58 protein-coding genes (2 of these 58 cut by a window edge) are annotated in these 55,913 nt (G+C 58.7%); 20 read left to right on the forward strand and 38 right to left on the reverse strand.

The features are described from left to right. From SKA53_RS11285 to pip, 8 genes are all read right to left on the reverse strand, one after another. Nucleotides 1–433: the 5' portion of an RNA-binding protein gene (locus SKA53_RS11285; RefSeq protein WP_007206276.1), read on the reverse strand. It extends 200 nt beyond the left edge of the window; the window shows 433 of its 633 coding nt (coding positions 1–433); the start codon lies at nucleotides 431–433; its stop codon lies off the left edge, out of view. A gap of 21 nt (nucleotides 434–454) precedes the next feature. Then, nucleotides 455–2,056 (reverse strand): transcription termination factor NusA, encoded by a 1,602-nt coding sequence (gene nusA / locus SKA53_RS11290; protein WP_007206277.1) that lies wholly within the window; start codon nucleotides 2,054–2,056, stop codon nucleotides 455–457. Continuing rightward, entirely contained in the window at nucleotides 2,056–2,631 is a 576-nt protein-coding gene (gene rimP / locus SKA53_RS11295; RefSeq protein ID WP_007206278.1) for a ribosome maturation factor RimP, read from the reverse strand. The genes nusA and rimP overlap by 1 nt, the downstream gene beginning before the upstream one ends. 180 nt (nucleotides 2,632–2,811) lie before the next feature. Continuing rightward, nucleotides 2,812–4,353: an ABC transporter substrate-binding protein gene (locus SKA53_RS11300; protein WP_040482957.1), complete on the reverse strand. Its 1,542-nt coding sequence runs from the start codon at nucleotides 4,351–4,353 to the stop codon at nucleotides 2,812–2,814. 49 nt (nucleotides 4,354–4,402) lie between these two features. After that, a complete protein-coding gene (locus SKA53_RS11305) occupies nucleotides 4,403–6,064 on the reverse strand; it encodes an ABC transporter ATP-binding protein (protein WP_007206280.1) in 1,662 nt (553 codons plus the stop codon). Between the two features lies 1 nt (nucleotide 6,065). Next, nucleotides 6,066–7,262 (reverse strand): ABC transporter permease, encoded by a 1,197-nt coding sequence (locus SKA53_RS11310; RefSeq protein ID WP_007206281.1) that lies wholly within the window; start codon nucleotides 7,260–7,262, stop codon nucleotides 6,066–6,068. Continuing rightward, a complete protein-coding gene (locus SKA53_RS11315; protein WP_007206282.1) occupies nucleotides 7,259–8,251 on the reverse strand; it encodes an ABC transporter permease in 993 nt (330 codons plus the stop codon). Before SKA53_RS11315 ends, SKA53_RS11310 begins: the two co-directional genes overlap by 4 nt. A 58-nt stretch (nucleotides 8,252–8,309) precedes the next feature. Beyond that, the gene (pip, locus tag SKA53_RS11320) at nucleotides 8,310–9,305 is read right to left on the reverse strand and encodes a prolyl aminopeptidase (protein ID WP_007206283.1); all 996 of its coding nucleotides are present in this window, start codon (nucleotides 9,303–9,305) and stop codon (nucleotides 8,310–8,312) included. A gap of 64 nt (nucleotides 9,306–9,369) precedes the next feature. On the opposite strand from pip, the gene ubiG reads away from it, so the two are divergent. Continuing rightward, nucleotides 9,370–10,110 (forward strand): bifunctional 2-polyprenyl-6-hydroxyphenol methylase/3-demethylubiquinol 3-O-methyltransferase UbiG, encoded by a 741-nt coding sequence (gene ubiG, locus SKA53_RS11325; RefSeq protein WP_040483275.1) that lies wholly within the window; start codon nucleotides 9,370–9,372, stop codon nucleotides 10,108–10,110. A 62-nt stretch (nucleotides 10,111–10,172) separates the two neighbouring features. On the opposite strand, the gene SKA53_RS11330 is transcribed toward ubiG, so the two are convergent. From SKA53_RS11330 to SKA53_RS11345, 4 genes are read right to left on the reverse strand one after another with little or no spacing between them, the layout of a single operon-like run. Continuing rightward, nucleotides 10,173–10,616, reverse strand: a complete 444-nt coding sequence (locus SKA53_RS11330; protein ID WP_007206285.1) for a MarR family winged helix-turn-helix transcriptional regulator — start codon at nucleotides 10,614–10,616, stop codon at nucleotides 10,173–10,175. Then, nucleotides 10,616–11,446 carry a carbon-nitrogen hydrolase family protein gene (locus tag SKA53_RS11335; RefSeq protein WP_007206286.1) on the reverse strand — a complete coding sequence of 277 codons (831 nt, stop codon included), beginning with the start codon at nucleotides 11,444–11,446 and terminating at the stop codon, nucleotides 10,616–10,618. Before SKA53_RS11335 ends, SKA53_RS11330 begins: the two co-directional genes overlap by 1 nt. Beyond that, nucleotides 11,443–11,700, reverse strand: a complete 258-nt coding sequence (grxC, locus tag SKA53_RS11340) for a glutaredoxin 3 (RefSeq protein WP_007206287.1) — start codon at nucleotides 11,698–11,700, stop codon at nucleotides 11,443–11,445. The genes SKA53_RS11335 and grxC overlap by 4 nt, the downstream gene beginning before the upstream one ends. Before the next feature lie 32 nt (nucleotides 11,701–11,732). Beyond that, nucleotides 11,733–12,458: a ComF family protein gene (locus SKA53_RS11345; protein WP_007206288.1), complete on the reverse strand. Its 726-nt coding sequence runs from the start codon at nucleotides 12,456–12,458 to the stop codon at nucleotides 11,733–11,735. 10 nt (nucleotides 12,459–12,468) lie between these two features. On the opposite strand from SKA53_RS11345, the gene SKA53_RS11350 reads away from it, so the two are divergent. The 4 genes from SKA53_RS11350 (at nucleotide 12,469) to SKA53_RS11365 (ending at nucleotide 15,342) form a co-directional block, all read left to right on the forward strand. Next, a complete protein-coding gene (locus tag SKA53_RS11350) occupies nucleotides 12,469–13,305 on the forward strand; it encodes a hypothetical protein (protein WP_007206289.1) in 837 nt (278 codons plus the stop codon). 52 nt (nucleotides 13,306–13,357) lie between these two features. Then, a complete protein-coding gene (gene hemH, locus SKA53_RS11355; RefSeq protein ID WP_007206290.1) occupies nucleotides 13,358–14,446 on the forward strand; it encodes a ferrochelatase in 1,089 nt (362 codons plus the stop codon). A gap of 15 nt (nucleotides 14,447–14,461) precedes the next feature. Further along, complete coding sequence (locus tag SKA53_RS11360) at nucleotides 14,462–14,737, forward strand: DUF6522 family protein (RefSeq protein WP_007206291.1); 276 nt, start codon at nucleotides 14,462–14,464, stop codon at nucleotides 14,735–14,737. Between the two features lie 68 nt (nucleotides 14,738–14,805). Further along, nucleotides 14,806–15,342, forward strand: coding sequence for a CAP domain-containing protein (locus tag SKA53_RS11365; RefSeq protein ID WP_040482958.1), 537 nt, complete (start codon nucleotides 14,806–14,808; stop codon nucleotides 15,340–15,342). A gap of 19 nt (nucleotides 15,343–15,361) precedes the next feature. On the opposite strand, the gene SKA53_RS11370 is transcribed toward SKA53_RS11365, so the two are convergent. The 7 genes from SKA53_RS11370 to SKA53_RS11400 all read right to left on the reverse strand — a co-directional run bounded on the left by SKA53_RS11370 (nucleotide 15,362) and on the right by SKA53_RS11400 (nucleotide 23,587). Continuing rightward, nucleotides 15,362–15,844 (reverse strand): L,D-transpeptidase family protein, encoded by a 483-nt coding sequence (locus tag SKA53_RS11370; RefSeq protein ID WP_007206293.1) that lies wholly within the window; start codon nucleotides 15,842–15,844, stop codon nucleotides 15,362–15,364. Nucleotides 15,845–15,954: 110 nt separating this feature from the next. Further along, nucleotides 15,955–17,157: a class I SAM-dependent RNA methyltransferase gene (locus SKA53_RS11375; protein ID WP_007206294.1), complete on the reverse strand. Its 1,203-nt coding sequence runs from the start codon at nucleotides 17,155–17,157 to the stop codon at nucleotides 15,955–15,957. After that, complete coding sequence (locus SKA53_RS11380; protein WP_007206295.1) at nucleotides 17,158–18,990, reverse strand: ABC transporter ATP-binding protein; 1,833 nt, start codon at nucleotides 18,988–18,990, stop codon at nucleotides 17,158–17,160. Next, nucleotides 18,987–20,822 (reverse strand): ABC transporter ATP-binding protein, encoded by a 1,836-nt coding sequence (locus SKA53_RS11385; protein WP_007206296.1) that lies wholly within the window; start codon nucleotides 20,820–20,822, stop codon nucleotides 18,987–18,989. Before SKA53_RS11385 ends, SKA53_RS11380 begins: the two co-directional genes overlap by 4 nt. 56 nt (nucleotides 20,823–20,878) lie before the next feature. Next, a complete protein-coding gene (locus tag SKA53_RS11390) occupies nucleotides 20,879–22,021 on the reverse strand; it encodes a CCA tRNA nucleotidyltransferase (RefSeq protein ID WP_007206297.1) in 1,143 nt (380 codons plus the stop codon). Continuing rightward, nucleotides 22,018–22,602 carry a CoA pyrophosphatase gene (locus SKA53_RS11395; protein WP_007206298.1) on the reverse strand — a complete coding sequence of 195 codons (585 nt, stop codon included), beginning with the start codon at nucleotides 22,600–22,602 and terminating at the stop codon, nucleotides 22,018–22,020. Before SKA53_RS11395 ends, SKA53_RS11390 begins: the two co-directional genes overlap by 4 nt. Further along, a complete protein-coding gene (locus SKA53_RS11400; protein ID WP_007206299.1) occupies nucleotides 22,595–23,587 on the reverse strand; it encodes an Hsp33 family molecular chaperone HslO in 993 nt (330 codons plus the stop codon). The genes SKA53_RS11395 and SKA53_RS11400 overlap by 8 nt, the downstream gene beginning before the upstream one ends. 76 nt (nucleotides 23,588–23,663) lie before the next feature. Here SKA53_RS11400 and SKA53_RS11405 point away from each other — a divergent pair, with 76 nt between their 5' ends. The 3 genes from SKA53_RS11405 to SKA53_RS11415 all read left to right on the forward strand — a co-directional run bounded on the left by SKA53_RS11405 (nucleotide 23,664) and on the right by SKA53_RS11415 (nucleotide 25,859). Continuing rightward, on the forward strand, nucleotides 23,664–24,098 hold the full coding sequence (locus SKA53_RS11405; RefSeq protein ID WP_007206300.1) for an NUDIX hydrolase: 435 nt from the start codon (nucleotides 23,664–23,666) through the stop codon (nucleotides 24,096–24,098). A gap of 142 nt (nucleotides 24,099–24,240) precedes the next feature. Beyond that, nucleotides 24,241–25,575 carry an argininosuccinate synthase gene (locus SKA53_RS11410; protein ID WP_347360069.1) on the forward strand — a complete coding sequence of 445 codons (1,335 nt, stop codon included), beginning with the start codon at nucleotides 24,241–24,243 and terminating at the stop codon, nucleotides 25,573–25,575. Beyond that, nucleotides 25,572–25,859, forward strand: coding sequence for an SCP2 sterol-binding domain-containing protein (locus SKA53_RS11415; RefSeq protein ID WP_007206302.1), 288 nt, complete (start codon nucleotides 25,572–25,574; stop codon nucleotides 25,857–25,859). The genes SKA53_RS11410 and SKA53_RS11415 overlap by 4 nt, the downstream gene beginning before the upstream one ends. A 25-nt stretch (nucleotides 25,860–25,884) precedes the next feature. On the opposite strand, the gene SKA53_RS11420 is transcribed toward SKA53_RS11415, so the two are convergent. Genes SKA53_RS11420 through SKA53_RS11435 form a run of 4 tightly spaced genes read right to left on the reverse strand, consistent with a single transcriptional unit; the run spans nucleotide 25,885 to nucleotide 30,619 of the window. Then, nucleotides 25,885–26,592, reverse strand: a complete 708-nt coding sequence (locus SKA53_RS11420; protein ID WP_040482959.1) for a hypothetical protein — start codon at nucleotides 26,590–26,592, stop codon at nucleotides 25,885–25,887. Continuing rightward, nucleotides 26,589–27,488, reverse strand: coding sequence for a D-amino acid aminotransferase (locus SKA53_RS11425; protein WP_007206304.1), 900 nt, complete (start codon nucleotides 27,486–27,488; stop codon nucleotides 26,589–26,591). The genes SKA53_RS11420 and SKA53_RS11425 overlap by 4 nt, the downstream gene beginning before the upstream one ends. Before the next feature lie 3 nt (nucleotides 27,489–27,491). Further along, nucleotides 27,492–28,364, reverse strand: a complete 873-nt coding sequence (locus tag SKA53_RS11430; protein WP_007206305.1) for a ribokinase — start codon at nucleotides 28,362–28,364, stop codon at nucleotides 27,492–27,494. Further along, the gene (locus SKA53_RS11435) at nucleotides 28,364–30,619 is read right to left on the reverse strand and encodes an NADP-dependent malic enzyme (protein ID WP_007206306.1); all 2,256 of its coding nucleotides are present in this window, start codon (nucleotides 30,617–30,619) and stop codon (nucleotides 28,364–28,366) included. Before SKA53_RS11435 ends, SKA53_RS11430 begins: the two co-directional genes overlap by 1 nt. A 121-nt stretch (nucleotides 30,620–30,740) precedes the next feature. On the opposite strand from SKA53_RS11435, the gene mutS reads away from it, so the two are divergent. Beyond that, nucleotides 30,741–33,356: a DNA mismatch repair protein MutS gene (gene mutS / locus SKA53_RS11440; protein ID WP_040483277.1), complete on the forward strand. Its 2,616-nt coding sequence runs from the start codon at nucleotides 30,741–30,743 to the stop codon at nucleotides 33,354–33,356. A gap of 9 nt (nucleotides 33,357–33,365) precedes the next feature. On the opposite strand, the gene SKA53_RS11445 is transcribed toward mutS, so the two are convergent. Beyond that, the gene (locus SKA53_RS11445; RefSeq protein ID WP_007206308.1) at nucleotides 33,366–33,920 is read right to left on the reverse strand and encodes a nucleotide exchange factor GrpE; all 555 of its coding nucleotides are present in this window, start codon (nucleotides 33,918–33,920) and stop codon (nucleotides 33,366–33,368) included. A 12-nt stretch (nucleotides 33,921–33,932) separates the two neighbouring features. After that, nucleotides 33,933–34,997 carry a heat-inducible transcriptional repressor HrcA gene (gene hrcA, locus SKA53_RS11450; RefSeq protein ID WP_040483278.1) on the reverse strand — a complete coding sequence of 355 codons (1,065 nt, stop codon included), beginning with the start codon at nucleotides 34,995–34,997 and terminating at the stop codon, nucleotides 33,933–33,935. Nucleotides 34,998–35,112: 115 nt separating this feature from the next. Here hrcA and rph point away from each other — a divergent pair, with 115 nt between their 5' ends. Genes rph through hemW form a run of 3 tightly spaced genes read left to right on the forward strand, consistent with a single transcriptional unit; the run spans nucleotide 35,113 to nucleotide 37,569 of the window. Next, a complete protein-coding gene (gene rph, locus SKA53_RS11455; RefSeq protein WP_007206310.1) occupies nucleotides 35,113–35,820 on the forward strand; it encodes a ribonuclease PH in 708 nt (235 codons plus the stop codon). Next, entirely contained in the window at nucleotides 35,820–36,428 is a 609-nt protein-coding gene (gene rdgB, locus SKA53_RS11460; protein ID WP_007206311.1) for an RdgB/HAM1 family non-canonical purine NTP pyrophosphatase, read from the forward strand. Before rph ends, rdgB begins: the two co-directional genes overlap by 1 nt. After that, nucleotides 36,421–37,569, forward strand: a complete 1,149-nt coding sequence (gene hemW, locus SKA53_RS11465) for a radical SAM family heme chaperone HemW (RefSeq protein ID WP_007206312.1) — start codon at nucleotides 36,421–36,423, stop codon at nucleotides 37,567–37,569. The genes rdgB and hemW overlap by 8 nt, the downstream gene beginning before the upstream one ends. Here hemW and SKA53_RS11470 read toward each other — a convergent pair. From SKA53_RS11470 to hemJ, 7 genes are all read right to left on the reverse strand, one after another. After that, the gene (locus SKA53_RS11470; RefSeq protein WP_007206313.1) at nucleotides 37,566–38,453 is read right to left on the reverse strand and encodes a ParB/RepB/Spo0J family partition protein; all 888 of its coding nucleotides are present in this window, start codon (nucleotides 38,451–38,453) and stop codon (nucleotides 37,566–37,568) included. The genes hemW and SKA53_RS11470 overlap by 4 nt on opposite strands. A gap of 4 nt (nucleotides 38,454–38,457) precedes the next feature. Further along, nucleotides 38,458–39,255 carry a ParA family protein gene (locus SKA53_RS11475; RefSeq protein WP_007206314.1) on the reverse strand — a complete coding sequence of 266 codons (798 nt, stop codon included), beginning with the start codon at nucleotides 39,253–39,255 and terminating at the stop codon, nucleotides 38,458–38,460. Further along, entirely contained in the window at nucleotides 39,245–39,889 is a 645-nt protein-coding gene (rsmG, locus tag SKA53_RS11480; protein WP_007206315.1) for a 16S rRNA (guanine(527)-N(7))-methyltransferase RsmG, read from the reverse strand. Before rsmG ends, SKA53_RS11475 begins: the two co-directional genes overlap by 11 nt. Next, nucleotides 39,864–41,735, reverse strand: coding sequence for a tRNA uridine-5-carboxymethylaminomethyl(34) synthesis enzyme MnmG (gene mnmG, locus SKA53_RS11485; protein WP_007206316.1), 1,872 nt, complete (start codon nucleotides 41,733–41,735; stop codon nucleotides 39,864–39,866). The genes rsmG and mnmG overlap by 26 nt, the downstream gene beginning before the upstream one ends. A gap of 12 nt (nucleotides 41,736–41,747) precedes the next feature. Then, nucleotides 41,748–43,028: a tRNA uridine-5-carboxymethylaminomethyl(34) synthesis GTPase MnmE gene (gene mnmE, locus SKA53_RS11490; RefSeq protein ID WP_040482960.1), complete on the reverse strand. Its 1,281-nt coding sequence runs from the start codon at nucleotides 43,026–43,028 to the stop codon at nucleotides 41,748–41,750. Nucleotides 43,029–43,058: 30 nt separating this feature from the next. After that, nucleotides 43,059–44,330, reverse strand: coding sequence for a transcription termination factor Rho (gene rho, locus SKA53_RS11495; protein WP_040482961.1), 1,272 nt, complete (start codon nucleotides 44,328–44,330; stop codon nucleotides 43,059–43,061). 116 nt (nucleotides 44,331–44,446) lie between these two features. After that, nucleotides 44,447–44,896, reverse strand: coding sequence for a protoporphyrinogen oxidase HemJ (hemJ, locus tag SKA53_RS11500; RefSeq protein WP_007206319.1), 450 nt, complete (start codon nucleotides 44,894–44,896; stop codon nucleotides 44,447–44,449). A gap of 409 nt (nucleotides 44,897–45,305) precedes the next feature. Here hemJ and SKA53_RS11505 point away from each other — a divergent pair, with 409 nt between their 5' ends. From SKA53_RS11505 to dnaQ, 4 genes are read left to right on the forward strand one after another with little or no spacing between them, the layout of a single operon-like run. Further along, nucleotides 45,306–45,905: a Maf family protein gene (locus SKA53_RS11505; protein ID WP_007206320.1), complete on the forward strand. Its 600-nt coding sequence runs from the start codon at nucleotides 45,306–45,308 to the stop codon at nucleotides 45,903–45,905. Then, entirely contained in the window at nucleotides 45,902–46,729 is an 828-nt protein-coding gene (locus SKA53_RS11510; RefSeq protein ID WP_007206321.1) for a shikimate dehydrogenase, read from the forward strand. The genes SKA53_RS11505 and SKA53_RS11510 overlap by 4 nt, the downstream gene beginning before the upstream one ends. Next, a complete protein-coding gene (gene coaE / locus SKA53_RS11515) occupies nucleotides 46,726–47,304 on the forward strand; it encodes a dephospho-CoA kinase (RefSeq protein WP_007206322.1) in 579 nt (192 codons plus the stop codon). The genes SKA53_RS11510 and coaE overlap by 4 nt, the downstream gene beginning before the upstream one ends. Before the next feature lie 3 nt (nucleotides 47,305–47,307). After that, complete coding sequence (dnaQ, locus tag SKA53_RS11520; RefSeq protein WP_007206323.1) at nucleotides 47,308–47,994, forward strand: DNA polymerase III subunit epsilon; 687 nt, start codon at nucleotides 47,308–47,310, stop codon at nucleotides 47,992–47,994. Here dnaQ and secB read toward each other — a convergent pair. Both secB and SKA53_RS11530 read right to left on the reverse strand, forming a co-directional pair. Beyond that, nucleotides 47,991–48,497 (reverse strand): protein-export chaperone SecB, encoded by a 507-nt coding sequence (gene secB / locus SKA53_RS11525; RefSeq protein WP_007206324.1) that lies wholly within the window; start codon nucleotides 48,495–48,497, stop codon nucleotides 47,991–47,993. The two genes, dnaQ and secB, sit on opposite strands and share 4 nt — an antisense overlap. Nucleotides 48,498–48,555: 58 nt before the next feature. Next, a complete protein-coding gene (locus SKA53_RS11530; protein ID WP_007206325.1) occupies nucleotides 48,556–49,035 on the reverse strand; it encodes an FxsA family protein in 480 nt (159 codons plus the stop codon). A 111-nt stretch (nucleotides 49,036–49,146) separates the two neighbouring features. Here SKA53_RS11530 and SKA53_RS11535 point away from each other — a divergent pair, with 111 nt between their 5' ends. The 3 genes from SKA53_RS11535 to SKA53_RS11545 are packed head-to-tail and all read left to right on the forward strand — an operon-like array spanning nucleotide 49,147 to nucleotide 51,392. Further along, on the forward strand, nucleotides 49,147–49,806 hold the full coding sequence (locus SKA53_RS11535) for a Tim44/TimA family putative adaptor protein (protein ID WP_040482962.1): 660 nt from the start codon (nucleotides 49,147–49,149) through the stop codon (nucleotides 49,804–49,806). 42 nt (nucleotides 49,807–49,848) lie between these two features. After that, entirely contained in the window at nucleotides 49,849–50,808 is a 960-nt protein-coding gene (gene mltA, locus SKA53_RS11540; RefSeq protein WP_007206327.1) for a murein transglycosylase A, read from the forward strand. After that, nucleotides 50,808–51,392 carry a Smr/MutS family protein gene (locus tag SKA53_RS11545; protein WP_007206328.1) on the forward strand — a complete coding sequence of 195 codons (585 nt, stop codon included), beginning with the start codon at nucleotides 50,808–50,810 and terminating at the stop codon, nucleotides 51,390–51,392. Before mltA ends, SKA53_RS11545 begins: the two co-directional genes overlap by 1 nt. On the opposite strand, the gene SKA53_RS11550 is transcribed toward SKA53_RS11545, so the two are convergent. The 4 genes from SKA53_RS11550 to hslV form a co-directional block, all read right to left on the reverse strand. Then, nucleotides 51,375–52,610 (reverse strand): MFS transporter, encoded by a 1,236-nt coding sequence (locus SKA53_RS11550; RefSeq protein ID WP_007206329.1) that lies wholly within the window; start codon nucleotides 52,608–52,610, stop codon nucleotides 51,375–51,377. The genes SKA53_RS11545 and SKA53_RS11550 overlap by 18 nt on opposite strands. Nucleotides 52,611–52,672: 62 nt before the next feature. Further along, complete coding sequence (gene hslU, locus SKA53_RS11555; protein WP_007206330.1) at nucleotides 52,673–53,971, reverse strand: ATP-dependent protease ATPase subunit HslU; 1,299 nt, start codon at nucleotides 53,969–53,971, stop codon at nucleotides 52,673–52,675. Next, nucleotides 53,968–55,047: a hypothetical protein gene (locus SKA53_RS11560; protein WP_007206331.1), complete on the reverse strand. Its 1,080-nt coding sequence runs from the start codon at nucleotides 55,045–55,047 to the stop codon at nucleotides 53,968–53,970. The genes hslU and SKA53_RS11560 overlap by 4 nt, the downstream gene beginning before the upstream one ends. Then, a complete protein-coding gene (hslV, locus tag SKA53_RS11565; protein WP_040483280.1) occupies nucleotides 55,044–55,598 on the reverse strand; it encodes an ATP-dependent protease subunit HslV in 555 nt (184 codons plus the stop codon). Before hslV ends, SKA53_RS11560 begins: the two co-directional genes overlap by 4 nt. Before the next feature lie 101 nt (nucleotides 55,599–55,699). On the opposite strand from hslV, the gene SKA53_RS11570 reads away from it, so the two are divergent. Then, nucleotides 55,700–55,913, forward strand: partial view of a hypothetical protein gene (locus SKA53_RS11570; protein WP_007206333.1) — the beginning only. It continues 704 nt past the right edge of the window; 214 of the gene's 918 nt are visible here — the first part of the coding sequence; its start codon is at nucleotides 55,700–55,702; its stop codon lies beyond the right edge, outside the window.

A 55,913-nucleotide genomic window follows, 5' to 3' on the forward strand; every position in this document is an offset into this window, starting at 1 on the left:
TCCAGAGTTTGGTCTTTCCGCGCTCTGATCCGTCAGAGGCTTGCACCAGCACGCGGACACGTTCGCCCCCGGCCAGCCAGCCCTTGACCTTTTCAAAGCCGCAGACAGCACGGCCCGCCTTACGCGTCAAGGCGATCAGGTCAACAGTGCGGCGCGCGATCTGACGTTCCACCTCGTCCAGCAAACCGTCAGGCACTGTCACCGCCTGTTTTGCAGACCGCGAAAACTGGCCCTTGCGGGCCTGCTCAAGAATGGCGCGGTCGGCAGTGACATAGATGCCACGTCCGGGCAGTTTGCCCAGAATATCCGGCACGACCTGATTGTCAGGCCCGATGACGAACCGGATCAGCCCAGCCTTTGGCTGGACCTCTCCGGTGACGATGCATTTGCGTTCGACATCGTCGTTTTCATCTTTATGCCCGCCACGCGTCATAGTGTTACTCCGAAGGCCCGATCAGGCCTCCTCTTCCTCGGTTTCATCGGTGTCTTTGTTCAATTCATCGGGATCGACCCAGCCCAGCATGACGCGTGCGGTCATGACCATGGTCTGCGCTTCTTCCAGCGACACATCAAAGGGTTCCAGCACGCCATCATCCTTGACCCGTTCACCGTTGACAGTGGTCCAGCCACCGGCCAGTTCCCAATCCGCGCAAGTGGCGAAATCTTCCAGCGTCTTGACACCGTCCTTGCCCAAAGCCTCGAGCATTTGCGGTGTCAAACCTTCGAAATCAATCAGGCTTTGTTCGACGCCGGTTGCAATCGCGGCATCCATCGCCTTTTTCGCCTGCGCCTCTAGGTAGTCGCGGGCGCGGGCCTGCAATTCGCCTGCAGTGCCTTCATCGACACCTTCGATCACCAGCAGTTCGTCCTGTTCGACATAGGCGACCTCTTCGAGGTTGGTAAAGCCTTCGGCAACCAGCAGCTGGGCAAAGAATTCGTCCAGATCCAGCGTATCCATGAACAGCTTGGTGCGGGTTTCGAATTCGGCCTGACGGCGCTTGGATTCTTCTTCTTCGGTCAGGATGTCGATATCGAGACCTGTCAGCATGCTGGCCAGACGCACGTTCTGACCACGACGACCAATCGCCAAGGACAGCTGTTCATCAGGCACGACGACTTCGATCTTGCCGGCTTCTTCGTCCAGAACGACCTTGGTCACCTCGGCAGGCTGCAGCGCGTTCACAAGGAAGGTCGGCATGTCCTCATTCCACGGAATGATGTCGATCTTTTCGCCCTGCAATTCGTTCACGACCGCCTGCACACGGCTGCCACGCATACCCACACAAGCACCAACCGGGTCGATCGAGCTGTCATAGCTGATCACCGCGATTTTTGCGCGCGACCCGGGGTCACGGGCGACAGCCTTGATCTCGATCACGCCTTCATAGATTTCCGGCACTTCCATCTTGAACAATTCGGCCATGAATTCAGGCGCTGTGCGCGACAGGAAAATCTGCGGCCCGCGCTGTTCACGGCGGACTTCTTTGATGTAGCAGCGGATCCGGTCGTTGGGGCGGTACGCCTCGCGGCCGATCTTTTCATTGCGGCGCAGCACGGCCTCGCCCGAACCCACGTCAACGATAACGTTGCCGTATTCTTCGCGCTTGACCAGCGCGTTGATGATCGTGCCGGCGCGGTCCTTGAATTCTTCGTATTGCTTGTCACGCTCGGCTTCGCGGACCTTTTGCAGGATCACCTGCTTGGCCGATTGCGCGGCGATCCGGCCCAGTTCAACGGGGGGGACTTCTTCGCTATATTCCTGACCGATCTGGGGGTCGGTCATGTAATCCTTTGCCTGCGCGACGGTGAACTCGGCCTGATAGTTTTCAACGGCGTCATCAGCAACCACGGTGCGCACACGGGTGAATGTCGCGCGACCTGTCTTGCGATCGATATTCACGCGAATGTCCATTTCCGCGCCGTAACGCGACTTGGCCGCACGGGCGAGCGATTCTTCCATCGCCTCGACCACCAGACCGGGTTCGATGTTCTTTTCGCGGGCCACGGCCTCTGCGGTTTGCAGAAGCTCGAGCTGGTTTGCGGACGTATAGGCCATCAGGTATTCTCCTCGCCATCAATGATGGTTTCAATTTCGTCAAATTGGGTTTCGTCGATCTGGCCCGCATCCTTGCGGCCACGCAGCACGTCGCGGATCAGGTCATCAGTCAGCACAAGCTTGGCATCAGACAGCCATGCGAATTTCAGGCCAATGGTGCCTTCGTCGATATCAATCAGGACTTCGTCACCGTCGATGCCTGCCAGTTCACCCTTGAACCGGCGACGCCCGTCGATCAGTTCTTCGGTCTCGATCTTGGCCTCAAAGCCTTTCCACTGGTCGAAATCTTTCAACCGGGTCAGCGGGCGGTCGATGCCGGGGCTGGACACTTCGAGCGTGTAAACGTCAACAATCGGGTCCTCGACATCCAGCACGGCGCTGATGGCGGTGGAAATCTGTGCGCATTGGTCCACCTCGATGGTGCCATCGGGGCGCTGCACCATGATTTGCAGGGTGCTTTCCTTGCCGGTCATCAGCCGGACGCGCACGACCTCAAACCCCATGTCCTCGATGACGGGGGTGATAATCTCTGCAATCCGGCGGTCAACGGCCGCTTTGGCGATCAAGTCATTCATGGGTTAGTCCCAAGCATAAAAAAACGGGCGCGCGGCCCGTTGATGTTTCCCGGTGGAACCTTGGGGGTGGAAGCCAAGACGCCGCTATTGAAAGTTGTATAGGCCCTGTCGCGCAGGACTGCAAGCGCAATGCAAACGCCCCGCCGATACGGGCGGGGCGTTCCACATAGTGCAGGCGTTTTACGCCAGCGACCAGCGTTCCAGCATGCGGTTGTTATCCATCTGCGCGGTGTTGCCCACCACATCTGGCGTCACAACACGGCTGCTGATCGCCTGAACGAAATTGGCGAACATCGGGATGATCACGCCGCCATCGTCACGCAGGATCTGCTGCATTTCGTAATATTGCTCGCGCCGCTTGTCGGAGTCGAGTTCGGCGCGCGCGGAATATAGCAATTCCTGGAACCGCCCATTGTCCCACTGGCTGTCATTCCATGGCACGCCAGCCTCATACGCGGACGAGAACATCCAGTCTTCGGTTGACCGGCCCGACCAATAAGATGCCGAGAACGGTTTCACCAACCAGACGTTCGACCAATAGCCGTCTGCAGGTTCCTGGATCACGTTGATGTTGATGCCCGCAGATGCAGCGGACGATTGATACAGCTGGGCTGCATCAACAGCGCCTTCAAACGCGGCATTGGATGCCGACAGGTCGATGTTCAGGCTGTCCAGTCCGGCCTGTTTCAGGTGGAACTTTGCACGGTCGGGATCATAGGCCAGCTGTTCCATTTCGGCATGGTAATACTGGTTTGCAGGGCCGATCGGGCTGTCATTGCCAACCTTACCGTGACCAAGCAGGATCTTGTCGACCATTTCCTGACGGTCAACACCGTATTTCAGGGCGCGGCGCACGTTCACATCGTTGAACGGTGCAGACTGGGTCAGCATCGGGAACGTGTAATGCTGGTTGCCAGTGACTTCTTGAATGCTGACATTCGGGTTCGCGCGCAGCAACGGTTCCAGCCGGAAATCGATCCGGTTCACCGCGTCGATCTGGCCGGTCAACAGCGCATTCATCCGCGCGGTGTTGTCGTTGATCGCGATCAATTCGACCTCGTCAAAGAAACCGGCGCTGTCACCCTTGTAATGATCAGCGACGCGACGCCCGACAAAGCGGACACCGGGGTCAAAGGCCACGACTTCGTACAGGCCTGTGCCGATGCCTTTTGCGATGGATTCTTCGATCTGGCCTGCGGGGTACATCAGCAGGTGATAATCCGACAGCAAATAGGGGAAGTCAGCATTGCCTGCTTCCAGCGTGAACTGAACCTGGTGGTCAGTGATCTTGCGCATCTCGGTGATCGCGGCGACCAGCGGCTGGGCTGCAGATTTGGACCCTTCGGCCACATGCAGTTGCAGCGATTCGATCACATCGTCAGCGCCGAACGCCTTGCCATTATGGAAGGTCACGCCCTGGCGCAGGTTGAAGGTCCAGACCTTGGCGTCAGGGCTGGCTTCCCAGCTTGTCGCCAGCTCGCCCTGCAGCGATCCGTCAGCCGCGACTTCGGTCAATGCGTCGTAGACGCCGCCAAGGGCTGCCGCGATCATGAACAAGTCCGAATGTGTCCGTCCATCCCAGCTGTCCGACGTGTTCGCGCCACCGATGCCAGCAGTGAACTTGCCGCCCCGGCTTTGCGCACGAAGCGGCATGCCCGAAAGCCCAAGTACGCCAGCGGCGACACCCGTTTTCAGCAATCCACGTCTGCTAATTCCACTCATGTTTTTTTCTCCCTGTTGCACAATGTCGGCCCTTTGGACCATGATTCGATCAAAGTTTATTAACGGCTGCATCGCCGATATTATCAACTCCCCGTTCTGCCAGCAGATTACTCAGCCAGTCAGGGTCCATTTCTGGCACCGACGACAGCAATAGATCGGTGTAGGCGTGGTGCGGCGGGCGGAACATCTCGGCCTTGGGGCCTTGTTCCACGACATGCCCGTCTTTCATCACGACGACTTCGTCCGCGATGGCCCGCACCGTCGCCAGATCATGCGTGATGAACATGTAAGACAGGGACAATTCATCCTGTAACCTGGCCAAAAGACGCAATATTCCTTCAGCGACAAGTTGATCCAGCGCTGATGTCACCTCGTCACAGATGATGAAACGCGGTTCGGCGGCCAGCGCACGCGCGATCCCGATGCGCTGTTTCTGCCCGCCCGACAATTCGGACGGCAGGCGATTATAATATTCCGCAGGGTCCAGTTCGATCTGGTTCAGCAAGGCATCGACGCGCTGGCGTTTCGCCTTGCCAGTCAGGCCGAGGTAGAATTGCACCGGCCGCGCGATGATCTGGCCCACGCTCATCCGCGGGTTCAGCGCGGTATCGGCCATCTGATAGATCATCTGGATCTGGCGCAGCTGGTCCTTGCTACGCTTGCGGTAATCGGGGGGCAGGGGCGCACCATCAAACAGGATTTGCCCGGCTATGGGTGGCAGCAACCCAGTGATACAACGCGCCGTGGTGGATTTGCCCGATCCGCTTTCGCCAACCACAGCCACGGTGCGGCCTGCGTGGATGTCGAAACTGACATCATGCAAGACCTTTTCCTTGCCGTAAGCAGCATCGACATTCTGCACAGTGACCAAGGGCACGGTGCCTTTTTGCACGGCGGGTTTGGCTGGGCGTTCAAAGCTGCGCACAGCCCACAGCGATTTGGTGTAATCCTGTACCGGTGCAGTCAGCATGGTGCGGGTATCGGCGGTCTCGACCTCTTCACCGCGCAGCAGCACCTTGATCCGGTCTGCCATCTGCGCCACGACCGCCAGATCATGGGTGATATAGATCGCGGCGGTGTTGTATTGCGCGACGATGTCACGAATGGCCGACAGCACCTCGATCTGGGTGGTGACATCAAGGGCGGTCGTCGGTTCGTCAAAGATGATCAGGTCGGGACGGCAGGACATGGCCATCGCTGTCATCGCGCGCTGCAACTGGCCGCCCGATACCTGGTGCGGATAGCGGAACCCGATTTCTTCGGGGTTGGGCAGGCGCAGCTTGCGATACAGCGCGATCCCATCCTCGGCGCTGTCCTTGCGTCCGGCGATGCCGTGCTGCACCGGCGCTTCGACATGCTGGTCGATCAGGCGGTGGGCGGGGTTGAAACTGGCCGCTGCCGATTGCGCGACATAGGCGATCCGCTTGCCCAGCAGGTCACGCTTGACCGCAGCCGAGGCTGTCAGCAGGTCGATCCCGTCGAATTCCACACTGCCACCGCTGATCCGCACGCCGTCACGGGTATAGCCCATCGCGGCCAGCCCCAGCGTGGATTTGCCCGCACCGGATTCGCCGATCAGCCCCAGCACCTGCCCGCGTTGCAGGGTCAGGTTCACACCCTTGATGATGGGCAGCCATGTTTCATCGCTGCGGCCGTCGATGCGGATATCGCGGATCTTGACCAGTGGCGTTGTGTCGGGGGCTTGCGTCATGTCAGTCCTTCAACCCCGAAGACCGGTGCAGCATCCAATCCACCACGAAATTGACCGCAACGGCCAGCAAGGCAATCGCGCCCGCGGCCAGCAGGGGCGGCGTTGCCACCATCGGCGCGAATTGTGCAAAATTCACGAAACCGCCCAGATCGCGCACCATTGTCCCCCAATCGGCCAAGGGCGGTTGGATACCCACGCCAAGAAACGACAGTGACGCGATGGTCAGGAACACAAAACAGAACCGCAGCCCGAATTCCGCCAGCAAAGGAGCTGTCGCATTGGGCAGGATTTCCTTGAACATCAGATAGCCCATGCCTTCGCCACGCAGCTTGGCCGCCTCGATGTAATCCATCACGACAATGCTTTGCCCCACAGCGCGGGACAACCGGTAGACGCGGGTGCTGTCGATCACCGCGATGATCAGGATCATGAAATAGGTCTGCGGGATACCCAGCCGCGGCGCCCAGACGCTGGCGATGGTCATCAAAAGCAGCGCAAAGATCAGCGACGGGATTGCCATCAGCACATCGACGATCCGCGACAACAGTTGGTCCAGCCAGCCACCCAGCGTCGCCGCCAGAAACCCCATACTGCCCCCCAACATAAAGGCGATAACGGTTGTGGCAAAAGCAATACCCACCGTGTTCTGCGCGCCATAGATCAACCGGCTCAGGATATCGCGGCCGATCTGGTCGGTACCAAGCGGGAAATCGGGGTTGCCGCCCAGCGCGATATCGCCCCCCGGCATGATATTGGCAGCCACGCCACGAATGATTTCGGCCTGACCGTAAGGGGCAAGGAAGGATGCGAAAACAGCCACAAAAACATAGATCAGGATCATCATGATCCCGAAGGACGCGGTCAGCGGCATGGACCGGAACAGCCGCTTGGTTCCTTTGGTCCCGACATTGCGCCCCAACAGCCGGAACAGCCATGCGCCAATGGCAAAGACGACAAACCCTTCGACCGCGATGCGCAGGAAAAAGAACTTGTTGGCAACCGCCGGATCAGGACTGCGGCCCTGCATATAGGCCCAAACCAGCCAAGCCAGTGCGGCGACCGCAAAGATATAGCCATAGGCCACACCAAAGGTCATATCGCGAAAATAGGGCGCGCGCCCGGTCGCGGCCTGCCCCGCGAGCCGAAAGCCCCACGCGAGGGCTGCAAAACTCACCAATGCAGCGGCGAACCAGATCATTTCGGATGCCTCAGCCGTGGATTGGACAGGATCGACATAATATCCGCCGTCAGGTTCAGCAGGATATAGGCAGCTGCAAATATCAGGCAGCAGGCCTGCACGACGGGAATGTCGCGGAATTTCACGCTATCCACAAATAATTGCCCGATGCCGGGATAGACGAACACCACCTCCACCACCACCACACCTGTGATCAGATAGGCAAGGTTGATCGCCACGACGTTGATGATCGGCGCCAGCGCATTGGGTAGCGCATGATGCACGATCACGCGCAGTGGCGACATACCCTTGAGCCGCGCCATTTCAATATAGGGCGAGGACAACAGGTTGATGATCGCCGCGCGCGTCATCCGCATCATATGCGCCGTGACAACCAGCGTCAGAGTGAGCGCAGGCAGCAACGTCTTTTCCAGCCTGTCGCTGAACGCCATATCCGCAAAGATATTGGACACCGATGGCAGGATCGGGTTCAGCACGGCCAGAAACAGGATCAGCACATAGGCCAGAAAAAACTCGGGGCTGGAAATCGACGACAGGGTGAAGATGTTCGTCGCGCGGTCAAAAATCGAATTGCGATATAATGCGGCCAGCACCCCCAGCACCAGCGCGAAAGGTACGGCAATCGCAGCGCTGACGGCGGCAAGAAACATGGTATTGGCGAAACGTGGCGCGATCTGTTGCGCGACGCTGCCAGCACCGGAATCGGACCCGGTAAAATTGGCAAAGCTCGCCTGCGCAAAGCTGGAACCGAAATCACCCTGCAACGCCCCACCAAGCCAGCTGAAATACCGCGCGACCATCGGCTGATCCAGACCCAGATCACGGCGGATCGCAGCAACCGATTCCGGTGTCGCACCCTGACCCAGAATGGATTGCGCAAAATCGCCGGGTAGCAGATTGACCGCGACAAAGATCACAACCGATACGACCAGTAGCGTCAAAAAGCCAAGTGCGAGCCGTTGCAGAATAATCGTCAGGACATTGCCCAAACCAGTCGTTCCCCATTTACTAGGAGAGACTTTAACGGCTGCACACAATCTGTAAAGATCAAAGGCCTAGGTTGACCCGCTGTGTGCCAAGCGCATCCATGCTGCGCACAAGCTCCGCACCGATGCCCGGTTCGGAAAGCGCATGCCCCGCACGTCCGATCATGACCAGCCGCGCATTTTGCCAGCCCTGCGCCAATTGATAGGCCGAAACGGGCGGACAGATCATGTCATACCGCCCCTGCACGATGATGCCGGGAATACTTGCGATCTTAGCCATTTGGGCGGGATGCAGGATTTGCTGATCGGCCGACAAAAAACCCGCATTGTGGAAATAATGATTTTCCAACCGCGCAAAGGCGCGGGCGTAATCGGCGGGGCTTTCGCCGGTCAACCCGTCGCTGTCCATCGCGGCCAACGCATTTTCCCATGACGCCCAAGCACGGGCATAGCGGGTTTCGAGCGGCAGATCGCCGGAAAACAGCCGCCGGTGGTATGCAGCGATCAAATCGCCTTGTTCGTCCGCAGGGATCATGCCCGCAAAACGCGCCCAGAGATCAGGCCAGAATTTCCCCGCGCCACCGCCATAGAACCAATCCAGTTCCGGCTGGGTCATCAGAAAGACGCCCCGCAGGGTCAGTGCGGCAACACGCTGGGGGTGCGCCTGCGCATAGATCAGCGCCAGCGTGGCCCCCCATGACCCGCCAAAGACGATCCAGCGGTCGATGCCCAAAGTCTGCCGGATCTGTTCGATATCCGCCACCAGATGCCATGTCGTATTCGCCACGACGCTGGCATGGGGGCGCGACTTGCCACAGCCACGCTGGTCGAACAGCACGATACGGAAAATCGCTGGATCGAAATAGCGCCGCATCGCGGGGCTGCATCCGCCACCGGGGCCGCCATGCAGGACAACAACGGGAATCCCGTCAGGGTTGCCGCATTGTTCGACATAAAGCCGATGACCATCGCCAACATCAAGCACCCGCTGATCAAAGGGATCAACGGGGGGATAAAGGTGGGCACCTTGGCGCTTTTGTCCTACGACTTTGTCCATAGGCATCCTATATCGCGGAATGAAACAAGAAACCATGACCGCCGTAAGCACCGGAGCCAAGAAAATGTCCCCAACCAACACAGTCGACCCGTCCGAAATCGCCAAGTTCGAGGCGATGGCCGCCGAATGGTGGGACTTGAACGGCAAGTTCAAGCCGCTGCACATGATGAACCCCGTCCGGCTTGATTACATCACGCGCCAGATTGCCGCAGAGTTCGGACGCGATTTGCAGGGGCCTGCGCCTTTTGCGGGGCTACGGTTGCTGGACATCGGCTGTGGCGGCGGGTTGCTATGTGAACCGATGGCGCGGCTGGGGGCTGTGGTCGTGGGGGCTGATGCCGCCGCGCGCAACATTCCGGTCGCACAGGTCCATGCCGCGCAATCGGGGCTGGAGATCGACTATCGCCATTCCACCGCAGAGGCACTGGCAGAGGCTGGTGAACAATTCGACGTCGTGTTGAACATGGAAGTCGTGGAACATGTGGCCGATCCGCTTGGCTATCTGACGGCCTGTCAGCAATTGCTGAAACCGGGCGGTTTGCACATCTGCTCAACCATCAACCGCAACCCCAAGTCATTCGCCATGGCGATTGTCGGAGCAGAATGGGTGATGCGCTGGTTGCCAAAAGGCACGCATGAATGGGCGAAGTTCATCACGCCGGATGAATTGTTCGCGCTGCTGGAAAAGGCCGGGTTGGTGCCGGTGGATCGCAAGGGATTCGTGTTCAACCCGCTACGGTTCAGTTGGGCGATCAGTGATCGTGACCTGTCGGTGAATTACGTCACCGCTGCGACCAAGGGCTGAGGTGGGTTCCAAAGAACTTTGATGCCTCCGGCGGGGATATTTGGGCTCGGAAGATGGGGAGGCTAGTCGATCTGGCCAAGTTTGAGCCGCATTTCACGCAGCACCGGCAGGGCGATGCGGACCTTTTCCTCGCCCACTTTAGCCACCGCTTCGGCAATGACGGGGGCGATGGCGGCGATGGCGGCGTCGCGGGCGGACAGGCCCGCTGGGCTGATCGACACCATCTTGCGGCGCGCATCGTCCCAGTCGGGGCGGATATGCACCCAGCCTGCCCATTCCAGTTTGTGCAGCGTGTTCGTCATCGCACCCCGCGTCAGATGGAACGTCTTGGCCAGCTGCGCGGGCGAGCGTTCGGCCCCCGCGTGCGCCAGATGGTTCAGCACGGAGAAATGCGATAATTCCATGCCCTTGGGCAGCACCTTAGCCACAGAGGCGCGCGCCAGCTGATCCACGACGAGGATTTCGCTGAACAAGGAAACGGCAAGGCTGGTGGCACTATCGGGCATCAGGGACTTTCGAAAGGGCGGTCATGGGTCAGCGCCGGAATGCGCTGCCGTGATTGTGCCACTTGCACAAGGTCAAGATCAAGAATGGCTATGCCAGTTTCTAGCTCCATATCCACCAGAACCTCGCCCCAGGGCGAAATCGCCATGCTGTGCCCATAGGTCTGGCGCGGCTTGCCGTGGCGGATCGGATGGCTGCCTGTCTGCGCGGCGGCCAGCACATAGCAGCCGGTTTCGATGGCCCGTGCGCGCAGCAGAGGTTCCCAATGCGCAGCCCCCGTGACGGGTGAAAAGGCGGCAGGCACCAACAAGATGTCGGCCCCCGCCTGTGCAAGCGCGCGGTGCAGATAGGCAAAACGGATGTCATAGCAGATCGTCAGGCCGATCCGTGCGAAGGGCGTTTGCGCCACTACCGCCCGATCACCGGGCCGGAACCCCGCCGATTCGCGAAATGTTTCCGTGGCCGAGACATCCACATCGAACATGTGGATCTTGTCATAGCGCGCCACAATCCTCCCGTCCGGCCCGATCAGGAAGGACCGGTTGGCAAACCTTGTGTCGTCACCTTGCGTCTTGAGCGCCAGTGACCCGATCGACAGCCAGATACCCAATTCACGCGCAGTGCTGCGCAATCCGGCCAGCGTGATGTCGTCAGCTTCGGGTTGCAGGACGGCGCGCTGGTGCGCCCGGTCCTGCGAGACGCAATTCGTGACCTCGGGCGTCAGCACGAACCCCGCACCCTGCGCCGCCGCCTGTGCGATGAGGTCACGCGTCGCAGCCAGATTGGCGACCGGATCATCGCCAGAACACAGCTGGACCAGTCCTGCCTTCATGCCGACAGCAAGCCATCAAGCTTGCCTTGCCGGTCCAGCGCCATCAGGTCATCGCAGCCGCCGATATGTTTACCGCCGATGAAGATTTGCGGCACCGTGCTGCCGCCTTTGGCGCGCTGTATCATCTCGGCGCGTTTTTCGGGCTGGGCGGTGATGTTCACCTCGGTGAAACTGACACCCTTGGCGGTCAGCACCCGTTTGGCCATGTGGCAAAAGCCGCAGGTGGGTTTGGTGTAGATTTCGATGGTCTGCATGACAGCTCTCCTTTGGCTGTGTCATGTGTGACTTAGGCATCCTTGACGACGCGTGCCAGTGTTATCGTCGAAACCCGGACTGCGCCACCGTCCAAAAGCGCCTGCGTACAAGCAGCCAGCGTCGCGCCAGAGGTCATCACATCATCGACCAGCAGCACGGGTTTGCCCGTGATCTGCGCCTGTTGCCGCAGGTTCGGGGTGATCTGCCCCGTCAGCGCCGCGAAACGCGCGTCGCGGCTGTGTCCTATGAGGGGGGCTGTCTTGCGCGGGCGCAACAGCGCATCGACGCAGACGGGCCGTTGCAGGTCGCGCGCGATGACCTGCGCGAGCAATGCGGCCTGATTATACCGCCGCCGCAGCAAGCGCATCCAATGGAGCGGGACCGGCACCACGACCGTATCGGGATGGACCAGCGCGCGTGCCAGCCGCGCCATCCACAGGCCCGCAGGTTCCACCAGATCGGTGCGGTCGCCATGTTTCAGCCCCAGCACCAGTTTGCGCCCAATTCCGTTATAAACCAGCGCCGCGCGTCCCCGGTCCCAAGGCCGCGCGATGGCCATGCAATCGTCGCATTGCAGGCGATGACCGTCGCTGTCGCCCGGCAAAGGCGCGCCGCAAGTATCGCAGATCGTGCCGTCGATGAACTGGGTTTCACGCCAGCAGGTCCCGCAAAGTCCGTTCTCGGCCTGTGTCTGGGTTTCGCATGCGACGCATTGCGCCGGATAGATCGCCCTGATCACGCTTTGCATCCGCATCATTGCACCCTACATGGGCGACATGACCATGCCGCCCCCACTTGTTGACCGTAGCGCCTTGCAGCGTCACCGCGCCCGCGCGCAGCCAGACCATCTGTTCTTGCACGAAATCATCGCGGATGAACTGCAGGAAAGACTGATCGAGGTTAACAGAGCGTTTACATCGATGGCGATTGTCACCGGTTTCCCTGATTTCTGGGGCGCGCGCTATCCTGGGGCTGTGATCGTGCCGGACGATGACACATTGGCACTGACGCCCGGTGCGCATGATCTTGTTCTGCATGTGATGGGGCTGCATTGGGCGAATGATCCGGTCGGGCAATTGGTGCAATGCCGCCATGCCTTGAAACCGGACGGGTTGCTGCTGGCGGCCTGTCTTGGCGGGCAGACGCTGCACGAATTGCGCACGGCTCTGGCCGAGGCGGAAACAGCGGTAGCAGGCGGGCTGTCGCCGCGCGTGGCCCCGATGGGCGAAATCCGCGATCTGGGCGCATTGCTGCAACGCGCGGGGCTGGCGTTGCCGGTGGCGGATGGCACCAAGACGACCGTCAGCTATGCCAATATGTTCCACCTGATGCATGATTTGCGCAAGATGGGGGAGACCAATGCCTTGACCCGCCGTCTGCGGTCAATGACACGGCGCAAGGTGCTGACGCAGGCGTCCAGCATCTATGCCCAGCATTACCGCAATGCCGATAACCGCGTGGATGCCACGTTCGAGATCATCATGCTGACCGGCTGGGCACCAGCCGACACCCAACCACAGCCTTTACGCCCCGGCAGCGCAAAAACCAGCTTGGCCGATGCCTTGGGGGCAAAAGAAATGCCGCTTGACAGGTCCAATGATTGATTTGCTGCGTAAACCATTTAACTGCCGTTCAAATGACGATAATCAAAGGGTCATGACCATGTTCGATGCACATTCATCCGCCGCGACGGAACGCCCTGCGACCTGTCCTGTTCACGCCAACAAGGATCACCCCGCGATCAAACCCGCGCGGGTCGGGATTCTTGTCGCCAATCTTGGCACGCCTGATGCGACGGATTACTGGTCGATGCGGCGGTATCTGAACGAATTTTTGTCGGACAAGCGCGTGGTGGATTATTCTGCCTGGCTTTGGCAGCCGCTGTTGCAGCTGATCATTCTGACCAAACGGCCGTTTTCGTCGGGCGCTGCCTATAAATCCATCTGGAACGAAGAGGCCAACGAAAGCCCGCTTTTGACGATCACCAAAGCCCAGACCGCAGCGATCAAGAAACAGATGGTCGAACGTTACGGTGACGATGTGCGCGTCGATTTCTGCATGCGCTATGGCAACCCGTCCACCAAATCCAAAGTCCGCGAAATGGTAGACGCCGGCTGCACCAAGATCCTGTTCTTTCCGCTGTACCCACATTACGCGGGCGCCACATCGGCCACTGCGAACGATCAGTTCTTTCGCGCTCTGATGGATGAAAAATGGCAGCCCATCGCGCGGGTGGTCGAACCCTATTTCGAGGAAACGGCCTATATCGAGGCTTTGGCCCAATCCATTGAAAAGGCCTATGCCGAGATCGAGATCAGGCCGGAAATGCTGATCTGTTCCTATCACGGTGTGCCGGAACGGTATCTGCGCGAAGGCGACCCCTATCATTGCCAGTGCCAGAAAACGACGCGCCTGCTCAAGGAACGGCTGGGTTGGGACAACACCCAAATCAAGACGACGTTCCAGTCGCGGTTCGGCCCCGAAGAATGGCTGAAACCCTATACCGTGAAAGAGGTCGCACGCCTGGCCGAAGAAGACGGCATCAGGCATATCGCGGTCTGCGCCCCCGCTTTTTCCGCCGATTGCATCGAAACGCTGGAAGAGATCAACGAAGAGATCAAGGAAAGCTTTGAAGAAGCAGGCGGCGAGCATTTCACCTATATCCCCTGCCTGAATGATGATGCAGCACATATCGACGCGCTATGTGGCATCATCGACAAGAACCTCAAGGGCTGGCTGGACTGACCGAAAGGACCCAAGGTGAAGATACGCAAGACGGAACATGGTTTGACCGTCGATGCGGCTGACCTTGGCCCCTTGTTGGGTATTGCCGCAGCAGACGTACCCGCCAAGATGCGGGCAGGCGAAATCACCAGCCAATCCGAAACCGGCGTGGACGCAGATGAAGGCAGGATCAGGCTGACTTTTTGGTATGGCGGGCAAAGACTACGTCTGGTCTGCGACACCGAAGGCAATGTACTGACAACCAGTCGCGTCCCGGCGCGCCGAAATCCGCCGCGCGACATCGGCGGGTAACGAACCTTTGTTTGTAGTCGGGTTCCAATCCAGCTAAACCACGGCGACGCGCAACAAAGAGTATCCAGATGCACAGACGCATGATGATTTTCGGCCTTGTCGGAACAGCTGTTTCCGCTTGTGCGACGACAAACCGGCCTTTGGGCCCTGACGGGTTTCCCTTGCCGACGGCTTACATCATCGCACCGGGCGAGGAAGCGACAGTCAAGTTCCGCATGCTCGACAGCGTCAATGCGCTGCGGCAGGCCGGGCGACTTGCGCCGGTTGCGCTTGATGCGCAACTGAATGCTGCCGCAGCGACACATGCGCGCGACATGTCGATCCAGAACCGGCCATGGCTGTTCGGGGCCGACGGGTCCAGCCCCGTGTTGCGCGCCCGCCGTGCCGGATTCGAGGGCCGGTTTCTGGGCGAAACAATGTCAGAATCCTATGAATCAGAAATTGCGACTCTCACCGCATGGATGAACGACGAACGCACACGCGCCGTCATCATGGACCCAGATGCACGATTGATGGGCTTTTCGTGGTTTCAGGAATCAGCAGGCAAATTGTGGTGGGTGCTGAATATGGGTGCTGCCCCCGGTTTCACAGGCGGGTTTTCGTGACAGGGTCAGACCCGGCCCGTCACGCATAGATGAATATTTTAGTGCCCAGCTGGACCATGGAATAAACCTCGTCCATTTCGGTATTGCTGACAGCGATACAGCCCCAGGTCCAATCCGGCATCCCGATCCAAGGTGCTGGTGTGCCGTGAATGAAAATATCGCCCCCCGGATGGACACCCATCGCACGGGCGCGCGCGACATCAACGGCGTTCGGATAAGAGATCCCAATCGACAGGTGAAACCGGCTGTTGGGGTTTTGGCGATTGATCACATAGGCCCCTTCAGGCGTACGCCCGTCGCCTTCTTGTTGCTTGTGGTCGCGCGGGTTAAACCCGAGCGCCACATCGTATTGGCGCAGCAGCTTGTCATTATGCAACAACTGCATCTTTCGCTGTTCCTTGAACACCTGAATGCGCGTGACGTCGGGTCCGAAATAAGCCGGGGCATCTTGTTCTGTCGTAGTGGAACACGCTGCAACGCCAGCGGCGGCGCCAATCATCATTGAACGTCTTGAAATCATGTCACTGCCCAAATACGCGGTCTATGGTGCCGCTTGCGTGTTCTTTTATGGCAAAATTTTTCTGCAACCTAGCCATATTGATATCGCTAGGGTCATTTTCGTGTGAACGGTGACACGATTTCCACATGCGGCGACCAGCGAAACTGGTCGACGACCTGCACCCAGGGCATCGCAAAGCCAGCATCGACCAGCACCTTGGCGTCGCGGGCAAAAGTCACCGGATTACACGACACCATGACAATGGTCTTGATGTCAGACCGCGCCAATGCGTCGATCTGCGCCTCGGCGCCTGCGCGCGGCGGGTCAATGACCGCAGCGTCATATTTCGCTATCTCATCTGGTTCTAGCGGACGGCGGAACAGGTCGCGCGCTTCAGTCGTCACCTTGCGCAAGGTGCGACCCGCGCGCCAGCCACGGTCAAGCGCAGCTAACATGGCCGTTTCTGATTCTACTGCATGCACCTCGGCCCGCGCGGCAAGCGGCAAAGTGAAGGTACCACAGCCCGCGAACAGATCGACGATACGAGATGCGCCTTGCGTGATGGCATCGACGGCGGCCAGCAACGCGGCCTCGCCCTGCTTGGTCGCCTGCAAAAATGCGCCGGGTGGTGGCGTCACCTTGGTGCCGCCAAAATTCTGATCGGGCGGGTTGATCGTGACGACGGGTTCGTCGTTCCACACCAGCCGAGACAACCCATGCGCATTGGCCAGGGCGGCAAGCACCACGCGCAGATCGGGGGTCAGGTCCTTGTCGGTGCCAACCAGCACGTCGGCACCCAGTGCTGTCTCGGTCACGGTCAGATCAACCTCGCCCTTGCGCGACGCGGCCAGAATCGTGAGTTCTTGCAGCGCCGGCATGGTCGCAAGCAGCGCAGGCGTCACCAGCTGACAATCTGGCACGTCGATCAGCGTATGCGACGCCCTGCCGTGAAAGCCGACCAGCGCGCCCTTTTTCGTGCGCCGCCCCGCGAATTTTGCCCTGCGCCGCGACTGGGTGGGCGATGTAGCGATCGCGTGGAGCACCGGGTGCAGGCCATGTGCTGCAAGCGCGCGCGCAACAATGTCTTGTTTCCAACCTGCCACGAAATCATCGCTGGCATGTTGCATGGCACAGCCACCGCAGCTTTTGAAATGGCGACACGGCGCCGCGACACGGGCGGCTGACGGCGTGACAATCCGCATGGTCCCGTCTTGGGCAACGTCGATTTCCTCGCCCGGCAGCACGCGCGGGATAAGCGACCGGCCGTCAGAGGCGCGGCCAAGCCCCAGATGGGTCAGGCTTTCGATTGTCAGCATTTATTCCGCAGCATCCTGCACATTGATGAACCCACCCGACTGCCGGTTCCAATAGCGGGCATAAAGCCCAGCCTTGGCCAGCAATGCGTCATGGGTGCCTTGTTCCACAATGCGCCCGCCGTCAAGTACGACAATCCGGTCCATCGCCGCCAATGTGGACAGCCGGTGCGCGATGGCGATGACGGTCTTGCCATCCATGATGATGTCGAGCGAATCCTGAATTGCCGCCTCGACCTCGGAATCAAGCGCGCTGGTCGCTTCGTCCAGCACAAGGATCGGTGCGTCTTTCAGGATCGCGCGGGCGATGGCGATGCGCTGGCGCTGCCCGCCCGACAGTTTCACGCCGCGTTCGCCTAGATGGGAATCATACCCCTTGCGCCCTTTGAAATCGCGCAAGGACTGGATAAAGCCATGCGCCTCGGCCTTGGTCGCCGCCGCTTCGACCTCGGCCTGCGTGGCATCGGGCTTGCCATAGCGGATATTGTCGCGGGCGGAGCGGTTGAACATCGCCGTTTCCTGCGTGACCATCGCGATCTGGCGGCGCAGGCTTTCCTGCGTCACGTCGCGGATGTCATGGCCGTCGATCAGGACTTGCCCCTGTTCGGTGTCGTAAAGCCGCAACAGCAAGGCAACCAGCGTGGATTTCCCTGCCCCCGAAGCACCAACGATCCCCAGTTTTTCACCCGAGGCAATCGACAGGCTGACATGGTCAAGGCCCCCCGGCCCACCCCCATAGCTGAAGGTGACATCGCGCAACTCAATCGCGCCACCCTTGGGCTGCAATTGAACAGCGTCCGGCGCATCGGTCAACTGATGCGCGGGCGACAGGGTTTGCATCGCATCCTCGATCTCGCCCACATTGGCGTAGATACCCATCAACGTGAAACTGACCCAGCCTGTCATCTGCGCCAGGCGCAGCGAAATGGCACCGGCAGCGGCAATATCACCCGCAGTCGCGGCACCGACCGACCAGAAATAAAGCGTCGTGCCCACCAACAGCACGGGCAACAGCCCGCCCAGCCCCATCAGCCAGAACCGGAACGATGTGGACAACCAGCCGAAATGCACGGCGGACCCCCAATAGGTTTCCATCGCATCGGTGGCGGCGCGATCCTCGAATGCATCATGCGCGAACAGTTTGACCGTCTTGATATTGGTGATCGTATCGACAACCTGACCTGTGACCATCGCCCGTTTGGCGGCGCGCGCCTGCGACCGCGTACGGATACGCGGCATGTAGAAGGTGATCAGCCAGATATACCCCAGCACCCACAGCGCCAGCACACCCGCCGTGCGGTAATCAATCGTCAGCAGCAGCACGACCGACCCCACCAGCGAAGCCAGCGCATAGGCAACCGTCTGGATCATATCGACCACGAAATCTGTCGTCGCCCGCGCGCCCTGCATCTGTTTCTGCGCGATCCGTCCCGCGAAATCATTGTCAAAGAACGTGACCGACTGGCCCAAGGAATGACGGTGCAAACGCGACAGCACGAGGTTGTTCAGCGCAGGCCCCAGCACAACGCCTTGGAACATCCCCGACAGGCCAAGGATCACAGGCCGCAGGATCACGAAAAACGCTCCGACACCGGCCAGTAACCACAGGTTCGTGCTGAAATATGATTGCATGTCACTGCCGATGGCGGCGTCGATCACCCAACCCAGCATTAGCGCGGTTGCGACCTCTAGCAGGCCCGCAAGTGCGGATACGACAGCCCCCAGCCCGATAACCGGCATCGCCCCGCCCAGACACCAGCGCAAAAACGCCATCAGCGTCTGCGGTGGCGGCCCTACAGCGCGCTCAAAGGGGTTGATCCAGCGTTCAGGTTTCACGATGCATCTTGCCCCAGAAACCCGCCAGATTGCCGTGCCCAGAACCGCGCATATTGCCCGCCCTGCGCCAGCAACGCGTCATGCGTGCCATCCTCGATGATGCGGCCTTGGTCCATGACGATGATCCTGTCCATCTGCGCGATTGTCGAAAGCCGGTGCGCGATTGCGATTACCGTCTTGCCAGCCATCATCCCGTAAAGCGTCTGCTGAATGGCGGCCTCTACTTCACTATCTAGCGCGCTGGTCGCTTCGTCCAACAACAAGATCGGTGCATCTTTCAACATCACGCGTGCAAGAGCGATCCGCTGACGCTGTCCACCCGACAGCTTGACACCCCTTTCGCCAACACGCGCGGCGTAAGCTTGGTTTCCTTCGCTGTCCTCCAGCCCAAGGATGAAATCATGCGCCTCGGCCTGTTTTGCGGCGGCGATCATCTGGTCCTCGGTGGCTTCGGGGTGGCCGTATAGGATGTTTTCGCGCACCGACCTATGCAGCAAGGATGAATCCTGCTGGACCATCCCGATGGCACGGCGCAAGCTGTCTTGCGTAACGGTCGCGATGTCCTGTCCATCGATGGCAATGCTGCCTTGTTCGATATCGTAGAACCGCAACAGCAGCTTGACCAAAGTCGATTTGCCCGCGCCAGACTGGCCCACAAGCCCGACCTTTTCACCGGGGGCAATTTGCAGATTGATCCGGTCCAGCCCGCCTTTTTCACGCCCGTAATGATGCGACAGATCACTGATCGTGACCGCGCCCGCCGTAACGCGCAAGTCATCGCGTGAGCGGTCCAGCAGCGTGACTGGCTGCGCAATCGTCTGCATCCCTTCGGCCACCACGCCAAGTTCGCGGAAAAAGTTGCTGATCGCCCACATGATCCAGCCCGACATCGCGTTCAGCCGCAGGGTCAGCGATGTGGCCACCGCAACCACACCCAGCGTGGCCGTACCACCCCCCCACAACCAGATCGCCCAGCCAACGACCCCCACGATCAACACGCCGTTCAGCACCATCAGAACCACATCCATCAGCGTATAAAGCCGCATTTCATGCTGGAACGTGCGGCGCGCGTTTTCGATCGCATCCTTGGCATAGGCAATTTCACTGTCGTGATGCGCGAACATCTTGACCGAATGGATATTGGTATAGCTGTCGACGACGCGCCCCGTTACCACGCTGCGCGCGTTTGACGATGCCTCTGACGCGGGGCCAATCCGGCGCACGACCCAAGCCAGCAGAAACAGATATGGCAGCAGCCAGACCATCAGGGGCAGGATCAACCGCATATCGGCATCACCCAACAGGATGATCGCCCCGATGATATAGGCGATGGCAAAAGTGATCGCATCGAACAACTGAAACACGACCTCGCCCGCAGCGGGCGGGGTCTGCATGATCCGGTTGGCGATGCGGCCTGCAAAATCATCCTCGAACCAACCGACGGACTGGCGCAGCACATGGCGATGCGCGCGCCAGCGCACCAAGGTGCCAAAATTCGGCAAGATCGTGTTGTTCAGCAACATCACCTGCAACACATGTACCGCAGGCCGCAGCGTCAGGATGAACAGCGCGACAAGAATCAGTTCAGTACCGCTATCCGCCCAAACCTCGGACGGGGTGCCACCTTGCAGGATGTCGATCAGCCGCCCCAGATAGGAAATCAGCCAGATTTCCACCGCCGCTACAACGACCGACAACGCCCCTGTCACCCAGAAAACCGCGCGAAACGGTTCTGCATAAGCGCGCAGAAACGGAAATAGCCGCTTGGGCGGCGTGTCGGTCTCCTGATACGGGGTATAGGGATCGACCAGTTCTTCGAAAAACTGGAACATGATGTCTGCCTTGGGATATAGATGCCCCTGATACAGGTCTTTGCGCGAAAGGAAAACTATCCGCGCAACCGCAGGAGTAATTCTGTTTTTGTCAGCGTGAAACCTGACGCGATCCAGGCTGCCTCGGCCTTTTTCATCGCTTGCCCCAATGCTGGCCCTTGCAGGTCTGGCATCAGGTCAACGGCTTGCAGGGGAAAGGCTTGGCTGGCTGCGAATTGCGCGTTTTTGTCAATATTAGTGTCTAGTTCGTGCCCCAGAACGGCCGCCGTGATCGCTGCCGCGTTGATCGCGGCCTCAGCCCCGTGGCGATAAGCAAGCTCCGGTACGGGCAGATCGGAACGCATATGCTCCAGCGTCAGCGCATCCCGTTTGGACAAACGCAGCGCCCCTACCGGATCACCGCCCAGCGCACCAAGACGACGGATTGGCGAGGGTAACAGGCCCACCGCAGCCTCGATATGCACCAGAACGGCAAGGGGCGCGGCGTCCGCCCCTGGCAGGATTTGACCCAGCACGCCCGCCGCCGCCATCGACGCCACAGCAGGGGCGGGATCAGGAGCCGCCAGCAGCTTGAGCATTTCTGCCGTGACGCGTTCACGCGACAAGCTGGCAAGACCGTCGGTATTGGCGGCACAGGCGGCCAGCGCATCGGGATCGATTCCATCTGCCCCGTACCATGCATGAAACCGGAAAAACCGCAGGATACGCAGATAATCTTCCCTGATCCGCTGTTCCGCATCTTCGATGAACCGGACACGGCGCGCAAACAGATCAGGCAATCCGCCCAAGGGATCGACGACCATACCATCGGGTCCCGCATAAAGCGCGTTCATCGTGAAATCGCGGCGGCGCGCATCCTCGAGCATGGTATCGGCAAAGGCGACGACAGCGCGCCTGCCATCCGTTGCCACATCGCGACGAAAGGTCGTCACCTCGAAAGGGGTGTTTTTGGCAATAATAGTGACTGTTCCATGGTCGATTCCAGTAGGGATCACCTTCAGCCCCGCCGCCTTGGCAATCTGTGTGACACCATCAGGCCGTGCATCCGTCGTCAGGTCCAGATCGGCGACAGGCGCGCCCAGCAGCGCGTTACGCACGCAACCGCCGACGAACCACGCCTGATAGCCCGCATCCGTCAAAAGGCGGCACACCAGTTGAGCGGCAGGATCGGCCAACCATGCGCCCGTGACGCGTGTCATGACACGCGGTCCGCAAAGGCACGCAAAATACGCGCAGTTGCACCCCAAATGTAATAGGGTCCGTATGGCACGGCGTAATATAACCGCTTGCGCCCCTGCCAATGTCGGCCTTCGGTGCGGTACTGCGCTGGGTTGGCAAGATGGGCAAAAGGCACCTCGAACACCTCGCTAACCTCGTTCGCCTCTGGCGTAGCGTCAAAAGGGCCATGGACCACCGCCAGAACAGGCGTGATCAGATAGCCCGTCACCGTCTGGTGCGGTGGCAAAACACCCAGCACATCAACCTGATCGGACAGCAGGCCAATTTCCTCATGCGCTTCGCGCAGGGCGGCGGCGGTCAGGGTCAGATCGCCTGCATCCTGCTTGCCCCCGGCAAAGGCGATCTGACCGGGGTGGTGTTTCAACCGCGCAGACCGCTTGGTCAGGATCACGGTTTCCGTTTCGGCCCGCACGGCAAACAACACTGCCGCTGGCGTCAATTGCACCTGCGGCAGCGCGATATCGAGATTGAGGTCGAAATCACTGGATGCGCGCCCCTCGCGGGCCAGCGCATCCGTCAGGCGATGATACAGATCAGGCACTGGTATCCTTGGCTTCAAAGCCAAGGGTTTCCGGCGCAAACACGTAATGCGCCCCACAGAACTGGCAGTCGGCGGTCACATTGCCTTCGTCTGTCGTCATTGTTCTGATATCCTTGGCCGAATAGATCGACAGACTTTGGCGCACGCGGGCTTCCGAACAGGTACAGCCAAAGGTGATGGGCTGCGCGTCATAGACACGCGGGCCTTCTTCATGGAACAGGCGCACCAACAGGTCGGTCGGCGTGACAATTGGCCCGATCAGTTCGAGATCATCAACAGTATCCAGCAAGATATTCGCGCGGGTCCAGTTTTCGCCTTCGTCATCGGACAAAAGATCGACTGCGTCCAGCAATCCCTGTTCGCCTGACCCGCCTTCGCCGCTGGCAAAGGGTGATGCCTTGGGCATGTGCTGCAACATGACGCCACCGGCGCGCCAATGTGCGGCTTCACCGGGGGTCTGGCTGCGGCCATAGGTCAGCGCAAAACGGGTCGGGATCTGTTCGGATTGCGCGAAATAGGTCTGTGCACAGGCCGACAACGATCCCCCAGCCAAGGGCGTGATCCCCTGATATGGCGTCGTGCCTTCGCCCTGATCGACCAGAATCGCGAAATAGCCATTGCCGACATGGCTGAACGGTTCAGCATCATGATTCAACCGATCAGCATCATAAGACGCGTAAGCGCGGATACGCGCAGGCTGGCCGTCATCAGTCGGGCCATAGTAATCCGTTGCGATCAACCGCGCCGCCCCCGACCCGCGCACCTGCAAAGACAGTTTCCAGCGTAATTTCATCGTTTGGCCGATCAACGCGGTCAACAGCGCCATTTCGGCCACCAAAGCCTCGATTACGGGAGGATAGTCGTGCTGTTTCAAAACCTGTTCCAGCACGCCATCAAGGCGGGCGACCCGACCACGGATGTCGGATGCGTCAAGTTGGAACGGCAGGACGGTATCGTCCCAAGCGATTTTGGCGCTGAGGCTCATGGGCTTTCCTTACATGTCAGGAATTGGCATACCGCGCCTATATAGGCGGGGCAACCCGGCGTCCAAGAGGCAAGCTATGATCAAACGGTATGGCACGGTCCCAAAAGCAGGTCAGCGCTACACGACGCGCGCGGGGGTTTACGCAATCCTGCCACGCGGCGGCAAATTGTTACTGACCTACCAAGGCGACCCACATTTCGAGGTCCAATTGCCAGGCGGCGGCATCGACCCCGGCGAAAGCCCGTTGCGCGCGCTCCACCGCGAGGTGTTCGAAGAAACCGGATACCGCATCGCCGCCCCCCGCAAGCTGGGCACATTCCGGCGGTTTACCTTCATGCCGGAATACGATCTTTGGGCGGAAAAGCTGTGCCATATCTATCTGGCCCAGCCTGTCCGCCCGCATGGCCCGCCGCGCGAGCCGGGACATATGGCGATCTGGATGTCCCCTGCAGAAGCGCTGGCAGAGCTGTACAACGACGGCGATGCCGCATTTGTGGCGCAACACGCCTAGGCACGCTGCCCAGAACTTTGTGGGGCGGGACAGCTTGGAGCCTCCGGCGGGGATATTTTATTCTCGAACGATGAGGAAAGAATGCTGCAAACCGCTAAACTTTCTTCAAATCTGACACGCTCCATTTCGTTCGAGCCCAAATATCCCCGCCGGAGGCCCTTCTGCGTCGCAGACGCAGGAGGATCGGGCACATCCTTGCCCCTTCCCGCAAAACCCGCTATCGCGCAAAACAAGAGATTTTGACGCAAAGGCATCCCGCATGACCGCCCCTAAAAAAGTTGTTCTGGCCTATTCCGGTGGCCTTGATACATCCATCATCCTCAAATGGCTGCAGACCGAATACGGCTGCGAGGTCGTGACCTTCACCGCCGATCTGGGTCAGGGCGAAGAGCTGGAACCCGCCCGCGCCAAGGCGGAAATGATGGGTGCCAAATCCATCTATATCGAAGATTTGCGCGAAGAATTCGTGCGCGACTTCGTGTTCCCGATGTTCCGCGCCAATGCGCTTTATGAGGGGCTTTACCTGCTCGGCACATCTATTGCCCGGCCGCTGATCTCCAAACGGCTGGTCGAAATTGCTGCCATTGAAGGTGCCGATGCCGTGGCCCATGGTGCGACCGGCAAGGGCAATGATCAGGTACGGTTCGAATTGGCCGCTTATGCGCTGAACCCCGATATCAAGGTGATCGCGCCATGGCGCGAATGGGATCTGACCAGCCGCACGAAACTGCTGGAATTTGCCGAAGCCAACCAGATCCCCGTAGCCAAAGACAAACGCGGCGATGCGCCGTTCAGCGTGGATGCAAACCTGCTGCACACATCCTCTGAAGGCAAGGTGCTGGAAAACCCCGGTGAGGAGGCGCCCGATTACGTCTATCAGCGCACCGTTGCCCCCGAAGATGCGCCAAATACGCCCGAAATGGTGGAAATCACCTTTGAACGTGGCGATGCCGTGGCAATTAATGGCGAGGCGATGTCACCCGCCACGATTCTGACCAAGCTGAACGAACTGGGCGGAAAACATGGTGTCGGCCGCCTTGATCTGGTGGAGAACCGCTTTGTCGGAATGAAATCGCGCGGGATCTATGAGACACCCGGTGGCACAATTTTGCTCGAGGCACATCGCGGCATCGAACAGATCACGCTGGATTCAGGTGCTGGCCATTTGAAAGACAGTATCATGCCGCGCTATGCCGAACTGATCTATAACGGATTCTGGTTCAGCCCCGAGCGCGAGATGCTGCAGGCCCTGATCGACAAAAGTCAGGAACATGTAACCGGTACCGTGCGCGTGAAACTGTACAAAGGCTCTGCCAGCACCGTGGCGCGCTGGTCCGACCGGTCGCTTTATTCCGAGGCGCATGTGACGTTTGAAGATGACGCCGGTGCCTATGACCAGAAAGACGCGCAAGGGTTCATCCAGTTGAACGCCCTGCGGCTGAAACTGCTGGCATCGCGCGCACGCCGCCTGAAATGACGCTGGCGGATATCACGGCCTTGCTGCAACGGGGCGTCGATCACGCGCCATTGCAGGGGTCGCTGAAATTCGATTGCGGGGCTGACGGGGTCGTCGTGCTGGAAAACAACACGACATCGAACACCGACCGCCCCGCCGATTGCACCATCCGCATCACGCTGGACAATCTGGCGAAGCTCGTCAAAGGCAAGCTGAACCCGATGACAGGGGTCGTCACCGGCAAGCTGAAAGTGTCCGGCGATGCCCGCATTGCGCTGAAACTGGGCGAGTTGCTGAAGGGCTAAAGCTGCAATTTTTTCAAATGTTTCTCTAAACGCTTGAAAGCCTGACGGCGGCCAGTTTCTCATAGAACGGCATGGCGTCGCGGCACAGCTGCGCTGCCTCGCCCGCGAGTTCCGGCAAATCCCCCTCTGCCCCGGCAAAGCCTGTGCTTTGATGCACGGCGTTATACCAGTGGCTGGCCCATATCCCGTCTTCGGCCCTTGGGCCTGCGGGCCAGTGTAGCATCGCGGGATCGAACGCGAGATCAATCGCGGCACAGAGTTTACGCAGCATGCCTTCGGGATCGGCGCGGATATCGGCGCTGTCGATCACAACGCCGCCCAGACGGTCATAAAGCGCGGCTTGCTGCGGGTAGCCGATATCCTCCAGCGTCATGTGATCCATCTTGGCACCATAGCTCGCAATCACCCGTGCGGGATGGCGGATCAAATGCACGTTCACACATTGCGACGCCCAGTCGAGCGGGAAACCCGCGATCATGTGATGCGGCATATGTTTCATGTAGAAATGCGGCTTTTGGGCTGAAATAGTGTCTAAACAGCGCCGCCCGACCTCAGCAGGGTTGGTTTCATGCTCAGCGATGATTGCGTCCTTCATCGGATGGTCGGCCCCCGTCGCCGCCAGATAAGGCGCATAGAACGGTTCATCCCAGATCGCGCAATCGGCGCGGTTGCCAAAGGCGTACATCATCGCGGTGGACAGGTTCCGCGGGCCGGACCACATAGCGATCCTCATGATGTGGCGACCAGATCTTTGTAGAGCGCGCGCAAACGGGTCGTGACGGGGCCAAGTTCGCCGGTGCCGATAACGCGCCCGTCAATCATGCTGACGGGGGTTTGCGCGCCAAAGGTGCCGGTCAGAAACGCCTCATCCGCGCTGTAGGTGTCGACAAGGCTGAAATTGCGTTCAAAAACAGGGATGTCATTGGCGCGACACAGGCCGATGACCTTTTGGCGGGTGATGCCGTTCATGCAATAATCGCCCGTGCTGGTCCAGACCTGCCCCTTTTTCACGATAAAGAAGTTGCAGGCATTGGTCGTGTTCACGAACCCATGCACATCGAGCATCAGCGCCTCGTCCGCGCCCGCCTTTTGCGCGGCGATGCAAGCAAGGATGCAGTTCAGCTTGGAATGGCTGTTCAATTTGGGGTCTTGGGTCATCGGCAAACCACGCATATGCGGGACGGTGGCCAGTGTGATCGGGCGGGGTATTTTCGGGCGCGAATGTTCCATGATGATGACAAACGTCGGCCCCTGCTGCGACAGGTTCGGATGCTGGAAAGGCCGCGTTTTCACCCCCCGCGTGACCATCATGCGCGCATGGGCGTCGGTGGTCATGCGATTGGCCTTTTGCGTGTCTAACAAAGAAGAAATGACACCTTTTCGGTCCAACCCGACATCCAGATCAATGGCTTTCGCAGCCTCGAACAGCCGGTCGATATGGTCGTCTAGAAAGGCCCATTTGCCGTCATAAAGCCGCAACCCTTCCCACACACCATCGCCCAGCATGAAACCGCTGTCATAGACACTGATAACTGCCTGCGCCTTGGGGACGATGCGACCGTCAACATAGATCAGGATCGCGTCGTTACGGGCGTCTTGTTCGGCCTGATGGGTGGTGACGTCGGACATGGTTCAACCTCTGGACTGGAATGCCTGCACTTCGGACAGATCGGGGATCACATCGGCTGTGCCATGGCGCATGACCATCAACGCAGCCGCGCGCATCGCCTGCCCGATCGCCTGCGCCATCGGCATGCCACGATCCAGGCCCGCAAGGACATAACCGGTAAACGTATCGCCTGCACCGGTGGTATCGACAGGATCGACCTTGATCGCAGGGAAATGCTGGTGGCCAGCAGTCCCATACCAATCGGCGCCATTTGCGCCCAAGGTTACGATCACATCAGCCACGTCCAGATCGGCGGGCGTCCTACCCGTGGCTTGGCGCAGCTGGTCGGCCTCGACTGCGTTCAGGATCAAGAAATCAAGGTAGGGCAGCACCGCCATCACCCTGTCCGCATCAAAAGGTGCTGCGGCATAGGCAACGCGCAACGCCATCTTGCGACCCAGACTGGCGGCGGTTCGTTGCAGGTTGGTTTCGTTCTGGATTACCAGCCAATCACCTGTCTGCGCTTCGGCCATCGCGTTTTGCAAGGTGGTCTGCGGGATTTCGGCATTCGCCCCCGGATGCAGCAGGATCGCGTTTTCGCCCGCAGGGTCCACCATGATGACCGCCTGCGCAGTTTCAGTGTCTAACACGGCGATATTACGGGTATCCACGCCATATTCCAGTAGACGTTCTACCGCCCATAGCCCGTCATTTCCCACCGCGCCGATGTGATGCACGCGCGCCGCGGCGCGGGCAGCGGCGACGGACATATTCGCCCCTTTGCCACCAAGGAACATCTGGCGGCCTGTCGTGCTTATCGTCTCGCCGGGCGCGGGAATATGCGGCACAGCATAAACGACATCGGCATTGATCGACCCAAGGTTCCAGATGGCCATCAATCAATCCCGCAGGCGGCGATCACAGCCATGTTCAAAATATCGTTCACAGTGGACACCGTGGAACAGATCTGCACCGGCTTGCCCACGCCTGACAGGATCGGGCCGATCACGGTCGCGCCGGCCATTTCCTGCATCAATTTTACGGAAATCGACGCAGAATGCCGCGCCGGCACCACCAGCACATTGGCGGGGCCAGTCAGGCGCGAAAATGGGTAGTTTTCCTGCGCCCGTGGGTTCAGCGCAACATCCACGGTCATTTCGCCTTCGTATTCGAAATCGACGCGGCGGTTGTCCAGAACAACGGGGGCCTTGCGCATCTTTTCAGCACGCTCGGACACAGGCGACCCAAAGGTGGAAAATGACAGAAACGCCACGCGCGGTTCCAACCCCAGATCGCGGGCCACGGATGCGCCGCGTTCGGCAATATCGGCCAGATCGTTTTCATCCGGCCATTCATGAACCAGCGTATCGGTGATCAGTACGATCCGCCCCTTGTGCAGCACGGCAGTCACACCGACAGCACCATCATGCGGCTGTGCGTCGAAAACATGGTTGATCAGTTCTAGCACATGGGCCGATTTCCGGGTCGCCCCTGTCACCATGCCATCGGCATGCCCATGCGCCAGCATCAGCGCGGCAAACACATGCCGGTCGCGGGCAGCAAGCCGGTGAATATCCTGCGCATCGAACCCGTTACGCTGCAGGCGTTTGTAAAGAAACGCCTTATAGGTTTCCAGATGGATGGTGTTGGCGGCGTTCACCACCTCGATTTCATCGACAGCCTCGGCCAGACCTTCGGCGGTCAGCTTGGCGCGGACATCGTCGGACCGGCCCACGACCAGCGCCTTGCCCATGCCGGCGCGCTGGTACAGTACGGCGGCGCGCAACACGCGCGGATCATCACCTTCGGCAAAAACCACTGTCGATTGCGCGGCACGCGCCCGTGCGTTCAGGCTGCGCAGGATTGATGCTGTCGGGTCCATGCGGGATTTCAACGAAAGCTCATAGGCGTCCATATCCACGATGGGCCGCCGCGCGACGCCGGTTTTCATGCCAGCCCGCGCAACGGCGGTCGGAATCCGGTGGATCAGGCGGGGATCAAAGGGTGTGGGGATGATGTAATCACGCCCAAACGACAGTTTCTTGCCATAGGCCATGGCGACCTCGTCCGGCACATCCTCGCGCGCCAATGCGGCCAAGGCCTCGGCGCAGGCAATCTTCATCTCATCGTTGATGGCGCGGGCGTGAATATCGAGCGCACCACGGAACAGATAGGGAAAGCCCAGCACATTGTTGACCTGATTGGGGTAATCGCTGCGACCCGTGGCGACGATGGCGTCAGGGCGGACGGCATGCGCCTCCTCGGGAGTAATCTCGGGATCGGGATTCGCCATTGCGAAAATCACGGGGTTCGGGGCCATGCTGGCGACCATGTCCTGCGTGACGGCCCCTTTGGCGCTGACGCCAAGGAAAACATCGGCATCTTTCATCGCATCGGCAAGGCTGCGGGCATCCGTTACCACGGCGTGGGCAGATTTCCACTGGTTCATGCCCTCGGTGCGGCCTTGATAGATCACGCCCTTGGTATCGGCCATGATACAGTTGTCATGCCGCGCGCCCATGGATTTGAGCAGTTCCAGACAAGCGATCCCTGCTGCCCCCGCACCATTCAGCACGATTTTGACATCTTCGATCTTTTTGCCTGACAGATAGAGCGCGTTCAAAAGGCCCGCAGCACAGATCACAGCAGTGCCGTGCTGGTCGTCGTGGAACACCGGGATGTCCATTTCTTCCTTCAGCCGCTGTTCGATGATGAAACATTCAGGGGCTTTGATGTCTTCCAGATTGATCCCGCCAAAGGTCGGCCCCATCAGGCGAACAGCGTTGCAGAATGCATCGGGGTCTTCGGTGTCCAGTTCGATATCGATGGAATTGACGTCGGCAAAGCGTTTGAACAGGACGGATTTGCCCTCCATCACCGGCTTGGACGCCAACGCACCCAGATTGCCAAGGCCCAGCACAGCCGTACCGTTCGAGATCACAGCGACCAGATTGCCCTTGTTGGTATAATCATAGGCAGTGGCCGGGTTGGCAAAGATTTCCTCGCACGGGATCGCCACTCCGGGGGAATAGGCCAGCGACAGGTCACGCTGCGTGGTCATCGGCACCGTGGCCTGAATTTCCCATTTGCCCGGTGTCGGCTGCATGTGGAATTGCAACGCATCTTCGCGGGTAAGTTTGTTCTTGGCCATGTGGTTCCCCCTCTGTCCGCCATTCATAGCGGGTTCCGCCCGACACCCGCAACGGGTACATTTCGGGGTTTCGCCGCAAGGGTGCGCTGGGTAGTGTGCAGCGACGGTGCGCGGGGGCAAAATGAACACGACAGCCACACCCATGATGGCCCAATACCATGAAATCAAGGCACAGCATCCTGATGCCTTGCTGTTCTATCGCATGGGCGATTTCTATGAGATGTTTTTCGACGATGCCGTCGCCGCCGCAGACGCGCTGGATATCGCGCTGACCAAACGCGGCAAGCATGAGGATGAGGACATCCCGATGTGTGGCGTGCCTTATCATGCTGCCGAAGGGTATTTCCTCACGCTGATCCGCAAGGGATTTCGTGTCGCTGTCTGCGAACAGATGGAAAGCCCGGCCGAGGCCAAGAAACGCGGCCACAAGTCGGTGGTCCGGCGCGAGGTCGTGCGCCTTGTCACGCCCGGGACATTGACCGAAGATTCCTTGCTCGATGCGCGGCGGCACAATTATCTGGTGGCGTTTCATGTGGTGCGTGACCAAGGCGCGATAGCCTGGGTCGACATTTCGACAGGGGCGTTTCATGTGATGCCTTGCGCGGGGGCGAAACTGGGGCCGGAACTGGCACGTTTGACCCCGCGCGAAGTGATCGTAGTCGACAGCGCACAAGGTGATTGGTCAACGTTAGTGTCTGAATCTAACGCTGTGTTAACGACATTGGGGGCGTCAGCTTTTGACAGCACCGCAGGCGAAAAACGGCTTTGCGCGTTGTTCAAGGTCGGATCGTTGGATGCTTTTGGTGCGTTTGAACGCGCCGAGATCGCGGCGATGTCTGCCGTGGCAGAATATCTGGAGATCACGCAGCGCGGCAACCTACCGCTGCTGCGCCCACCCGTGCGTGAAACCCAGAAATCCGCGATGCAGATCGACGCTGCGACACGGCGGTCGCTGGAATTGACCCATGCACTTGCGGGAGGACGGCAAGGGTCGCTGCTGGCCTGTATCGACCGGACGGTGACAGCGGGTGGCGCGCGATTGCTGGAACGGCGGCTGGCATCGCCCAGCTGCGATCTGGGGATCATCACCGCGCGGCAGGATGCAGTGGCCTTTATGCTGGACCAGACACGGTTATGTGATGATATACGCAGCGATTTGCGCGGCACGCACGATCTGGACCGCGCTTTGTCGCGGCTGGCGCTGGACCGGGGCGGGCCGCGCGACATGGCGGCGATCCGCAACACGATTGCACAGGCGGCGCGACTGCCAGTGCATCCAGACATGCCACCGCTGCTGGCCAATGTGGCGCGAGATTTGGCTGGGCATGACGTGTTAGTCGCGCTTCTGGATGCCGCATTGATCGCCGAACCGCCACTGCTGGCGCGCGATGGCGGGTTTATCGCCGCAGGCTATGACGCGGAACTGGACGAGGCGCGCAAGCTGCGCGACGAAGGCCGGTCCGTGATCGCGGGGATGCAGGCCGATTTCATCGTACAGACGGGGATCTCCTCGCTCAAGATCAAGCATAACAATGTTCTGGGCTATTTTATCGAGACCACCGCGACCCATGCGGAAAAGATGCTGGCCCCACCGTTGAACGACACCTTCATCCACCGCCAGACCACCGCCAACCAAGTGCGTTTCACAACGGTAGAGCTGTCAGAGATAGAAACCCGCATCCTGAACGCAGGCGGGCATGCATTGGAGATTGAAAAGCGGCTCTATTCCAGCCTGAAAGACGCTATTCTGGCGCAGGCAGGGCCACTTGGTGCGCTGGCACGCGCCCTGGCGGAGGTGGATCTGGCAAGCGCGCTCGCGCATCTGGCACGCACCGAAAACTGGGTGCGGCCAAAGCTAGACGACAGCCGCGCCTTTGCGATCACCGGCGGGCGGCATCCGGTGGTGGAAATGGCCCTGCAAAAGCAGGGCGCGCCCTTTGTCGCCAATGATTGCACGCTGACAGATGCAAGGGTCTGGTTGCTGACCGGACCAAACATGGCGGGTAAATCGACCTTTCTGCGGCAGAATGCGCTGTTGGCGATCCTCGCGCAGATGGGCGGATTTGTACCTGCCCAGGCTGCACATATCGGCATCGTCAGCCAGATTTTCAGCCGTGTAGGCGCATCGGACGATCTGGCGCGCGGGCGGTCCACCTTTATGGTCGAAATGGTGGAAACGGCAGCGATTCTGAACCAAGCCGACGACCGGGCGCTGGTTATACTAGATGAAATCGGGCGCGGTACGGCGACCTATGACGGGTTGTCGATTGCTTGGGCGACGCTGGAACATCTGCATGATGTGAACCGCTGCCGCGCGCTGTTCGCTACGCATTACCATGAGATGTCGGCGCTGTCAGCCAAGCTGGATGGCGTGGAAAACGCCACCGTCACGGTCAAGGAATGGGACGGCGACGTGATTTTCCTGCACGAGGTAAAGCGCGGTACGGCGGATCGCAGCTATGGTGTGCAAGTGGCACGGCTGGCGGGGTTGCCGCAGGTCGTGGTGGACCGCGCCAAGGTGGTGCTGGAAGCATTGGAAAAAGGCGAACGAGAGGGCGGGCGCAAGGCATTCGTGGACGATCTGCCATTGTTTGCGGCGATGCCCGCGCCGCCGCCCGTGAAACACCAAGTGTCAGAGGTTGAGGCGCGGTTGAAAGGCGTGATGCCGGATGAACTGACGCCAAAGGATGCCTTGGCCCTGATTTATGAATTGCGCGGGATGGTAGGGTCGGGGTGAAACCCCGACCTACGATGCCGGTGTTGACGATACGCCGACTTGTGCAGGGCGCAGGAGACGGTCGTGCAGCATGAATCCTTCGGCAGCGACCTGAATGATGTCGCCGGCCTTGGTGCCAGGCAACGGAGCCTCGAACATCGCCTGATGCAGTTGCGGATCGAAACGGTCGCCGACCTGCGGCACAATTGGATCGATCCCGTGCTTTTTAAAGACGGAGATCAACTCGCGCATTGTGAGTTCGACACCTTCGAGCAGCGCTTTGTTGATGTCCTGTTCAGCCTCATCGGCGGACATCAGCGCGCGGCGCAAGTTATCGTAGATCGGCAGCATGTCGCGGGCGAAACGGGCGCTGCCGTAGTTTTCAGCCTCGCGCCGGTCGCGGTCGGCGCGTTTGCGGGTGTTTTCCGCATCAGCCAATGCGCGCATGAATTTATCACGGAATTCGTCACGCTCGGCGCGCAGCGCTTCTAACTCTTCGATGCCAGCCTCGGGGGCTTGATCCATCATATCGCCTTCGGCGGCCATTTCATCGAGGCTTTGGTATGCGGCGTCTTTGTCGGCCATGTCTGTCTTCCTTCAGGAACGGTCGGCAATCATTTTGCCCACCAACTGTGCAGTATAATTCACGATTGGCACGATCCGGCCATAATTGAGCCGAGTCGGGCCAATGACGCCCACGGCGCCAATGATCTTGCGGTCGGCGTTCATATAAGGGGAAACGACCAGAGATGAACCCGTCAAAGAGAACAATTTGTTCTCGGACCCGATAAAAATCCGCACACCATCGCCATCCTGAGCGAGATCAAGAAACTGGGCGATGTCACGCTTGCGTTCCAGATCATCGAAGAGCGATCGGATGCGCTCCAAATCGCCTTCGTTTTCGTTATCAGTCAACAGGTTGCCACGCCCCCGCACAATCAGCCGTTCGGTGGATTCGCCTTCGTTTTCCCATAAAGCAAGGCCGCTTTGCACCAGTTCGGCGGCCAGGGTGTCAATCTCGCGACGGCGGGCCTTGATTTCGCGTAAAATCACCTGCCCCAGCTCGGACAGGGTATGCCCTTCGGCAATCGCATTCAGGAAATTCGCCGCCTCGCGCATGGATGACGGGGTTTGGCCGGGGGGTGGCGTGAAAATTCGGTTTTCGACATGACCATCGGCAAAGACCAGCACCACCAGTGCGCGGTCCTTGTTGAGGGACACGAATTCGATATGCTTGATTGCGGCCTCGTGTTTCGGTGTCAAGACAAGGCTGGCGCCATGTGTCACACCCGACAGCGCCTGCCCAACCTGATCCAGCATCGTGACGACATCGCTGTCAGCGGATTGCATCGTCTGGTCGATGGCTTGCCTGTCCTTGCCATCCAGGTCACCGATCTCCAGCAAGCCATCGACGAACATCCGAAGGCCAAGCTGCGTAGGCACACGGCCTGCACTGACATGAGGGCTGCCCAAAAGGCCGAGATATTCAAGATCTTGCATCACGTTGCGGATCGTGGCGGCGCTGACCTTTTCGGACAGCGTGCGTGTCAGGCTGCGCGAGCCGACCGGCGCACCGCTTTCCAGATAGCCTTCGACGACGCGCCGAAAGACTTCGCGCGAACGGTCGTTCATCTGGGTGATGTTCGGGGTTTGGTCTGACACTTTGTCCTCTTTCAGGGCGCCGGCAGTAAAGGCCAAGTTCTGCGATCCGTCAATCGGGGTTGGATTTCAGATCTTTGCATACTATGCCCGCAAGGCAAGCAACAGGAGTATTCCCATGCGTCCATCCGGCCGTCAGATCAATGAAATGCGCAACGTGACAATCGAGACTAATGTCACGATGCATGCCGAAGGGTCCTGCCTGATCAAATGCGGCAATACCCATGTGCTGTGTACCGCGACGATCGACGACCGCGTGCCACCGTTCTTGAAGAATTCCGGTCTAGGCTGGGTGACTGCTGAATACGGGATGTTGCCGCGCGCGACAAATACACGGATGCGGCGCGAAGCAAAAGAAGGCCAATCCGGCCGGACACAAGAGATCCAGCGCCTGATCGGGCGGTCATTGCGCGCCGGCGTGGACCGTGTGGCCTTGGGTGAACGGCAAATCATCGTGGATTGCGATGTCATTCAGGCGGATGGTGGCACGCGCTGTGCGTCGATCACCGGCGGATGGGTCGCGCTGAAACTGGCGGTGCTGAAGTTGATGAAAACGGGGCAGATCATCAGTGATCCGCTGGTCGATCCGGTGGCGGCGATTTCCTGCGGGATCTATGCTGGGCAGGAAGTGTTAGACCTCGATTATCCCGAAGACAGCGAAGCAGGAGTCGATGGCAATTTTGTCATGACCGGCGGGCGGTTGGTCGAAGTGCAGATGTCAGCGGAAGGGGCGACCTTTAGCCGTGCGCAGATGGACGGGCTGCTGGGCTTGGCCGAGAAAGGTGTGGCTGAATTGACGGCCCTGCAACTGGCCGCGGTACGCTAATGCGCAGGTTTGCGGGCGACCGTCTGTTGGTCGCGACCCATAATCAGGGCAAGCTGGACGAAATTGCCGATCTTCTGTCACCGTTTGGCGTGATGCTGTCCAGCAACGCCGATCACGGGTTGCCGGAACCAGAGGAGACCGAGACGACCTTTGTCGGCAACGCGCGGATCAAGGCGCATGCGGCGGCACAGGCCACTGGCTTGCCCGCCCTTTCCGACGACAGCGGGATCACGATTGACGGGCTGGGCGGCGCGCCGGGGGTCTATACGGCGGATTGGGCCGAAACGCCGCAAGGGCGCGACTTTGGCATGGCGATGAACCGCGCATGGGCGGAGCTGGAGGCGGCAAGAGCCCCGTTTCCGCGTCTGGCGCAGTTTCGCTGCACACTGGTGCTGGCCTGGCCGGATGGCCATGATGAGGTGTTCGAAGGTGTCATGGCAGGGCAGATCGTTTGGCCGATGCGGGGCGATCAGGGGCATGGCTATGACCCTATCTTTCAACCCGAAGGTTATGCCCAGACATTTGGCGAAATGGACCGCTGGGAGAAGAATAAGATCAGCCATCGCGCCGATGCTTTCGCCAAGTTGATTGCAGGCTGTTTTGGCTGAGGATTGGGAACACGGAGGCTTCGGCCTTTATATCCATTGGCCATTTTGTCAGGCCAAATGCCCCTATTGCGATTTCAATTCGCATGTTGTGACGCAGATCGACCACAAGGCATGGGAATCTGCTTATCTAAGCGAAATCAGTAGGTTGGGTGCCGAGACGGAAGGCCGTATCCTACGGTCAGTGTTCTTTGGGGGCGGCACACCCAGCATGATGGACCCCGCGGTTGTCGATGCGGTTCTAACACGGGTGCGCGCGACTTGGCCGATGGCCAATGATATCGAGATCACGCTGGAAGCGAACCCGACCTCGGTTGAGGCCGAGCGGTTCGCCGGATATCGTGCCGCAGGTGTGAACCGTGTCTCTATGGGGATACAGGCGCTCAATGATCCCGATCTGAAAGCATTGGGGCGTTTGCACGGGCGAGATGAGGCCTTGCGGGCTTTTGAAATCGCACGGGGCGTATTTGATCGGGTGAGTTTTGATTTGATCTATGCGCGGCAGGGGCAAACATTGGCGGCGTGGGAAGCTGAATTGGCTGAGGCATTGAGCCTCGCCGTGGATCATCTGTCGTTGTATCAGCTGACGATCGAGGATGGGACGGCCTTTGGTGATCGTTATGCCGCTGGCAAGCTGCGGGGATTGCCAGATGATGATGCAGCGGCGGATATGTATGCGCTGACACAAGAGGTTTGCACGGCGCATGGGTTTGCAGGCTATGAAGTATCCAACCACGCGCGGGCCGGATGTGAAAGCATCCATAATCAGATTTATTGGCGCTATGGTGATTACGCAGGGATCGGACCAGGTGCGCATGGGCGGCTGACACTGGGTGGTCACCGCCATGCGACCGAGGCAGAGCTATCGCCGCTGGCGTGGTTGTCTCAGGTCCGCAAGATCGGCAATGGCGACCTGACACGCAGCATGCTGGATGATGCGGCACAGGCGACGGAACGCCTGTTGATGGGAATGCGATTGACCGAAGGTGTGATGTTGGAGCGGCTTGATATCGCAGCTTTATCAAGCAAGATCAGTTATCTATCTGACATAGGCATGGTGGAAATTGAACAGGGCAGATTGCGTGCGACAGCGGCGGGCCGACCCGTGCTGAATGCTGTCTTGCGGGTTTTGCTAGAGGATTAATTCCCAGCCAAGGCGCGCAGCAAATCGTCAAGCTGATCCAGGGATTTGTAACTGATCGAGATCTTACCGCCTTCATCCCCCGCCTTGTGATCAATCGTGACCTTCATGCGCAACGTCGCTGAAAGTTCATTCTCGATCTGGATCGTGTCAGGATCTTTGGGTACTGGCGCACCCGTTACTGAGCGACGTTTTAGTGCCGGACCTTTCTTGGCGAGGTTTTCAGCCTCGCGCACCGAGAGTTTCCGCTGGATATATTCGCGCGCGAGCATCACCGCCTGCGGATGGCCGACAAGCGTGCGGGCATGACCAGCCGTCAGCGCGCCGGAGACAAGGTAGCCTTGCACCTCTTCGGGCAGCGATAGAAGCCTAAGAAGATTGGCAATATGGCTGCGGCTTTTGCCCAGAGCGGTCGCCATCTGGTCTTGGGTATGGCCAAATTTGTCCATCAGCTGACGATAGCTGGCAGCCTCGTCAACCGCATTGAGATCGGCCCGCTGGATGTTTTCGATAATCGCTACTTCGAGAACTTCTGTATCGGTGTAATCGCGCACCAGCACAGGAATGTCATGCAGTTTAGCTATCTGAGCGGCACGCCAGCGGCGTTCACCTGCGACAATCTCGTAGCTGTCAGGGTCTTGTGGCGACAACCGAACGATCAGAGGCTGGATGATCCCCTTTTCAGCAATGGATGCTGCCAATTCGCGCAACGCGTCTTCGGCGAAGGTGCGGCGGGGCTGGTCAGGGTTGGGGCGGATGCGTTCGACCGGGACGATCATGTCAGGTCGTGGAGGGCTGGTCGTGGATGCTTCGGGCTGGCCGACATCGGACATCAGGGCAGACAGGCCCCTGCCCAGACCGCGCGGATTTTTGGTGCTGCGTGCCATGATGCTAGACCCTTTGTTTCTTTGATTTCTTGATAACTTCGCGGGCCAATGCGCGGTAGGCGATACTGCCTTTGGACGACGAATCATAGGTGAGTACCGGCATGGCAAAAGACGGAGCCTCACTGAGGCGGACGTTGCGCGGGATCACTGTCTTGAACACCATGTCACCCATGTTATCGCGCGCGTCTTGTTCCACTTGCAGCGACAGGTTGTTCCGACCGTCATACATTGTAAGCACAATCCCTTCGATCCGAAGATCAGGGTTAGCGGACTGGCGGACGTCACGGACGGTCAGAATGAGTTGCGATAGGCCTTCGAGGGCGAAGAATTCGCTTTGCAGCGGAACAAGGATGGAGTGGGCAGCGACCATCGCATTCACCGTCAATATGTTGAGTGATGGTGGGCAATCGATCAATATATAGTCGTATCCGGTGACAGATTGAAGCGCATTGCGCAGCAGAAAACTGCGTTTCTTGTTGTCCAGCAGTTCCATATCAGCAGAGCTGAGGTCTGTTGTCGCCGGGACGATCATCAAACCGGCAACATTTGTAGGCTGCGTCGCCTCCAACACTGTCGAATCACCAGACAGGACGTCGTATGTTGTGATGTCGCGCTGATCTGTCGCAACACCAAGACCTGTAGAGGCGTTTCCCTGCGGATCAAGGTCGATCAACAGGACACGTTTTTTCAGCTCTGCCAACGCCGCGCCTAGGTTGATCGTGGTGGTTGTTTTGCCCACCCCACCCTTTTGATTCGCGATAGCGATGATTTTTGGCCCAGCTTCTGCGATATCAAGCGGCACGGCATATCCTTTGAATCAAGAGCAGTCGCGCCTCAGGATCAGTCAAACTAGGCTGCTCTTCAAGCTCAAAGAGCCAATTCTGACGCGCCTCGGCAATTTCTGTGCTGGCCTGCCTGCCTTTGTGCATGATCGCGAGGCCAGCGGGGTGAATGTGCTGCATAATAAGCGGTAACAGAAACGAAACGCTGCCCAAGGCGCGCACCGAAACAACATCTGCGCCAGCTGGCGGGACCTCTTCGATACGATCTGCAAGCACACGCGCCGTCAGGCCCAGCTCTCGAATGGCGGTTCGCAAAAAAGCCACTTTGCGCTGGTCACTTTCGATCAAAACAAACTGCGCATCCGGATGGCGCGCCTTGCCAAGGATCGCAGCAACGATACCCGGAAATCCACCACCACTACCAATATCCAGCCAGAGGTGAAAATCATCAGGCGCATGGCGGTAGACCTGCACGGAGTCAACAACGTGACGATCCCATATCATAGCATGAGAACTGGCGCTGATCAGATTAATCTTGGGCGTCCATTTTAGGACAAGCGCCGCGAAGGCCTGCAAATCTGCCAATGTTTCACGTGAAACATCGATGCCACCAACGTCCACCATTTCGTCAGGTCCCAGTCGCTGCCAGCGCATGTCGCTTGATTGCGCCAATCAACAGCATCAGTGCGGCTGGCGTCATCCCTTCTATCCGGCCCGCCTGCGCAATGGAGACTGGCCGGGTTTTTTGCAGCTTGGTGACCAGTTCTGTCGATAACCCGCGCACACCCAGATAATCGAGGCCGTCCGGGATCAACTGCGCCTCGTCCCGCTCCAAGGCTGAAACGTCCCTTTCCTGGCGCAAAATGTAATGCGCATAAAGCGCATCTTTCTTGACCTGCTCCTGTATCTCCGGCGCAATATCTGATGTTTCTGGCGAAATTTGCATAAGTTGTGCAAAGCCAAAGTCCGCTAGCGCCAAAGCTTCCAATGCAGTTTTGCGTGGACCATCGGGATTCAGCTGAGCGCCAGCTGCAGTAATATCGCGTGCGGACAGATAGATTTTTCCGAGCCGTGACTTTGCATCGGTAATCTTATCCATCTTGGCGCTGAACACTGACCACCGTAGCTCACTAATACAACCGATTGCGCGTCCGCGCGCTGTCAGGCGTTGATCCGCATTATCCGCACGCAGCGACAGCCGGAATTCTGCCCGTGAGGTGAACATGCGGTAAGGTTCCGATACACCGCGAGTGATCAAATCATCAATCATCACGCCGATATAAGATTCCCGCCTGCTGAACAGAACGGGCTCTTTATCAAGAGCCGCCGCGGCGGCATTCAGCCCTGAAACCAGTCCTTGTGCTGCAGCTTCCTCATATCCTGTCGTGCCGTTAATCTGCCCGGCAAGGTACAACCCCGGCACATCACGTAATTCCAACGTTGGCCGTAGGGCGCGTGGATCGACATAATCGTATTCTATGGCGTAGCCTGGCTGCAAGATGGTGGCGTTTTCTAGCCCATGGATGGACCTGACATAATCCAGCTGCACATCTTCGGGCAGTGATGTCGATATCCCGTTCGGATAAATTGTGTGATCGTTCAAGCCTTCGGGTTCCAGAAAGATCTGATGCGATGTTTTGTCGGCAAAACGCACAACTTTATCCTCGATCGAAGGACAATAGCGCGGCCCAACCCCGTCTATATGGCCGCCATACATTGCCGATCGTCCAAGGTTTGCACGAATAATATCGTGTGTTTGCTCATTCGTGTGGGTAATCCCACAATTGACCTGCTGCGCAAAGACAGATTTCGACAGAAAGGAAAACAACACCGGATCATCGTCAGACGGCTGACTTTCCAAAATATCCCAGCGAATGGTCCGCCCGTCCAGGCGTGGTGGTGTACCCGTTTTTAACCGTCCCATCGGCAAACCGAAGCCATCCAGCCGTTCGGCCATATGCACAGACGGATCATCACCCATACGCCCACCGGGGCGGGACACCTCACCGATGTGAATAACGCCACGCAGAAAGGTGCCCGTCGTCAGGATGACGTTTTTTGATGTGACCATCTGGCCGTCGCGTAGATAAATACCGGCGACGCGGTCTCCGTCCATCACCAAATCAGTGGCTTCACCTTCCAGAATTGTCAGATTGGGTTGCGCGGCCAGCACCGCCTGCATCGTGTCACGATAAATCGCCCGATCCGTTTGCGCCCGCGGTCCCTGAACGGCGGGGCCCTTTTTTCGGTTCAGCAAGCGGAACTGAATCCCCGCCCGATCAGCAACCTGGCCCATCGCGCCATCAAGCGCATCAATCTCACGGACAAGATGACCCTTGCCCAATCCACCGATTGCAGGGTTGCAAGACATGACGCCAATTGACCGACGCGTCAATGTGACCAGCACCGTCCGTGCACCCATGCGCGCAGCGGCATGTGCAGCTTCGCTACCCGCATGGCCACCACCGATAACGATGACGTCATAGTCATAATGTTTCACGTGAAACACTCCTCATTTGCCGATGCAAAAACTGGAAAATATCTCGTCCAGCACCTGTTCTACATCAACGCGGCCGACAAGGCTATCCACTGCGCGGATGGCTGTCCGCAGATCCTCGGCGATCAGGTCCAGCATACCGTCTTCGGCATCCAGCCACGCCCCGGCATCATCCAGTGATGTCACAGCGCGGAGCAAGGCGACCCGATGCCGCTCCCGCATCGCCAACCCAACGGACGCAACACGCCTGCCCAATTCCCCTGAAATCAGTGCAATCAGCGCCTCAACACCCATCCCCGACAGCCCGGAAACGGCAAGCCCACCACCGGCCCCTGTATCGGCCTTAGCCCGAACATAGATATCGCCCGCCGCCAGATCATGTGATGGCACCGGCGCATCCAGCAGCATATGAACGCGCATATCTGCCTGTTCCGCACGCGCACGCGCACGCGCAACGCCCAAGCTTTCAACAAGGTCATCAGTGTCCCGCAGGCCCGCCGTATCCAGCAGCGTCACAGGGATACCGTCAAGATCCAGGCGCACCTCGATCACATCACGCGTTGTGCCGGCAATTTCGGATGTGATTGCCACATCACGCCGTGCCAACCGGTTCATCAGGGTAGATTTTCCAACATTCGGCGCCCCGACAATCGCCACCTCAAACCCGTCGCGCAACCGCTCAGCCATGCGTACACCGGCAGCCTCGCGGGCCATCTCGCTGCGCACAGCCTGCAACAAGTCGCGCACTTCCGGCACGACGTCGACCGGCACATCCTCGTCTACAAAATCAATCGTTGCCTCAAGCAACGCCGCCGCACGGATCAATCTTTTCCGCCAGCTATCGGCAATCTCGCCCAAAGCTCCGGAAAATACGCGTACAGCTTGTCTTCGCTGGCTTTCCGTTTCAGCGTCAATGAGATCGGCCAACCCTTCAACTTGCGCAAGATCCAGCCGTCCATTTGTCAGCGCGCGGCGCGTAAATTCACCAGCCTCTGCAGGTCGCATCGCCGGATCATCGCCAAGAATACGCAGCACAGCCGAAACAACGGCAGGACTGCCATGCAAATGCAGCTCAACCACGTCTTCACCGGTAAAGCTTTTGCCATCCGCAAACCGTAGCACGAGCGCTTCGTCAACCAGATCACCTGCACGGTCGCGCAAAGCACGCAATCCGCGCGCCACCGGCACGTCTCCCATCAACCTCGCGGTAGATGCAAACGCCTCTGGTCCGGAAATGCGTATAACTGCAACGCCTGCCCGTCCCCGGGCAGTGGCAAGTGCAAAAATCGTATCCATATCTCTAACTCATTGTCTTAAAACAATAAGTTAAGTGTTCATCGAGTCAAAAAAGTCTGAATTCGTCTTTGTCTGCTTCAACTTCCCGATCAGGAATTCGATCGCATCTGTTGTCCCCATCGGGTTCAGAATACGGCGCAGCACATAGGTCTTGGCAAGGTCTGATTTCTCGACCAGCAATTCCTCTTTCCGCGTCCCGGACTTCAGAATATCCATCGCTGGGAACACGCGCTTATCAGCAACCTTGCGGTCCAGAACAATCTCGCTGTTGCCAGTGCCTTTGAACTCTTCAAAAATCACTTCGTCCATCCGGCTGCCAGTATCAATCAGCGCCGTTGCGATGATGGTCAGCGAACCGCCTTCTTCGATGTTGCGTGCCGCACCAAAGAACCGCTTGGGCCGCTGCAATGCATTTGCATCCACGCCACCCGTCAGCACCTTACCAGACGACGGCACTGTCGTGTTGAACGCGCGACCCAGCCGTGTGATCGAATCCAGCAGGATCACCACATCACGCTTGTGCTCTACCAACCGTTTGGCCTTCTCGATCACCATTTCAGCCACAGCAACGTGGCGCGTCGCTGGTTCATCGAACGTCGACGACACGACCTCACCCTTCACCGACCGCTGCATATCGGTCACCTCTTCAGGCCGCTCATCGATCAGCAAAACGATCAGGTAACATTCCGGGTGATTTTTCTCGATCGAATTGGCGATGTTTTGCAACAGCACCGTCTTGCCTGTCCGCGGTGGTGCAACAATCAACGATCGCTGTCCTTTCCCGATCGGCGCAACTAGGTCGATGATCCGCGCAGACCTGTCCTTGACCGTCGGATCAGCAATTTCCATCGTCAACCGTTCTTCGGGGTACAATGGGGTCAAGTTATCAAACGCAACTTTGTGACGCGCCCGTTCCGGATCTTCAAAATTGATCCGCTCGACCGATGTCAAAGCGAAATACCGCTCATTATCGTTCGGTTCCTTCATCACGCCTTCCACCGTATCACCGGTTCGCAGCGAATACTGCCGGATCATATCAGGCGAAACATAGATATCATCCGGTCCTGGTAGGTAATTCGCCTCTGGCGAGCGCAGAAAACCAAATCCGTCCTGCAAGACTTCCAGCACACCATCACCGCCGATAACCCATTCGTCATCCGCACGTTCTTTTAGGATTGCGAACATCATGTCGCCCTTGCGCATGGTCGAGGCGTTCTCAATCTCCAGCTCTTCTGCCATCGACAAAAGGTCTTTCGGGCTCTGGGCCTTCAGATCGGCAAGGTTCAAACGGTCTTGTTGCATGCGAAAATCCAGTGCTGGCATCAAAACCAGCGAGAGAGGGACGGAAGGGGAAATTAATGACCCGGACGGATCACAAGCATCTGGTAATAGCGGATGCCTGCAGAGTCAACGTGCCTTCAAAATGGTCGCACGATCACAGCCGTCACGATCACGACCATCAAAACCGTCGGCACCTCATTGAACAACCGATACGTCCGTCCAGAGCGTGTGTTTTGCCCTGCAGCAAATTCCTTGCGGCGCTTTGCCATCCAGCCATGCGCCGCCGTCATCGCCAGTACAGAAACAATCTTGATCCATGACCAAGCAGCACCCCAATCGAAGACGCCCATGGACAGCAGCACAAGCCCTGCCAGCCACGCTACGATCATCGCCGGATTCATGATCAACCGTAGCAGCTTTTCTTCCATGATCTGAAAGGTCTGATCAAGCTCTGATCCCACCGCTGACCTCTCAGCATGATAAACAAAAAGCCGAGGTAGATAGAATAAACCAGCCATCCAGGCGATCACAGCCATGATGTGCAGCGCTTTGATCCAAGGATACAGGCTGAAATACAGGTCGGGCATCGGATACTCGCTTTGACTGGGTCAGACCTCTTAAATAATTATATAGATAGAAAGAAAAGATGATGTTGAATTTAGTGCATCATTTTCCTGTGGTTTCTTTTTTCATCCGCAGACTTATCAACAGCACCACACGCCTGAAAATAAACATCGCTGATAATCCATATTTAAAAAAATATGTTCGTAACCAGCATGTTACGAGACTTTTTTCGCCGCGCTATCAAACTAACATGTGCCTTGACAGCTGCTCACTCAACGATTCGTCCACAGCCAGTACTTATACTTTCCCACGGTGGAAAAGACTGGCTGGTCGCGCGAACAAGCCTAGGTTCTTCCACAGCCTGGCGGTAACAGGGTTTTCAAGCTCGGCTTCCGGCCCCATTGTGACCACGTTTTCCATCGGGTTATCCACATGCAAGACAAGATTATCCTCGCGTCCGGTTCAGCGATCCGTGCAGAACTACTCCGTAAAGCCGATGTTGCCTTCACAGTGCAGATCGCACGGATAGACGAAGACGCTGTGCGCGCATCCTTGCAAGCTGACAACGCGTCACCGCGCGACATCGCGGATACTTTGGCTGAACTCAAGGCGCAAAAGGTGGCCTCGAAACACCCTGATACGCTGGTTATCGGGTGTGACCAGATCCTTGCTCTTGATCAGGATATTCTAACTAAGCCGGACACAAAGGCCCAAGCATTGGATCAGCTACGCACGTTGCGCGGGCGCAAGCATCAGCTGCTCTCAGCCGCTGTTATCTATGGCGATGGCAAGCCGCTTTGGCGTCACGTCGGGACCGTGCGCCTTCACATGCGTGACGCCTCCGATGACTATCTCGCCGCCTATGTCGACCGAAACTGGGACAGTATCCGGCATGCTGTCGGTTCCTATAAGCTCGAAGAAGAAGGCGTGCGTCTTTTTACACGCATCGAAGGAGATTATTTCAATGTTCTTGGCCTGCCTTTGCTTGAACTCTTGTCATATCTGACGCTTCGCGGAACATTGCAGACATGACAGATTTTCCCCGCGCCGGTGTGATCGGCAACCCGATCAGCCATTCCCTCTCGCCTAAGCTGCACGGCCATTGGCTGCGGCGCTACGGTATCAACGGCAGCTACGATGCCCTGCAGGTCACTGAAGATGGCTTAGAGCGTACGCTACGGTCTCTGCCGGCCCAAGGTTATGTCGGCGTGAACGTCACACTCCCCCACAAAGTTGCGGTCTTGCAGATCGCTGACCAATTGACTGACCGTGCCACGCTGATCGGTGCCGCAAATACATTGACTTTCAAAGATGACGGAAGAATTTTTGCAGATAATACAGATGGTTACGGGTTTCTAGAAAACCTGCGTCAAGGTGCGCCCGGCTGGGATGCCAAGACCGGACCGGCAGTTGTCTTTGGCGCCGGTGGCGCCGCCCGTGCCGTGCTCGTTTCCCTGATCGAGGCTGGCGTGCCCGAAATCATCCTTACCAACCGTACCCGCCCAAAGGCTGAATCCCTGCGCGCCGATTTTGGTGCGCGGATCAGGATTGTCGATTGGGTACAGGCAGGCTCTGTCCTGTCTGATGCCGCCACGGTGGTGAACACGACCTCGCTTGGGATGAAGGGTGGGCAGGAATTCCGCGTGCCGCTGGATGGTTTGCGCTCCGGCACCGTTGTCACCGATATCGTTTATACGCCGCTGCGCACCAAATTCCTTGATGCCGCCGCTGAAAAAGGCTGCGTGACTGTAGACGGTCTGGGCATGTTGTTGCATCAGGGCGTGCCCGGGTTTGAACGCTGGTTCGGCAAACGGCCAGAGGTGGATGACGACTTGCGTCGTGTCGTCCTGTCATGACGCATCACCTTGGCCTGACAGGGTCGATCGGCATGGGCAAATCCACGACAGCCCAGATGTTCCGCGATGCTGCTGTGCCGGTCTGGGATGCTGACGCTAGCGTGCATACACTATACGCAAAGGGCGGCGCAGCTGTTCCCCTTCTTGGCGCTGTCTTTCCTGATGCCATCATTGATGGTGCAGTGTCACGCGATAAACTAAAACACATTATTGCGAATAATCCTTCAGGATTGGCTAAAATAGAACATATTGTCCATCCGTTGGTCGCGGCAGACCGGCGCGCCTTTGTGGCAAATCACGATGCCCCGCTTTTGGTTTTCGACATTCCATTGCTGTTCGAAACAGGTGCGGATAGCTGGCTGTCCTCTGTTCTTGTCGTGACTGTGCCGCCCGCGGTGCAGCGCGACCGTGTGCTGGCCCGTCCGGGCATGACGCCACAGCATCTTGACCAGATCCTGCAACGCCAGATGCCCGATGCTGAAAAACGCGCCCGCGCCGATCACGTGATCGAGACGCTGACGCTGGACGGCACCCGCGTCGCCGTGCAAGAACTGATCGGCAAGCTGACGGGATAAGACATGCGCGAAATCGTTCTCGACACCGAAACCACCGGCTTTGAACCCAGCGAAGGCGACCGCATCGTTGAAATCGGCGCTGTCGAACTGATCGGCCATATGCCCACGGGCAGGACCTATCACCAATATATCAACCCCCAGCGGACCATGCCTGCCGAAGCCTTTGCCGTGCATGGCTTGGGTGATGATTTTCTGGCCGATAAACCGTTGTTCAAGGATATCGCCGACGATTTTCTGACCTTCATCGGTGATGCGAAACTGGTTATCCACAACGCCGCCTTTGATATGAAATTCCTGAATGCCGAACTTGGTTGGCTCCATAAACCTGCCTTGCCGATGAATCGCGCAGTTGACACCCTGATGATCGCGCGGCGCAAGTTTCCGGGCTCGCCTGCGTCGCTTGATGCGCTGTGCCGCCGCTTTGGCATCGACAATGCAGCGCGGACCCTGCACGGCGCATTGCTCGACAGTGAAATTTTGGCAGAGGTTTATCTGGAACTGATTGGTGGCCGTCAGCCCGATTTCGCGCTGGCCCAAGGCAGCGCAGATAGCACGCAAAAAAATGGGGCTGCATGGCGCGCGGGTCCGCGTCCCGCACCCTTGGCATCGCGCCTAACAGCCGAAGAAACCGCCGCCCATACCGCCTTTGTCAATGCGATGGGCGACGACGCAGTCTGGAAACGCGCTTAGTTGACGACCTTCTTGTCGGCCTCGGCACGACGGGCCAATTCGGAACGGTAAAGCGCAAGGAAATCAATGGTTTCGAGGTTCAGCGCAGGGAAACCGCCGTCGCGGGTCACGTCGCTGACAATCCGGCGCAGGAACGGAAAGGTGATGCGCGGGCATTCGATCAGCAGATAGGGATGCATCTGTTCTTCTGGCACACCTTCGACGTGGAACACGCCGGCATATTCGATTTCCAGAACGAACAAGGGTTCGCCTGCGGCCTTTGTCTTGCTCGTGATGTTCAGCTTGGTGATCACTTCGAACTGGTGGTCCGCTGTGCGCTTGCGGGCGTCCAGATTGACCTGCACTTGCACTTCGGGCTGTGCATCACCCTTGACACCCTTTTGCGCCAGAATGTTTTCGAACGACATATCGCGGATATATTGCGCCAGAACACGGCTGCTGATCTGCTGGGGCTGGGGCGCTGCACCGGCGGCTGGCGCGGCGTTGTCGGGTGTATCAGTCATGGAAACCTGCTTTGGTTGCTATTGGGTTGCCTGTTCCTAACAGCCCCTGCGCGCAGGCTCAATGCCGGGTCCATTTCGATGGCGGATGTGTCGGGTGTTTTTCGGGTGGAATTTCCTGAAATTCGCCGTCGATGATTGTATCATTGGGTCGCGGCGTGCCAGCGGAATGTGGGCGCGTCTCGAATTTCGCAAACCTGATGCGTGCCTTGATCCAATGGAACGCCGCCTGCCGCACGGCAGGCACCAGCAAGGACAGCCCGATCACATCCGTGAAAAACCCTGGAGTCAGCAACAACGCCCCCGCGAACAGGATCATCGCACCATTGGCCAATGGTTCTGTCGGGTCCTTCAGATCGGAAAACGACCGTTGCAGGTTTCCCAGCTCGCGCAGCCCCTGATGGCGCACCAGATATGACCCCGCCAGCGCCGTTGCCAGCACGATCAGCAGGGTCCACCAGATCCCGATCAGGCCACCGACCTGAACGAACAGGGTAATCTCGATCATCGGGACAGCGATGAATGCAAATAATAGCCACATGACGCGGGCCTTTCACAACTTGTTGGTGGTACGGTGGACTTGACCGCACCCGTGACCTACATAAGAAGCCAAGCGGCATGTTTCCATGCTTTGTTCTGACACGAGGTCCTGATGAACTCTCCGATTATTCAGCTTTTGGTGCTTGCGGGCATCGCTGTTTTCCTGATCCTGCGTTTGCGTGGTGTCCTTGGGACCCGCGAAGGGTTCGAAAAACCCGCCGTGACCCGGCAGGAAACCACCCCCCGCCGCAAGCACGATTTCGACGTCATCGAAGGCGGGCCGGATCTTGATATCACTGACCATGTCCAAGCAGATTCCGCCGCCGCCAAGGCGTTGGCCGCGATGAAACGCGTCGATCCCGATTTCAACGTCACCGAATTTCTGGGTGGTGCGCGCGGGGCCTATGAAATGATCCTGATGGCGTTTGAAAACAGCGATCTGGACAGCATCGTCCCATTCATCTCGCATGATGTCTATGAGGCGTTTGCCAGCGTTGTGGATGATCGCCAGCGGCAGGGCCTGACAGTCACCGCCAGTTTTATCGGGATCAGTGATATGACTTTGGCCCATGCAGAATTTGACGAGGCGACCAAAGAGGGCGAGGTGTCCGTCCGCTTCAAAAGCGAGATGACATCTGTCGTGCGTAATGCCGAAGGCGAAGTCGTCGAGGGTAGCACGAAGGAAATCAAGCGGTTGGTCGATACATGGACTTTCGCGCGCAAGATGGACGCGGGCGATCCGAACTGGAAACTGGTCGCCACCGGCGAATGACTTGCTGGATTTTGGCAGCCTAGTGACACAACAGGCGGTGGGATGGCCAAGGCGACATATCATATCTGTGATTTCGACGATTTGAACGGATGGGCGGCCGATGATCATCGCGCCGCCCTTGACGTTTTTTGTAAAACCGCAGACCGGATCACCGACCCGTGGTGGCAGGCGGCCTGTCATCTGGCACCCACAAGCACTGATCCGCGCGGTTTCTTTGAGCTGTATTTCCGGCCCGTCATGGTCACCGATGGCCAGCCGATGTTGTTCACCGGCTATTTTGAACCTGAATTGTCAGGATCGCGCATGGCTGATGCCACCTTCCGATATCCTGTCCATGCCCTGCCGCCTCATCTGACCAAAGGTGCAACACGACGCCAGATCGCGGAACAAAACTTGGCCAAGGGCCATGAGATTGTCTGGCTTGCCGATCCGGTCGATGCGTTCTTTTTGCAGGTGCAGGGGTCTGGCCGCATCAGGTTGCCGGATGGCTCTGTCCTGCGTCTTGGTTTCGCGGCCAAGAACGGACTGCCCTACACGTCGGTCGGAAAGCAATTGGTCGCGCGCGGAGTCGTGTCAGCGGACAAGGTGTCGGCTGCCTTTATCCAGACCTGGGTCAGGCAAAACCCTGATGCGGGCCGCGAACTGCTGTGGATGAATGAGAGCTATGTGTTTTTTCGCGAACTGGCCGATCTGGCCGCTGATGATGGCCCGATAGGCGCGATGAAACGTTCTGTCACCGCAGGGCGCAGCATTGCGGTTGATCCCGATCATCTGCCGTTGGGTGCGCCGGTCTGGATCGAAAAAGACGCGCCCGACCCGATGATGCGGCTGATGGTTGCCCAAGATACCGGATCGGCGATCAAGGGTGCGCAGCGCGCGGATATCTTTTTTGGGACCGGTGCTGTTGCAGGCGCTATTGCCGGGGGCGTCAAACACAATGGTCGCATGATCGTGCTGCTGCCGGTCGCTGTTGCGGATCGCCTGGTCGCGGGGGTTACCTGATGCGCAGGCCCCGCCATCTGTCATCTGAGGAACGCGCGTTGTGGGATCGTGTCAAAGGTACGACCAAGCCCATGTCCCCCGATGCGAAACCCGATCCTGCCCCGCTGCCCCCCGTGCGCAAGACACCTGTCATGCCGCGTGATCCTCTACCCGATTTTCAGGTTGGCCAAAAGGCAGATGCCCACCGGCCCAACGACCTGCTGCCCAGCATCACACACCGTCTGGTCAACGCGCCAGTCAACATGGACAGCAAATCATTTGGCAAGATGAAACGCGGCAAGCTGGTACCAGAGGCGCGGATCGACCTGCATGGCATGACCATGGCGCAGGCGCATCCGGAATTGCTGGCCTTCATATTGGGTTCGCATACGCTGGGGCGCAGGCTGGTGCTGGTGATCACCGGCAAGGGTAAAGACCGCGACGACGGCGGCCCGATCCCCACGCGCAACGGCGTGTTGCGCCATCAGGTGCCACAATGGATGGCCCTGCCACCCTTGGCGCGTACGATCCTCCAAGTGACACCCGCGCATCTGAAACACGGTGGGCATGGGGCCTATTACGTTTACCTACGCCGCGGCCGCTAAGGCGATCCGCGCTTGCCTGACAGGTATGATCATGATCAGCGAGGCAAGGGCGAACAACGCGGCATAACCCAATTGCTGCACTTCGAACCCAACGCCGATATCGATCAGCCAGCCGCTTAACCCCGGCCCGATAGCGGACCCCAGCACCATCAGCGCTGTCGCCACTGATTTGATTGCGCCGATGTGGCGTGTACCGTAAAGTTCGGCCCAACAAGCGTTCAGGATCGTGGCCTGCCCGCCACCCGCCAGCCCCATCAGAATGACAGCAATCGCCGTCCACCACAGCGACGGCGCGTACCAGTGCAACACAAAGGCCACGACCAACGGCAGCAGGTAGACCGGCAACAGCCGCACCGCGCCGAACCGGTCCACTGCCCAGCCATAGATGATGGTGGATACCAGCAGCGCCGCCGTGCCTAGCGGAAAAACCGCGACCAAAGACAGATGCGACCAGCCTTTGATTTCCGCGAAATGCGCTTGATGAAACCAGAAGGCCGTGCCGAACCCCGAAAACGACATGACCGCAGGCGTCATGGCCCAGAACATCGGGTGGCGCAGTGCCTCCGCCCTTGTCCAGAAACGTCCGTTCATGCCGAACGACTGGTTGCTTTCCGCCACGGATTGCGGCGTGCGTTCCAGATGCAGTAGACGGAACAGAACCGCACTTGCCAGCACGCAGAATATTGCGCTGCCGACGAACAGCATCCGCCAATCTATAAAGGATTTCAACCAGACCATCGTCAGTGGCAGCGCCGCGTCGCCCAGCATGAACCCAAAGGCAGCGATGGCCAGCGCGCGACCGCGCGTGGCGACGAACCAGCGCGCCATGGACACGACGGCGACATGGCTGGTCATGCCTTGGCCGGTGAATCGCAGTGCGAAGATGACGAAGGGCAGCAGTACGACCGCTGGATTGAACGCCATCGCCAGACAGGCCAGCGCCAGCATCCACACCACGAAGATCCCGAGCGTGCGCACGCGAAACCGGTCGGCAAGGCCCCCCGCAAACACCATGAGCGCCGCCGACGCCCCAGTGCCAACCATATAGATCAGGCCCCATTCGCCGTTGGTCAGGCCGTAATCGGCGCGGATCTCACCCCCGAAGATCGAGATGAAAAAGGTTTGCCCGAAGCTTGACAGAAACGACAGGAGCGCCCCGGTCGCAAGGAACGGGGCGTTGTCGCGGACAAAGGTCAGGTAGCTGCGCAAACCGGTCATGCCGTATTCATGATCCGGTCACGCGGCGGGTGCCAGTGCAAAGTGATAGCGCTAACTGAAACTCACAGCACGTAGCGGCTGACATCCACCGAACGCGACAATTCCCCAAGATGCTTTTCCACGAAATCGGCGTCGACGGCGATTTCTTCGCCGCCACGGTCGGGCGCGTTAAATGACAAATCCTCGAACACGCGTTCCATGACGGTATAAAGCCTGCGTGCGCCGATGTTTTCCACGGCTTCGTTGACGTCAGCGGCGATCTTGGCCAGTGCCTTGATCCCATCTTCGGTGAAAGTAACGGTCACCTGTTCGGTCTGCATCAGCGCGGAATATTGCAAGGTTAGCGCATTGTCGGTTTCCGTCAGGATGCGCACGAAATCGCCTTCTGTCAGGGCGCGCAATTCCACGCGGATCGGCAAACGGCCTTGCAATTCGGGCAACAGGTCGGACGGTTTTGCAACATGGAACGCGCCGGATGCGATGAACAGGATATGGTCGGTCTTGATCGGCCCATGTTTGGTCGACACGGTCGTCCCTTCGATCAGCGGCAGCAGGTCGCGCTGCACGCCTTCGCGGGATACATCGGCACCGCGCGCGTCGGCACGGGCGCAGACCTTGTCGATCTCGTCCAGAAACACGATGCCGGATTGTTCGACCGCCTCCAATGCGGCCTTGGTGACGGTTTCATCGTCGAGCAGTTTGTCCGCCTCGTCCGCGATCAGCGCGTCATAGCTGTCGGCAACCGTCATGCGTTTCTTGACTGTGCGTCCGCCCATCGCCTTGCCGAATAGATCGCCCAAGTTCATCATGCCGCCCGGCTGTCCGGGAATCTCGAATCCGCCCATCGGGTTGGTAGTGTCGGTCAGCTCCAGTTCGATCACGGTGCTGTCCAATTCGCCTGACTTCAGCTTGCGGCGAAACATCTCGCGCGTGCCTTCGCGTGCGTCAGTGCCGGCGACAGCGGTGATGACACGTTCCTCGGCAGCTTCGCGGGCTTTGGTGCGCACGTCTTCGCGCATATGTTCGCGGGTGTCCAGAATGGCGGTATCGACCAGATCTCGGATGATCTGTTCCACGTCGCGGCCGACATAGCCGACCTCGGTGAATTTGGTCGCCTCGACCTTGATGAACGGTGCGCGCGCCAGTTTTGCCAAGCGGCGCGAGATTTCGGTTTTCCCGACACCGGTGGGACCGATCATCAGGATATTCTTGGGGTACACCTCGTCGCGCAGGTCATCGCCCAATTGTTTGCGCCGCCAACGGTTGCGCAATGCGACAGCAACGGCGCGCTTTGCCTCGGCCTGTCCAATGATGAAACGGTCCAATTCGGATACAATTTCGCGGGGGGTCAGGTCTGTCATGTCAGTCCTTGGCTAAAAGAAGGGGGAAGTTTGTGCAGTGGAACGAAGCCCGGCATCAGCCGCAAGATGCGGGCGCGGATACGTTCCCAGAACGCACCCAGCAGCAGCAGGATAATTCCGAGCATCAGCACGGTCAGCGCCGCGCCGTCACCGTCCAGCACCGTGCCTGCCAGCACGACGATATACCCGATTGCGGCAATCAGGAATGACCGCCGGTCAATGACGATGGCCACGATGGCGAACAGTGTCAGGACAGCCACCAGAATGATGTTGGACCCTGCGGTATCTTGATCCAGCAGAGACAAAGCGACCGTGTTTACCAATGCCGGTGCCGCAACGACATGCAGCCAGAATCCGTTGGCCGACCGGCGCGTGACACGGTGTGGATCGCTCATGTCGAATGCCATCGCTACGGCAAAAACAAGCAGACCCAGCGCCAGTGTGATCCATGCAAAAGGCCCACCCGCCGACAACAAGAACAGGTCACTGATCCCTGCGATCCGTCCACCCCTGCTGGCGGCGAAAATGATCGCAACGACGAACAGCCCGACCGCGATCATCGCCATGGCAAACGGTACGCGGAACCGCCACCAATAGGCCGCAAGTGCGAGGGTGGCGAGGAATAGTGGAAACGGCACGCTAGCATAATCGCCTTGCGCGATCATGAAAGGTTCCGACATAACGGCGATGAACCCGAATGCTTCATTGGCGGCAAACATCACCGACAGCGCGATGGCGGGTGCCACCATGCGCCGTTTGCGAATGAAATATTCCGACAGCAGCCACAAAAATGCGGTCCCCGCCAGTGACACGCCCAAAGCGTAATCCTGCAAATTCACGATCCGGTCACCAAGCGCGAGCGTGACCACACCCCACCAGCCTGACGATAGGATCAGCAGGCCGATCACGATGAAAACCTCGTTAAATCCTTTGAACAATTCGAAAGGTTCGTAACCGGCGCGCAACGCCGCGCGTGCGCCACGGCGGCTGTCGGCAAGGCTGATCAGCCCTGCGGCTTGCCTTTCCGACAAAAGCCCGCTGCCGACGGCAGCTTTCAGATCGTCGCGGTCGATCATCCGATACTTTCTACCGTCAGTTTGCCATTGGTATAAACACAGATATCCGCCGCAATCGCCATGGCGCGGCGGGCGATCTCCTCTGCGGATAGGTCGCTGTCCATCAATGCGCGCCCCGCGGCCAAGGCGTAATTGCCGCCTGACCCGATGGCGGTGACATCATGTTCGGGTTCCAGAACATCACCCGCGCCGGTGATGACCAACAGGTCTTTGCCGTCGCTGACGATCAGCATCGCTTCGAGCTTTTGCAGGTATTTGTCGGTGCGCCAGTCCTTGGCCAGCTCGACCGAGGCGCGCGCCAACTGGCCGGGCGTCGCCTCCAGCTTTTTTTCCAGCCGTTCCAGAAGGGTGAATGCATCGGCGGTTGATCCGGCAAAGCCGCAGATCACATCCTGCCCGCCCGGTGACAGGCGGCGCACCTTGCGCGCGGTGCCCTTGATCACGGTCTGCCCAAGCGAGACCTGCCCGTCACCCGCGATCACCACCTTGCCATCCTTGCGCACCCCGATGATCGTGGTGCCGTGCCAGCCGGGAAAGTTGTCTTGTGCCATCGTCACCATCTCCATATCGGTTGTGGTTATATGGCGGCAGCGCACGGGGCAAACAACCCCGCCATCTTGCCGTCGTTACAACCCAAGGCTAGCGTCATCGCATGAGTATCACCAGTAAAGTTACGTTTTACCTGCACCCCAAGCTGCGCAAGCAAGCCAAAGAGGGGAACCACAATTTCATCGCGTTGATTGGCAAAGTGCTGACCAATGCCGGACTTACCGTCGCCTTTGACAGTGACGACACCCTTGCACGGCTGCGTGCGCTGGCCCGGCCGGGGCGCGGGATCTTTCTGATGGACCCGCCTGTCAACAACC

It is taken from the genome of Yoonia vestfoldensis SKA53 (assembly GCF_000152785.1).
Classification (GTDB): Bacteria; Pseudomonadota; Alphaproteobacteria; order Rhodobacterales; family Rhodobacteraceae; genus Yoonia; species Yoonia vestfoldensis_A.

Excerpts from the sequence above, each read along its gene's own strand:
- nusA (WP_007206277.1), bottom strand. The coding sequence starts at position 2,056 with ATGGCCTATACGTCCGCAAACCAGCTCGAGCTTCTGCAAACCGCAGAG.
- rimP (WP_007206278.1), bottom strand. The coding sequence starts at position 2,631 with ATGAATGACTTGATCGCCAAAGCGGCCGTTGACCGCCGGATTGCAGAG.
- SKA53_RS11300 (WP_040482957.1), bottom strand. The coding sequence starts at position 4,353 with ATGAGTGGAATTAGCAGACGTGGATTGCTGAAAACGGGTGTCGCCGCT.
- SKA53_RS11305 (WP_007206280.1), bottom strand. The coding sequence starts at position 6,064 with ATGACGCAAGCCCCCGACACAACGCCACTGGTCAAGATCCGCGATATC.
- SKA53_RS11310 (WP_007206281.1), bottom strand. The coding sequence starts at position 7,262 with ATGATCTGGTTCGCCGCTGCATTGGTGAGTTTTGCAGCCCTCGCGTGG.
- pip (WP_007206283.1), bottom strand. The coding sequence starts at position 9,305 with ATGGACAAAGTCGTAGGACAAAAGCGCCAAGGTGCCCACCTTTATCCC.
- ubiG (WP_040483275.1), top strand. The coding sequence starts at position 9,370 with ATGTCCCCAACCAACACAGTCGACCCGTCCGAAATCGCCAAGTTCGAG.
- SKA53_RS11330 (WP_007206285.1), bottom strand. The coding sequence starts at position 10,616 with ATGCCCGATAGTGCCACCAGCCTTGCCGTTTCCTTGTTCAGCGAAATC.
- SKA53_RS11335 (WP_007206286.1), bottom strand. The coding sequence starts at position 11,446 with ATGAAGGCAGGACTGGTCCAGCTGTGTTCTGGCGATGATCCGGTCGCC.
- grxC (WP_007206287.1), bottom strand. The coding sequence starts at position 11,700 with ATGCAGACCATCGAAATCTACACCAAACCCACCTGCGGCTTTTGCCAC.
- SKA53_RS11345 (WP_007206288.1), bottom strand. The coding sequence starts at position 12,458 with ATGATGCGGATGCAAAGCGTGATCAGGGCGATCTATCCGGCGCAATGC.
- SKA53_RS11350 (WP_007206289.1), top strand. The coding sequence starts at position 12,469 with ATGGGCGACATGACCATGCCGCCCCCACTTGTTGACCGTAGCGCCTTG.
- hemH (WP_007206290.1), top strand. The coding sequence starts at position 13,358 with ATGACCATGTTCGATGCACATTCATCCGCCGCGACGGAACGCCCTGCG.
- SKA53_RS11365 (WP_040482958.1), top strand. The coding sequence starts at position 14,806 with ATGCACAGACGCATGATGATTTTCGGCCTTGTCGGAACAGCTGTTTCC.
- SKA53_RS11370 (WP_007206293.1), bottom strand. The coding sequence starts at position 15,844 with ATGATGATTGGCGCCGCCGCTGGCGTTGCAGCGTGTTCCACTACGACA.
- SKA53_RS11375 (WP_007206294.1), bottom strand. The coding sequence starts at position 17,157 with ATGCTGACAATCGAAAGCCTGACCCATCTGGGGCTTGGCCGCGCCTCT.
- SKA53_RS11385 (WP_007206296.1), bottom strand. The coding sequence starts at position 20,822 with ATGTTCCAGTTTTTCGAAGAACTGGTCGATCCCTATACCCCGTATCAG.
- SKA53_RS11390 (WP_007206297.1), bottom strand. The coding sequence starts at position 22,021 with ATGACACGCGTCACGGGCGCATGGTTGGCCGATCCTGCCGCTCAACTG.
- SKA53_RS11400 (WP_007206299.1), bottom strand. The coding sequence starts at position 23,587 with ATGAGCCTCAGCGCCAAAATCGCTTGGGACGATACCGTCCTGCCGTTC.
- SKA53_RS11405 (WP_007206300.1), top strand. The coding sequence starts at position 23,664 with ATGATCAAACGGTATGGCACGGTCCCAAAAGCAGGTCAGCGCTACACG.
- SKA53_RS11415 (WP_007206302.1), top strand. The coding sequence starts at position 25,572 with ATGACGCTGGCGGATATCACGGCCTTGCTGCAACGGGGCGTCGATCAC.
- SKA53_RS11420 (WP_040482959.1), bottom strand. The coding sequence starts at position 26,592 with ATGAGGATCGCTATGTGGTCCGGCCCGCGGAACCTGTCCACCGCGATG.
- SKA53_RS11425 (WP_007206304.1), bottom strand. The coding sequence starts at position 27,488 with ATGTCCGACGTCACCACCCATCAGGCCGAACAAGACGCCCGTAACGAC.
- SKA53_RS11430 (WP_007206305.1), bottom strand. The coding sequence starts at position 28,364 with ATGGCCATCTGGAACCTTGGGTCGATCAATGCCGATGTCGTTTATGCT.
- SKA53_RS11435 (WP_007206306.1), bottom strand. The coding sequence starts at position 30,619 with ATGGCCAAGAACAAACTTACCCGCGAAGATGCGTTGCAATTCCACATG.
- mutS (WP_040483277.1), top strand. The coding sequence starts at position 30,741 with ATGAACACGACAGCCACACCCATGATGGCCCAATACCATGAAATCAAG.
- SKA53_RS11445 (WP_007206308.1), bottom strand. The coding sequence starts at position 33,920 with ATGGCCGACAAAGACGCCGCATACCAAAGCCTCGATGAAATGGCCGCC.
- rph (WP_007206310.1), top strand. The coding sequence starts at position 35,113 with ATGCGTCCATCCGGCCGTCAGATCAATGAAATGCGCAACGTGACAATC.
- rdgB (WP_007206311.1), top strand. The coding sequence starts at position 35,820 with ATGCGCAGGTTTGCGGGCGACCGTCTGTTGGTCGCGACCCATAATCAG.
- SKA53_RS11470 (WP_007206313.1), bottom strand. The coding sequence starts at position 38,453 with ATGGCACGCAGCACCAAAAATCCGCGCGGTCTGGGCAGGGGCCTGTCT.
- rsmG (WP_007206315.1), bottom strand. The coding sequence starts at position 39,889 with ATGCGCTGGCAGCGACTGGGACCTGACGAAATGGTGGACGTTGGTGGC.
- mnmE (WP_040482960.1), bottom strand. The coding sequence starts at position 43,028 with ATGGATACGATTTTTGCACTTGCCACTGCCCGGGGACGGGCAGGCGTT.
- rho (WP_040482961.1), bottom strand. The coding sequence starts at position 44,330 with ATGCAACAAGACCGTTTGAACCTTGCCGATCTGAAGGCCCAGAGCCCG.
- hemJ (WP_007206319.1), bottom strand. The coding sequence starts at position 44,896 with ATGCCCGACCTGTATTTCAGCCTGTATCCTTGGATCAAAGCGCTGCAC.
- SKA53_RS11505 (WP_007206320.1), top strand. The coding sequence starts at position 45,306 with ATGCAAGACAAGATTATCCTCGCGTCCGGTTCAGCGATCCGTGCAGAA.
- SKA53_RS11510 (WP_007206321.1), top strand. The coding sequence starts at position 45,902 with ATGACAGATTTTCCCCGCGCCGGTGTGATCGGCAACCCGATCAGCCAT.
- coaE (WP_007206322.1), top strand. The coding sequence starts at position 46,726 with ATGACGCATCACCTTGGCCTGACAGGGTCGATCGGCATGGGCAAATCC.
- dnaQ (WP_007206323.1), top strand. The coding sequence starts at position 47,308 with ATGCGCGAAATCGTTCTCGACACCGAAACCACCGGCTTTGAACCCAGC.
- secB (WP_007206324.1), bottom strand. The coding sequence starts at position 48,497 with ATGACTGATACACCCGACAACGCCGCGCCAGCCGCCGGTGCAGCGCCC.
- SKA53_RS11530 (WP_007206325.1), bottom strand. The coding sequence starts at position 49,035 with ATGTGGCTATTATTTGCATTCATCGCTGTCCCGATGATCGAGATTACC.
- SKA53_RS11535 (WP_040482962.1), top strand. The coding sequence starts at position 49,147 with ATGAACTCTCCGATTATTCAGCTTTTGGTGCTTGCGGGCATCGCTGTT.
- mltA (WP_007206327.1), top strand. The coding sequence starts at position 49,849 with ATGGCCAAGGCGACATATCATATCTGTGATTTCGACGATTTGAACGGA.
- SKA53_RS11545 (WP_007206328.1), top strand. The coding sequence starts at position 50,808 with ATGCGCAGGCCCCGCCATCTGTCATCTGAGGAACGCGCGTTGTGGGAT.
- SKA53_RS11550 (WP_007206329.1), bottom strand. The coding sequence starts at position 52,610 with ATGACCGGTTTGCGCAGCTACCTGACCTTTGTCCGCGACAACGCCCCG.
- hslU (WP_007206330.1), bottom strand. The coding sequence starts at position 53,971 with ATGACAGACCTGACCCCCCGCGAAATTGTATCCGAATTGGACCGTTTC.
- SKA53_RS11560 (WP_007206331.1), bottom strand. The coding sequence starts at position 55,047 with ATGATCGACCGCGACGATCTGAAAGCTGCCGTCGGCAGCGGGCTTTTG.
- hslV (WP_040483280.1), bottom strand. The coding sequence starts at position 55,598 with ATGGCACAAGACAACTTTCCCGGCTGGCACGGCACCACGATCATCGGG.